Origin of the sequence: Corynebacterium sp. KPL1986 (assembly GCF_000477975.1) — a bacterium.
GTDB classification, from domain to species: domain Bacteria; phylum Actinomycetota; class Actinomycetes; order Mycobacteriales; family Mycobacteriaceae; genus Corynebacterium; species Corynebacterium accolens.
Window position 1 is genome coordinate 843,581 of the sequence record NZ_KI515719.1, and the last position, 57,671, is coordinate 901,251.

General features: G+C 59.6%; 52 protein-coding genes (1 of these 52 cut by a window edge). 7 read left to right on the forward strand and 45 right to left on the reverse strand.

The window, feature by feature from the left end; translation table 11 throughout:
• Positions 1–16 precede the first annotated feature (16 nt).
• From map to dxr, 5 genes are all read right to left on the reverse strand, one after another.
• Entirely contained in the window at positions 17–886 is an 870-nt protein-coding gene (gene map, locus HMPREF1287_RS03930; RefSeq protein ID WP_005283598.1) for a type I methionyl aminopeptidase, read from the reverse strand.
• A 65-nt stretch (positions 887–951) separates the two neighbouring features.
• Positions 952–2,802, reverse strand: a complete 1,851-nt coding sequence (locus HMPREF1287_RS03935) for a penicillin-binding transpeptidase domain-containing protein (RefSeq protein WP_034654258.1) — start codon at positions 2,800–2,802, stop codon at positions 952–954.
• Between the two features lie 93 nt (positions 2,803–2,895).
• Positions 2,896–4,059 carry a flavodoxin-dependent (E)-4-hydroxy-3-methylbut-2-enyl-diphosphate synthase gene (gene ispG / locus HMPREF1287_RS03940; RefSeq protein ID WP_023017313.1) on the reverse strand — a complete coding sequence of 388 codons (1,164 nt, stop codon included), beginning with the start codon at positions 4,057–4,059 and terminating at the stop codon, positions 2,896–2,898.
• Positions 4,060–4,236: 177 nt separating this feature from the next.
• On the reverse strand, positions 4,237–5,445 hold the full coding sequence (locus HMPREF1287_RS03945; protein WP_005278712.1) for an RIP metalloprotease: 1,209 nt from the start codon (positions 5,443–5,445) through the stop codon (positions 4,237–4,239).
• Positions 5,446–5,458: 13 nt separating this feature from the next.
• Positions 5,459–6,619: a 1-deoxy-D-xylulose-5-phosphate reductoisomerase gene (gene dxr / locus HMPREF1287_RS03950; RefSeq protein ID WP_005278709.1), complete on the reverse strand. Its 1,161-nt coding sequence runs from the start codon at positions 6,617–6,619 to the stop codon at positions 5,459–5,461.
• A gap of 140 nt (positions 6,620–6,759) precedes the next feature.
• On the opposite strand from dxr, the gene HMPREF1287_RS03955 reads away from it, so the two are divergent.
• On the forward strand, positions 6,760–7,248 hold the full coding sequence (locus HMPREF1287_RS03955; RefSeq protein WP_005278706.1) for a DUF2631 domain-containing protein: 489 nt from the start codon (positions 6,760–6,762) through the stop codon (positions 7,246–7,248).
• A gap of 149 nt (positions 7,249–7,397) precedes the next feature.
• On the opposite strand, the gene rlmN is transcribed toward HMPREF1287_RS03955, so the two are convergent.
• The gene (gene rlmN / locus HMPREF1287_RS03960) at positions 7,398–8,510 is read right to left on the reverse strand and encodes a 23S rRNA (adenine(2503)-C(2))-methyltransferase RlmN (protein ID WP_023017311.1); all 1,113 of its coding nucleotides are present in this window, start codon (positions 8,508–8,510) and stop codon (positions 7,398–7,400) included.
• 104 nt (positions 8,511–8,614) lie between these two features.
• Here rlmN and HMPREF1287_RS03965 point away from each other — a divergent pair, with 104 nt between their 5' ends.
• On the forward strand, positions 8,615–9,022 hold the full coding sequence (locus HMPREF1287_RS03965) for a lipopolysaccharide assembly LapA domain-containing protein (RefSeq protein ID WP_005278698.1): 408 nt from the start codon (positions 8,615–8,617) through the stop codon (positions 9,020–9,022).
• 107 nt (positions 9,023–9,129) lie between these two features.
• Here the strand turns inward: HMPREF1287_RS03965 and HMPREF1287_RS03970 are convergent, their stop codons facing one another.
• From HMPREF1287_RS03970 to rpsB, 5 genes are all read right to left on the reverse strand, one after another.
• Complete coding sequence (locus tag HMPREF1287_RS03970) at positions 9,130–10,008, reverse strand: phosphatidate cytidylyltransferase (RefSeq protein ID WP_005283618.1); 879 nt, start codon at positions 10,006–10,008, stop codon at positions 9,130–9,132.
• Between the two features lie 124 nt (positions 10,009–10,132).
• The gene (gene frr / locus HMPREF1287_RS03975; protein ID WP_005278690.1) at positions 10,133–10,690 is read right to left on the reverse strand and encodes a ribosome recycling factor; all 558 of its coding nucleotides are present in this window, start codon (positions 10,688–10,690) and stop codon (positions 10,133–10,135) included.
• Positions 10,691–10,760: 70 nt separating this feature from the next.
• Positions 10,761–11,447, reverse strand: a complete 687-nt coding sequence (gene pyrH, locus HMPREF1287_RS03980) for a UMP kinase (protein WP_005278688.1) — start codon at positions 11,445–11,447, stop codon at positions 10,761–10,763.
• 227 nt (positions 11,448–11,674) lie between these two features.
• Positions 11,675–12,487, reverse strand: coding sequence for a translation elongation factor Ts (gene tsf, locus HMPREF1287_RS03985; RefSeq protein WP_005283623.1), 813 nt, complete (start codon positions 12,485–12,487; stop codon positions 11,675–11,677).
• A 304-nt stretch (positions 12,488–12,791) separates the two neighbouring features.
• Positions 12,792–13,625 (reverse strand): 30S ribosomal protein S2, encoded by an 834-nt coding sequence (gene rpsB / locus HMPREF1287_RS03990; protein WP_005278684.1) that lies wholly within the window; start codon positions 13,623–13,625, stop codon positions 12,792–12,794.
• 391 nt (positions 13,626–14,016) lie between these two features.
• Here rpsB and HMPREF1287_RS03995 point away from each other — a divergent pair, with 391 nt between their 5' ends.
• The gene (locus HMPREF1287_RS03995) at positions 14,017–14,538 is read left to right on the forward strand and encodes a M23 family metallopeptidase (RefSeq protein ID WP_023018213.1); all 522 of its coding nucleotides are present in this window, start codon (positions 14,017–14,019) and stop codon (positions 14,536–14,538) included.
• Between the two features lie 7 nt (positions 14,539–14,545).
• Here the strand turns inward: HMPREF1287_RS03995 and HMPREF1287_RS04000 are convergent, their stop codons facing one another.
• The 15 genes from HMPREF1287_RS04000 to rimM form a co-directional block, all read right to left on the reverse strand.
• Positions 14,546–15,463, reverse strand: coding sequence for a tyrosine recombinase XerC (locus HMPREF1287_RS04000; protein WP_023017309.1), 918 nt, complete (start codon positions 15,461–15,463; stop codon positions 14,546–14,548).
• A gap of 22 nt (positions 15,464–15,485) precedes the next feature.
• Positions 15,486–16,667, reverse strand: coding sequence for a DNA-processing protein DprA (gene dprA, locus HMPREF1287_RS04005; RefSeq protein ID WP_023017308.1), 1,182 nt, complete (start codon positions 16,665–16,667; stop codon positions 15,486–15,488).
• Complete coding sequence (locus HMPREF1287_RS04010) at positions 16,664–18,229, reverse strand: YifB family Mg chelatase-like AAA ATPase (RefSeq protein ID WP_023017307.1); 1,566 nt, start codon at positions 18,227–18,229, stop codon at positions 16,664–16,666. The genes dprA and HMPREF1287_RS04010 overlap by 4 nt, the downstream gene beginning before the upstream one ends.
• A complete protein-coding gene (locus HMPREF1287_RS04015; protein ID WP_023017306.1) occupies positions 18,216–18,614 on the reverse strand; it encodes a YraN family protein in 399 nt (132 codons plus the stop codon). Before HMPREF1287_RS04015 ends, HMPREF1287_RS04010 begins: the two co-directional genes overlap by 14 nt.
• A gap of 182 nt (positions 18,615–18,796) precedes the next feature.
• Positions 18,797–19,102, reverse strand: coding sequence for a DUF2469 domain-containing protein (locus HMPREF1287_RS04020; protein ID WP_005278666.1), 306 nt, complete (start codon positions 19,100–19,102; stop codon positions 18,797–18,799).
• Positions 19,103–19,164: 62 nt separating this feature from the next.
• Positions 19,165–19,815 carry a ribonuclease HII gene (locus HMPREF1287_RS04025; RefSeq protein ID WP_198010383.1) on the reverse strand — a complete coding sequence of 217 codons (651 nt, stop codon included), beginning with the start codon at positions 19,813–19,815 and terminating at the stop codon, positions 19,165–19,167.
• Complete coding sequence (lepB, locus tag HMPREF1287_RS04030; RefSeq protein WP_023017304.1) at positions 19,793–20,530, reverse strand: signal peptidase I; 738 nt, start codon at positions 20,528–20,530, stop codon at positions 19,793–19,795. Before lepB (HMPREF1287_RS04030) ends, HMPREF1287_RS04025 begins: the two co-directional genes overlap by 23 nt.
• Entirely contained in the window at positions 20,508–21,203 is a 696-nt protein-coding gene (lepB, locus tag HMPREF1287_RS04035) for a signal peptidase I (protein WP_167530823.1), read from the reverse strand. Before lepB (HMPREF1287_RS04035) ends, lepB (HMPREF1287_RS04030) begins: the two co-directional genes overlap by 23 nt.
• A gap of 245 nt (positions 21,204–21,448) precedes the next feature.
• Entirely contained in the window at positions 21,449–21,793 is a 345-nt protein-coding gene (rplS, locus tag HMPREF1287_RS04040; RefSeq protein WP_005278655.1) for a 50S ribosomal protein L19, read from the reverse strand.
• Between the two features lie 174 nt (positions 21,794–21,967).
• Complete coding sequence (locus tag HMPREF1287_RS04045; protein ID WP_023017303.1) at positions 21,968–24,175, reverse strand: YhgE/Pip family protein; 2,208 nt, start codon at positions 24,173–24,175, stop codon at positions 21,968–21,970.
• A 256-nt stretch (positions 24,176–24,431) separates the two neighbouring features.
• Complete coding sequence (locus tag HMPREF1287_RS04050; protein WP_023017302.1) at positions 24,432–26,756, reverse strand: Tex family protein; 2,325 nt, start codon at positions 26,754–26,756, stop codon at positions 24,432–24,434.
• A gap of 159 nt (positions 26,757–26,915) precedes the next feature.
• On the reverse strand, positions 26,916–27,506 hold the full coding sequence (locus tag HMPREF1287_RS04055; protein WP_023017301.1) for a hypothetical protein: 591 nt from the start codon (positions 27,504–27,506) through the stop codon (positions 26,916–26,918).
• Positions 27,507–27,605: 99 nt separating this feature from the next.
• Complete coding sequence (locus tag HMPREF1287_RS04060) at positions 27,606–27,986, reverse strand: hypothetical protein (protein WP_023017300.1); 381 nt, start codon at positions 27,984–27,986, stop codon at positions 27,606–27,608.
• Positions 27,986–28,876 carry a tRNA (guanosine(37)-N1)-methyltransferase TrmD gene (gene trmD / locus HMPREF1287_RS04065; protein WP_023017299.1) on the reverse strand — a complete coding sequence of 297 codons (891 nt, stop codon included), beginning with the start codon at positions 28,874–28,876 and terminating at the stop codon, positions 27,986–27,988. Before trmD ends, HMPREF1287_RS04060 begins: the two co-directional genes overlap by 1 nt.
• Positions 28,873–29,370 carry a ribosome maturation factor RimM gene (gene rimM / locus HMPREF1287_RS04070; protein WP_034654099.1) on the reverse strand — a complete coding sequence of 166 codons (498 nt, stop codon included), beginning with the start codon at positions 29,368–29,370 and terminating at the stop codon, positions 28,873–28,875. The genes trmD and rimM overlap by 4 nt, the downstream gene beginning before the upstream one ends.
• Before the next feature lie 86 nt (positions 29,371–29,456).
• Between rimM and HMPREF1287_RS04075 the strand changes: the two genes are divergently transcribed.
• Positions 29,457–29,882: a cupin domain-containing protein gene (locus HMPREF1287_RS04075; RefSeq protein WP_023017297.1), complete on the forward strand. Its 426-nt coding sequence runs from the start codon at positions 29,457–29,459 to the stop codon at positions 29,880–29,882.
• 29 nt (positions 29,883–29,911) lie between these two features.
• Entirely contained in the window at positions 29,912–30,616 is a 705-nt protein-coding gene (locus tag HMPREF1287_RS04080) for a TetR/AcrR family transcriptional regulator (protein ID WP_023017296.1), read from the forward strand.
• A 144-nt stretch (positions 30,617–30,760) separates the two neighbouring features.
• On the opposite strand, the gene rpsP is transcribed toward HMPREF1287_RS04080, so the two are convergent.
• A complete protein-coding gene (gene rpsP / locus HMPREF1287_RS04085) occupies positions 30,761–31,261 on the reverse strand; it encodes a 30S ribosomal protein S16 (RefSeq protein WP_005283672.1) in 501 nt (166 codons plus the stop codon).
• Between the two features lie 357 nt (positions 31,262–31,618).
• Between rpsP and HMPREF1287_RS04090 the strand changes: the two genes are divergently transcribed.
• Positions 31,619–33,886, forward strand: coding sequence for an acyltransferase family protein (locus HMPREF1287_RS04090; RefSeq protein ID WP_023017295.1), 2,268 nt, complete (start codon positions 31,619–31,621; stop codon positions 33,884–33,886).
• Between the two features lie 82 nt (positions 33,887–33,968).
• On the opposite strand, the gene ffh is transcribed toward HMPREF1287_RS04090, so the two are convergent.
• The 16 genes from ffh to HMPREF1287_RS04170 form a co-directional block, all read right to left on the reverse strand.
• Positions 33,969–35,609: a signal recognition particle protein gene (gene ffh, locus HMPREF1287_RS04095; protein WP_005278622.1), complete on the reverse strand. Its 1,641-nt coding sequence runs from the start codon at positions 35,607–35,609 to the stop codon at positions 33,969–33,971.
• Between the two features lie 51 nt (positions 35,610–35,660).
• Positions 35,661–37,793, reverse strand: coding sequence for a [protein-PII] uridylyltransferase (locus HMPREF1287_RS04100; protein ID WP_023017294.1), 2,133 nt, complete (start codon positions 37,791–37,793; stop codon positions 35,661–35,663).
• Between the two features lie 6 nt (positions 37,794–37,799).
• Entirely contained in the window at positions 37,800–38,138 is a 339-nt protein-coding gene (locus HMPREF1287_RS04105; RefSeq protein ID WP_005278617.1) for a P-II family nitrogen regulator, read from the reverse strand.
• Between the two features lie 229 nt (positions 38,139–38,367).
• Positions 38,368–38,736: a Na+/H+ antiporter subunit G gene (locus HMPREF1287_RS04110; protein ID WP_005278614.1), complete on the reverse strand. Its 369-nt coding sequence runs from the start codon at positions 38,734–38,736 to the stop codon at positions 38,368–38,370.
• A 3-nt stretch (positions 38,737–38,739) separates the two neighbouring features.
• Positions 38,740–39,030 (reverse strand): cation:proton antiporter, encoded by a 291-nt coding sequence (locus HMPREF1287_RS04115; protein ID WP_005278611.1) that lies wholly within the window; start codon positions 39,028–39,030, stop codon positions 38,740–38,742.
• A complete protein-coding gene (locus tag HMPREF1287_RS04120; protein WP_005278609.1) occupies positions 39,027–39,560 on the reverse strand; it encodes a monovalent cation/H+ antiporter subunit E in 534 nt (177 codons plus the stop codon). The genes HMPREF1287_RS04115 and HMPREF1287_RS04120 overlap by 4 nt, the downstream gene beginning before the upstream one ends.
• Complete coding sequence (locus tag HMPREF1287_RS04125) at positions 39,561–41,102, reverse strand: monovalent cation/H+ antiporter subunit D family protein (RefSeq protein ID WP_023017293.1); 1,542 nt, start codon at positions 41,100–41,102, stop codon at positions 39,561–39,563.
• Positions 41,102–41,578, reverse strand: coding sequence for a sodium:proton antiporter (locus HMPREF1287_RS04130; RefSeq protein ID WP_005278605.1), 477 nt, complete (start codon positions 41,576–41,578; stop codon positions 41,102–41,104). The genes HMPREF1287_RS04125 and HMPREF1287_RS04130 overlap by 1 nt, the downstream gene beginning before the upstream one ends.
• The gene (locus HMPREF1287_RS04135; protein ID WP_023017292.1) at positions 41,578–44,559 is read right to left on the reverse strand and encodes a DUF4040 family protein; all 2,982 of its coding nucleotides are present in this window, start codon (positions 44,557–44,559) and stop codon (positions 41,578–41,580) included. The genes HMPREF1287_RS04130 and HMPREF1287_RS04135 overlap by 1 nt, the downstream gene beginning before the upstream one ends.
• A 250-nt stretch (positions 44,560–44,809) precedes the next feature.
• On the reverse strand, positions 44,810–46,948 hold the full coding sequence (gene ftsY, locus HMPREF1287_RS04140; protein WP_023017291.1) for a signal recognition particle-docking protein FtsY: 2,139 nt from the start codon (positions 46,946–46,948) through the stop codon (positions 44,810–44,812).
• 54 nt (positions 46,949–47,002) lie between these two features.
• Positions 47,003–50,533 (reverse strand): chromosome segregation protein SMC, encoded by a 3,531-nt coding sequence (smc, locus tag HMPREF1287_RS04145; RefSeq protein ID WP_023017290.1) that lies wholly within the window; start codon positions 50,531–50,533, stop codon positions 47,003–47,005.
• 57 nt (positions 50,534–50,590) lie between these two features.
• On the reverse strand, positions 50,591–50,869 hold the full coding sequence (locus HMPREF1287_RS04150) for an acylphosphatase (protein WP_023017289.1): 279 nt from the start codon (positions 50,867–50,869) through the stop codon (positions 50,591–50,593).
• A gap of 18 nt (positions 50,870–50,887) precedes the next feature.
• Positions 50,888–52,390, reverse strand: coding sequence for a sodium:alanine symporter family protein (locus HMPREF1287_RS04155; protein WP_023017288.1), 1,503 nt, complete (start codon positions 52,388–52,390; stop codon positions 50,888–50,890).
• 53 nt (positions 52,391–52,443) lie between these two features.
• On the reverse strand, positions 52,444–53,259 hold the full coding sequence (gene mutM, locus HMPREF1287_RS04160; protein WP_023017287.1) for a bifunctional DNA-formamidopyrimidine glycosylase/DNA-(apurinic or apyrimidinic site) lyase: 816 nt from the start codon (positions 53,257–53,259) through the stop codon (positions 52,444–52,446).
• Between the two features lie 3 nt (positions 53,260–53,262).
• Positions 53,263–54,033 (reverse strand): ribonuclease III, encoded by a 771-nt coding sequence (gene rnc, locus HMPREF1287_RS04165; protein WP_005283703.1) that lies wholly within the window; start codon positions 54,031–54,033, stop codon positions 53,263–53,265.
• Entirely contained in the window at positions 54,030–54,578 is a 549-nt protein-coding gene (locus tag HMPREF1287_RS04170) for a DUF177 domain-containing protein (RefSeq protein ID WP_005278584.1), read from the reverse strand. Before HMPREF1287_RS04170 ends, rnc begins: the two co-directional genes overlap by 4 nt.
• A gap of 150 nt (positions 54,579–54,728) precedes the next feature.
• Here HMPREF1287_RS04170 and HMPREF1287_RS04175 point away from each other — a divergent pair, with 150 nt between their 5' ends.
• Positions 54,729–55,343: a hypothetical protein gene (locus HMPREF1287_RS04175; RefSeq protein ID WP_005278582.1), complete on the forward strand. Its 615-nt coding sequence runs from the start codon at positions 54,729–54,731 to the stop codon at positions 55,341–55,343.
• 102 nt (positions 55,344–55,445) lie between these two features.
• Here the strand turns inward: HMPREF1287_RS04175 and HMPREF1287_RS04180 are convergent, their stop codons facing one another.
• Together HMPREF1287_RS04180 and gdhA are read right to left on the reverse strand one after the other, a co-directional pair.
• The gene (locus HMPREF1287_RS04180) at positions 55,446–56,213 is read right to left on the reverse strand and encodes a DivIVA domain-containing protein (protein WP_023028938.1); all 768 of its coding nucleotides are present in this window, start codon (positions 56,211–56,213) and stop codon (positions 55,446–55,448) included.
• Between the two features lie 259 nt (positions 56,214–56,472).
• A protein-coding gene (gdhA, locus tag HMPREF1287_RS04185; protein WP_005278576.1) for an NADP-specific glutamate dehydrogenase crosses the window boundary here: on the reverse strand, positions 56,473–57,671 show its 3' portion. It continues 148 nt past the right edge of the window; only the last 1,199 of its 1,347 coding nucleotides appear in the window; its start codon lies beyond the right edge, outside the window; it ends in the stop codon at positions 56,473–56,475.

Below are 57,671 nucleotides of genomic sequence, written 5' to 3' on the forward strand. Positions count from 1 at the left end.
AGAAGGGCCCTAGCGATTAATCCTCATCTGGGATGGTCAGGATTTCATTGCCATCATCGGTGATGACCAAGGTGTGCTCGAACTGGGCGGTGAACTTGCCATCACGGTTCTGCACGGTCCAGTCATCGTCCCAAATATCGTAATCCAGCGAACCCAGGTTAATCATCGGCTCTACCGTCAAGGTCATGCCCGGTTCCAAGATATCGCGGTACGTGGTGGAATCGTGGTGCAAGACCACCAACCCATTGTGGAAGGTGGGTCCTACGCCGTGGCCGGTGAAATCGCGCACGACGTTATAACCAAAGCGCTTGGCATATGACTCGATAACGCGGCCGATAACGTTGATCTCGCGGCCAGGCTTTGCGGCCTTAATGCCGCGCATCGTGGCTTCTTTGGTGCGCTCTACTAAAAGGCGGTGCTCCTCTGATACGTCACCTGCCAAGAAGGTGGCGTTATTATCGCCGTGCACGCCGTTTTTATAAGCGGTGACATCGATATTGACGATGTCACCTTCTTCAATCACGGTGGTATCCGGAATGCCGTGGCAGACAATTTCATTCAGCGAAACGCAGCTGCCTTTGGGAAATCCCCGGTATCCCAAGGTAGATGGGTACGCACCGTGGTCACACATATACTCGTGCGCCACGCGGTCGACCTCATCCGTCGTCACGCCAGGCTTTACGGCCTTGCCGGCTTCCTTCAGCGCGTTGGCCGCGATCTTGCAGGCCTCCCGCATCTTCTCAATCACTTCGGGGGACTGCACAAAAGGCTCACCGATGGCCTCTTGTACCTCGTCTTTCCACACATATTCCGGGCGCTCGATATCTTCTGGCACCGGCCGGATGGGGGTTGGTTTACCTGGCTTCAATTTTCCACGAGTACTCATAATTGCCCATGGTAGTCCTCATTCCGGCTCACGCAGTATCGGGGTGGCCAGTCAGTGTCCGCTGCTTAATCGACCTTGGGGGCCGGGCCATCATTGGGGCGCGAGCGGTAATCATCCAGCTTCCGCAGGAAGTTATCGGTAATAGCTACCGAGGATTCGGAGCCGCCGCCCAATACGATGAGCGTGGCAAAGGCGATATCGTCTTCTTCCCGGTAGCCGGTAAACCACGCGTGCGAGCCTTCATTGATCTCGGCCTCACCGGTCTTGCCGTAAATCGTTCCGCCAGCCTGCATCCCGCGGGCGGTACCGCTGGTGACCACCTGGCGCATCATGCCGCGCACGTTATTCAGCACGTGGTCTGGAATCGGCCTCGACTTATCCGAGGCCTTGGTCTCGCGGCCCTCAATAAGGGTGGGCGTTGGGGTCTTTCCCGCTGCCACAGAGGCCGAAACCATAGCCATGCCGAACGGGCTGGCAAGGTCGTAGCCCTGGCCGTAGCCGGCCTCGGTGCGCTCCAAAACTTCCTTGCCCTCCGGAATCGAGCCGGTCGTGGTGGTCAGCCCGGGGATTTCATAATCCACCCCGAAGCCAAACTTCTTGCCGGTTTCCTTCAACTCACCGGGTGCCAGCTTGGTGGAAATATCCGCGAAGGTGGTGTTGCACGATTGGGCGAAGGCCTGGCTTAGCGGCACATTGCCGAGCGAAAACGCGTTGTAGTTGGTCACCACGCGGCCATAAATATCCATCGTGCCAGGGCACGGAACGATGGTATCCGTGGTCAGGTTTTGTTTTTCTACACCCGCAGCGGCGGTAAGGATCTTAAAAACCGAGCCGGGTGGGTATTGGCCTTGCAAGGCGACGTCGCCGTCCTCGTCCGCCTTTTCGGTCTGCGCTACGGCCAGGATATCACCGTTGGAAGGCCGGATGGCAACCAGCATGGCCTGGGCGTCCGAGCGCTGATTCACCGCTTCTTGGGCCGCGCGTTGGACGTCATAATCCAAGCCAACCTTGATGGAGGGGGCGGCCTCGGGCGCATGCTTTTCGACATCGGAAAGCGCCGCACCATTCTCATTGACGACGGCGATGGACCAGCCGGTCTCGCCGTCGAGCTCGTCATTGACGGCCGAGCGCACGCGCGATAAGAGATCGGGCGCAAGACCACGGTCCCGGGTCACCAGCGCGGGCTCTTCATTAATACGGACGCCGTCCATCCCCTCCAGCTTGGCGCGGATGACGGACTCCTGCTCTTCTGTATAAAGCCCCACCGAATAGGCAGACTCTGCCTTCTCCAACTTTTCGGCGAGCCCCTTGGCGTCTACCTCCGCGATCGAGTCGTCCTCGCGGTGCGCCGCAGCCAGGGCGCTGCTGACCTTGGAGGCCGTGGGGCGGACATCGGAAAGCGAGCTCGTATCCACGATGACGCGGTAATTCAGCCCGGGGCTCATCAGCTCCACCCCGTTGGAGGAAACGACGCTGGCGCGCGTGGCTTCCAAGGCGCGCAGCTCCAAATGCTGGTGCGCGCCCAGGTCCGGGTGAATAATGCTGGGCTTCCACCGCACCGTCCACTCGTCTTCGGCCTTGGTCAAGGTCATCTGCGTGGTATAGCTCAAGCTGCGATCCTTGGGCAAATCCCAGGTGACTTTATAATCCGCCGTGGCCACGGTTTCGTCCTGTTTTACCCCCTCGAGCTCAATATCGAGGCCCTCTGCCTGCAAGCCCGAGTACGTAGCATCGAGGGCTTGCGTGGCGTCATCGGGGGAATCCGTAAGCTCCGCCAAGCCCTCGTTATTTCGGCTCTCCATGCCTTCAATGAACTCTTCTGCCACCGGCTCGGCGGAGACGGGCTTTGGGGTGCAAGCAACCACACTAGTTGCGCTAAGCGAGACCGTAGCAACCAGTGCGAATAACTTCTTCATGCCTTGGCACATTAGCAGCGCACGCAGCAAAAAGGACTGCCCCACACCGAGGTGCAGGGCAGTCTATTAATAATTTGCGTAGAGGCGCGCAGCTTACTGCGTCACGCGGACATCGGCCTTAGCGCCGTCCACAGCTTCGAGGCCTTCCTCATCCGCAATGCGCATTGCCTCTTCAATGAGGGTTTCCACGATCTTGTCCTCCGGCACGGTGCGCACCACTTCGCCCTTGACGAAGATCTGACCCTTGCCGTTACCGGATGCCACGCCCAAGTCTGCGTCGCGGGCCTCGCCCGGTCCGTTAACGACGCAGCCCATGACGGCAACGCGGATGGGAAATTCCATGCCCTCGAGGCCTGCGGTAACTTCTTCCGCCAGCTTGTACACGTCCACCTGCGCGCGGCCACACGACGGGCAGGAGACGATTTCCAGCTTGCGCGGGCGCAAGTTGAAGGACTGCAGAATCTGGTCTCCCACCTTGACCTCTTCTTCCGGCGGGGCGGAGAGCGAAACGCGAATCGTATCGCCGATGCCTTCTGCCAAAAGGGCGCCAAAGGCGACGGAGGACTTAATGGTGCCCATGAACTTCGGGCCGGCTTCCGTCACGCCCAAGTGCAGCGGGTAATCAGTCTGCGCGGCCAGCTGGCGGTAGGCCTCCACCATCAGCACGGGGTCAGAGTGCTTGACGGAAATGGCGATATCGCCAAAGCCGTGCTCCTCAAACAGGCTAGCTTCCCACATAGCGGACTCAACGAGTGCCTCTGGGGTGGCCTTGCCGTACTTTTCCAGCAAGCGCTTATCCAGCGAACCGCCGTTAACGCCGATGCGGATGGGGATCCCCGCATCACCCGCGGCCTTGGCTACTTCCTTAACGCGCCCATCGAACTCACGGATATTGCCTGGGTTGACGCGAATCGCCGCGCATCCAGCATCGATGGCTTGAAAGATGTACTTGGGCTGGAAGTGGATATCCGCGATGACCGGGATCGGGGACTTCTTGGCGATGGTCGGCAGAGCCTCCGCATCCACCGGCTTAGGGCAGGCCACGCGCACGATATCGCAGCCAGAGGCAGTAAGCTGTGCGATTTGCTGCAGGGTGCCGTTGATGTCATGGGTCTTGGTATTGGTCATCGACTGCACCGAAATTGGGTAGTCAGAACCAACGCCCACCGGGCCTACGTGCAATTGCCGCGTCTTCCGGCGCGGGTGCAATACTGGCGGAGGCCCGTCAGGAATTCCTAGACCGATAGGACTAGACATGAATGCTCCTTATTTCTAGCTCGTGGCTCGTTGCTAAACGTTATTGCACAATAAGTGTTGAACGTCCCCACTCTAGCACTAGATGGTTAAGCGCTAAAGTTCCCGCTCGCGCTGCAAATGTGCACTATACGTTGAGCTCTCCACCCACTCCCCGCGGCGGGCACGGGAAGGGCAAACCTAGCCAAATAGCCTGATCGGGTTAACCACATCCGCGATGATGATAACGACGCCAAGCCCCATGAGCAGGGCCGCCATCACATAGGTGATGGGCATTAGCCTGGTGTAATCTGCAGGACCCAGCGGCTGCTTGCCCATCAGCTTGCGGATGCCATCGCGGATCTTCTCGTACAAGATGACCGCGATATGGCCGCCGTCAAAGGGCGGCAGCGGAATGAGGTTAAACAGGGCGAGGAAGAAGTTCAGCGTCGCCAGCATCATGAAGAACGATGCCCACAGGGAGCGCTCCACGAGTTCGCCACCAACCCGCGATGCACCGACGACAGACATCGGCCCATTGACATCCCGCTCGTGGCCAAAGATGGAGGCCACCACTCCCGGTACCTTAGCGGGGAATTGTTTGATTCCTTCCACCGTGGCCTCGAGCGAATACGTGGTGAAATGCCACGTTGCAGGCAACGCTTCCGTTGCTGAATGCTTCTCGACGATGTCGAGGACCTCATTGCTCAGCCCGATCGAACCGGCATCGACCAATTCGCCCTGTTGATTCAGGCGCTTGACCGTTTCTAGTTCGATGGAGAAGTCTTTTTCCTCACCGCCGCGCTCTACGGTAAGCGTCACGGTCTCGCCAGGGCGCTGCATGACCTCATCGCGCAATTGCGTAAAGGAATCTAGGTGCTCGCCATCGAGCGCGAGAATGATATCGCCCTCCTGGACACCGGCCTTACCAGCGGGCCCGTTCCCGGTGCACGATTCCAGCTCCTGGTTTTCTTTTTGGTCAGCGGTGCAGGTTACCTCCCCCACCCGCGGGCGCACATCGGCATCTGGGTTGGGAAGTCCCGCAGTCATCGCCACAAAATACAAGATGACAAAGCCGAGGATCAGGTTGACGCCAATACCGCCTACAAGGACGATGATGCGCTGCCACCATGGCTTTTTATACATCGCATAGGGCTTTTCTTCCTCCGTGAGGAATTCATCCTGCGCGGTCATCCCGGCGATATCGCAAAATCCACCCACCGGGAACGCGGCAAGGCCGTATTCGGTATGCCCCTTGCGGAAGGAGAAAACGCGCGGGCCAAAGCCAATGAAATACCGGCGCACCCGCATGCCAAAGGCGCGGGCAGTAAACATATGCCCCGCCTCATGGAGTGCCACGGTCAGCCCGATGCCAAGGGCGAAAAACACTATGCCCAGCAAATTTGCCATTAAAGAAAGCTTTCTAGTCAGCTAAACGGTCAATGCGCGCATTCGCGCGCCTGCGAGCCTCGCCTTCTACGGCGAGGATTTCATCGAGGGTAGAGACTACACCAGCAAACTGGGAAGACTCCCCGAGGATCTCGCCTACAACATCAACAATCTCTGGGAAGTGGATGCGACCAGACAAGAAGGCCGCCGCGGCCTCTTCATTGGCAGCGTTATAAATCACGCCAGTGCCCTGCGCCGCGGCCTCGCGGGCGAGGGATACGGCGGGAAAAGAGACATCATCAAGCGGCTCAAAATTCCACGTATGCGCTTGGGAAAAATCAAGTGCCGGCTGCGCGCCTGGCACACGCTGGGGCCAATTCAGCGCCAGGGAGATGGGCAGCTTCATCGACGGCGGCGAGGCCTGGGCGATGGTGCAGCCATCTTTAAAGGTGGCCATCGAGTGAATGACCGACTGCGGGTGAACCGTGACATCGATGCGCTCTGGCTCAATATCAAAAAGCAGCGTCGCCTCAATGAGCTCGAGCCCCTTATTGATCAAGGTGGCGGAATTCAGCGTATTCATCTGCCCCATGGACCACGTGGGGTGCTGCGCGGCTTGCTGCGGGGTAACGTCCCACATCTGCTCACGCGTTTGGCCGCGGAAGGGACCGCCCGAGGCCGTGAGAACGAGCTTGGCCAGCTCGCCCTCTTCGCCCGCGCGCAGGCATTGCGCCATCGCAGAGTGCTCCGAATCCACGGGGATGATCTGGCCTGTCCGCGCGGATTTCGTGACCAGCGTGCCGCCAGCAACCAAGGACTCCTTATTCGCTAGCGCAAGGTACTCGCCCATGTCCAGCGTGGCTAAAGTGGCCTTAAGCCCGAGGGATCCCACTAGGGCATTGAGCACGGTATCGGCGGGAACCGAGCGCACCAGCTCTTCTGCAGCACCATCACCAGAAAGTACCGTGCCGCCTAAAGCCGCAGAAACCTCCGCAGCCGCGGCAGGCTGGGCAACGGCAATGTGGTCAAACGAAAGGTGGAAGCTTCGGGCCTGCTCAATGATCTGCTGCGGGTTAGAGCCGCCCGCGGCAATGCCCACGACCTCGAATTTATCGGGGTTATCCGCAATTACTTCTAATGCTTGCGTGCCAATAGAGCCGGTGGAGCCAAGGATAAGGATTCGCTGAGTAGTCACCCCTCTACCCTAGCGGTCATTTACCGCGCCCTGCTATGGGGTGGAACCGGTCAAGCAGGCGGGGGTGTTTAATCGCCTTTACAGCCACGATGTTTTAAAATAGGTGTCAGTCAAATGGCATTGGTGTGCCCCCTCGATTAATGGACACACGCGATAGCGAAGGAGAGCAAGTGTCTTCCCACAAGCCGGTACCGCAGGTTTATGACGGTGTTTCTACCGAAGATGTTCCATCCGCAGGCTTCGGTTGGTCCCGCATCAGCCGCTCTGGTGTGCAAATCGCGGGTTGGATCTCCGTGATCTTCATGATTGGTTTCAACTTTGGTAACCACAAGGGCCACGTGGAGACCGTCTGGCTCGTCGCCCTGACCGTCCTGTTGGTTGTGGGCCTGCTCATCTTCACCTTCGAGCCGAAGCTCAACCAGGTCCGCACCATCACCTCTAATAACAAGCCGGCCGACCACCTGGAGCGCGACTGGATTTATGACCAGAAGACCGTTTCTGGCGCCTACACCGAGTTGACCGACTCCCAGCTGCGCGCGTTGAATATCGAGCCTTCCCGCGTAGCCCACCTGCGCGTTGACTCCGCGTCCGACGCTGCCGAGGTAAGCTCCGGCAAGCACGCGCTGTAATCCTAGCTACGGAAAACCGCCGAGCCTCCTTATTGCGAGGGGCTCGGCGGTTTCGTGGTTTTAGCGGGTGCGTAAACGCGGCGTGCACCAACGAGAAAACCACCTAAGCAGTTGTCCAAAAATGCTTAGGTGGCTGTGACAACGGGCTCTTAGGCCGACATGTCTTCTCGTTCATCGGCGGCAAGCTGGCCACAGGCTGCCGCGATTTCATCGCCCTTGGTATCGCGCACGGTGCACGGCACTCCCTGTGCCTGGACGCGGCGCACGAATTCATTAAGCCGCGCCTTGGGGGCTGCATCCCATTCCGAGCCCGGCGTCGGGTTGAGCGGGATCACGTTGACGTGCACCTTGGAGCCGAGCTTCTGGTGCAGCTTGCGGCCCAGCATATCGGCGCGGAAATCTTGGTCATTCTTATCCCGAATAAGTGCGTACTCGATAGACACGCGGCGGGCGGATTTATCGGCGTAGTATCGTGCTGCGTCGAGGACCTCATCGACGGACCAGCGGTTATTTACCGGAACCAGGCTATCGCGCAGCTCATCATCCGGGGTGTGCAGCGAAACCGCAAGTGTGCAGGCAAGGTCTTCGTCCGCGAGCTTGCGGATGGCAGGTGCCAAGCCCACGGTGGATACGGTCACATTGCGCTGTGAGAGCCCAAAGCCCGTTCCATCTTGGCCGGTAATCTGGCGCACCGCCTGGACCACGCGCTTGTAGTTTGCCAGCGGCTCGCCCATGCCCATGAAGACCACATTGGACAAGCGTCCGCCTTCGGCCGCCATCGCCGCGGCTGCATGGCGGAACTGCTCGACGATTTCGCCGGTAGAAAGGTTGCGGTCTAGTCCGCCCTGGCCGGTAGCACAGAACGGGCAGGCCATTCCGCAGCCGGCCTGGGAAGAAATGCACAAGGTAGCGCGGCCGGGATAGCGCATCAGTACGGACTCCAATAAGGTGCCGTCGTGCAAGCGCCACAAGGACTTGGTGGTTTCCCCATCGTCGGTAGAAGTCGTACGAATAGGCTTCATGAGCTCAGGGAAGAAGGCCTCCTTGACCTCCTCGCGCTTGCCGGCGGGGATATCTGTCATCTCTTCGACGTCGTCGGTGAGATGCTCGTAGTAGTGCTTGGCAATTTGCTTAGCACGGAATTTAGGTAGGCCAATTTCTGCGAGCTTATCGATGCGCTCGCTTTCAGAGAGATCCGCAAAGTGCTTGGGCGGCAGACCGCGCCGCGGCGCGGAGAAGTTAAGTTTTACTGGTTGAGCCATAATAACGCCCATCTTTCCACGGTTTACCGGTACTTTTCCAATTGGGAAGGCCTCAATTTATAGCCAAGTGGAATTTTGGAAGGGTTTACAGAAATAATGGACATATGACCACTCCGAAATACCCCGAAGATGACTTTTCCGCTTCCGATGATGAGGCCACCGCGGCAAGCGATAATGCCGCTTTGGCCGAAACCGGAAGCAAGGAAGTCTCCACCGATGCCGGTGCCGGCACCACCGAGCCCGCTGCCGCACCACAAAAAGCCCAAGGTTCGTTCGCCGCTAGCACCTGGGCAGCGCTCATTGTCGGTTTCCTCTTGCTAATCGTGTTGATCATCTTCATCATGCAAAACCAGCAAGAAGTGCCGATGAACTTCCTGGGCTGGTCGGGGCAGTTCCCAGCGGGCATTGCCTACCTGATGTTTACCATCGGCGGCGCGCTCATCATGGCGCTAGTAGGTGTGTGGCGCATGCTTGAATTGCGCCGCCAATTGCGCAAGCAGGCCGAAGGCTAAAAGAGCTCTACTGCCGCCCTCCTCCCTGCTCCGAGATTTTTCGGTGGCGAAGCGGGAAGCGGGCGGTTTATGCGCAGCACCCTTATACGCGGTGGCTGCAACCCGGTTTAGACCGCGAAGTTTGCCATGAGGCTCATGGCCACCCAGGTAACCATGGCAGAGGGAAGCATGCCATCAAGGCGGTCCATCAAACCACCATGCCCGGGGAGGATGTGGGACATATCTTTAATGCCCAGCTCTCGCTTAAATTGCGATTCCACCAAGTCACCCAATGAGGCGCAAATAACAAGGCCGAGCCCCATCAAGGCGCCGATCCACGCCGAATGGTGCAAGAGGAAATGGACGGACACCGCACCAACGATGACGCCGAAGCCAATGGAGCCGCAAAAGCCCTCCCAGGATTTCTTCGGGCTCACGGCCGGTGCCATGGGGTGGGAGCCAAACATCACGCCGACGATATAGCCGCCCGTATCGGAGGCGACAACGCACAGCATAAAGACCACGATGGAAGCGGCACCGCTGGCCACCGGGGTAGAAATCAACGACAGCATCGCTGCAAAAGTCGCGAAAAGCGGAATCCACGTCAGCACGAAAATGCCGACGGACATGTCCCGCAGGTAATTGATGGGAGGGCGATGCCGCCCGTTATGGAAAAGCCTGCCGAACATCAAAATGAGTACGGCGGTGACGTAGACGGCCACGAGGCCGGGCGCGCCAAGCGGCCAGGAAATCCACACCATGGCCTGGCCCAAGATGATTAACAGCGTGCGCGGGATATAGTATGAATTCTCCCGCAAGCGGGTAAGAACTTCCCACATGGCCCCGCCGACGGCGACGGCAACCACCGCATACCAGGCCAAGGGGCCAGCCCACACGGCGAGGACAACGAGGGCGCCGAGCCCCACGCCTACTCCAATAGCCGCCGGCAAGTCACGGCCTGGGCCATTTTTCGGCTGCGGCAATCGGCGGTTCAAGGCGTCACTCACCGTGACCGGCTCCTTTCACTTGACGTTGTATGCGCGTCGCGGGGCTTATCTATTTCCTATACAAAAATACTACGTACAGAAAAGCGCCGCCGGCCGAGGTGGGCGCGGCGGCAGTGGAAAAGACCTAGACCTCCATCAATTCGGATTCCTTGTTTTCCACCAGCTTGTCAACCTGCTCGACATAGCCAGCGGTAATCTTTTCCATTTCCTTTTCTGCGGCAAGGACCTCATCCTCGCCTTCTTCGCCATCCTTTTGAAGCTTCTTCAGCTGTTCCATGGCCTTGCGGCGGATATTACGGATGGCAATCTTGCCGTCTTCGCCCTTGCTCTTGGCCAGCTTGACCATTTCCTTACGGCGTTCCTCGGTCAACTGCGGAACGGTCACGCGCAAAACGTGGCCATCGTTGGTGGGGTTAACACCCAAATCCGAGTTGCGGATGGAGTTTTCAATCTCTTGGATCATGGACTGCTCGTAGGGCTTGATGAGCAACATGCGCGGCTCTGGCACGGAGATGGTAGCCATCTGAGTAATCGGGGTCGGCGCACCGTAGTATTCCGCGATGAGTCCGTTGAACATCGCCGGGTTCGCGCGGCCGGTGCGAATGGTCACCAGCTGCTCGCGGGTGTGCTCGACGGAAGCGGTCATGTGTTCTTCGGCTTCGAGCTGAATGTCATCGATCATGAGGCTGAATCATCCTTCAACGTTGAGGGGTAGCTGTATAAAAGGTAGCAGGTTCTGTGCCGTTTTAGAATTAGGACTGCACCAGCGTGCCGATAACCTGGCCGCTTGCGGCGCGGGCAATATTCCCCTCTTCCAAGAGGTTGAAGACCAAGATCGGCATGTCATTGTCCATGCACAGGCTAAAGGCGGTTGCATCGGCTACCTTGAGTCCCTTTTCAATAACCTCGCGCGGAGTGATTCGGGTGTAGAGCTCCGCATCGGGGTTCGTGCGTGGGTCGTCGGAGTACACGCCATCAACACCCTTGGCCAGGAAGAGGACATCGGCGCCGATTTCCAGGGCGCGCTGCGCGGCGGTGGTATCCGTGGAAAAGTACGGCATGCCCATGCCGGCACCGAAGATAACGACGCGGCCCTTCTCAAGGTGGCGGTCAGCGCGCAGTGGCAGGTACGGCTCGGCGATTTGCGCCATGTTGATAGAGGTTTGCACGCGGCAATCAACGCCCTTTTGCTTCAAGAAGTCCTGCAGGGCCAACGAGTTCATGACCGTACCCAGCATTCCCATGTAGTCAGAGCGGGCGCGGTCCATGCCGCGCTGTGAAAGCTCTGCACCGCGGAAGAAGTTGCCGCCGCCGATCACCACGGCAATTTCGATGCCCTGCTCGGCCACTTCAGCGATTTGGCGAGCAACGTTATCGACAACGTCTGGGTCGATGCCAACCTTGCCGCCGCCAAACATTTCGCCGCCGAGTTTCAGCATTACTCGTTTGTATCCGGTTCGCTTCTCGTCTGCAGAAGTCACGCCTTCATCGTCTCCTTTTGCGCGGGCTGATTTATTTCTTTTCCATCTTACCTACACTGCCCCCGCTTCCCCACACCGCACCGCAGCCCGGCAGCCGCCCCTTCCCCATCGCCTCTAGACAGCAGAAAAGCCCACCGAGAGGGTGTACCTCCCGTGGGCTTTAAAGGCTAAAAAGCGGCTGAGGCTTAAGCGCCAACCTCGTAGCGGACGAAGCCGGTGATGGTGGTGCCGGCCTCTTCTGCAACCTGCTTAACGGTCTTCTTGTTATCGGACAAGGAAGCCTGCTCCAGCAGAACAACGGACTTGTAGAAGCCGTTCAGGCGGCCTTCCACGATCTTTGGAAGCGCAGCCTCAGGCTTGCCCTCCTCGCGAGTGGTGGCCTCAGCGATTGAGCGCTCCTTCTCGACGATCTCTGCAGGAACGTCTTCGCGCTTCAGGTACTCAGCGTTCATAGCTGCAATCTGCAGAGCGGCAGCGTGTGCGCCTTCCTTGTTGCCTTCGTAGGAAACCAAGACACCGACTGCAGGAGGCAGGTCAGCGGAGCGCTGGTGCAGGTAAACAGCAACATTGTCGCCATCAACGGTGACTGCACGACGTGCCTGCAGCTTCTCACCGGTCTTTGCGGACTCCTGGTCAACGAACTCGGAGACCTTCTGGCCCTCGATCTCTACGTTGTTGAGTTCTTCCGGGGAGTTAGCCTTGGCTGCGGCTGCAGCTTCAACAATCTTCTTGGCGAAGGACTGGAAGCCCTCGTTCTTTGCCACGAAGTCGGTCTCGCAATTGATCTCAACCATGGTGTTGCCGGATACGGCAACGAGGCCCTCGGTAGCCTCGCGGTCAGCGCGCTTGGACACGTTCTTCGCACCCTTGATGCGCAGGAATTCAACGGCCTTGTCGTAGTCGCCGCCGTTTTCTTCCAGGGCCTTCTTGCAATCGAGCATGCCGGAGCCAGTTGCTTCGCGCAGTGCCTTCACGTCTGCAGCAGTGTAGTTCGCCATAGTTAGGGCGATCCTCCTTGAAAATCAGTCAGTGTTCGTTGAAACAGCGTAGCCGAAGAAACGGTCTCGCGCCGTCTTTGGGTGGGGGTATCTACCCCAGTTTCCTTCATCAATGCGATTGTACGGAGGCTAGTTTTAGCCGCCTCCAGCATAGATAAAAGTAACCCCCACCGCCGTAGCACACGGTGGTAGGGGTTAGGTAAACAGCCTTGTACAGGAATTATTCCCTAGCTGCCCCACACCAAGATGTGCGTGGGGTATTCAATTAAGTGCAGTTAAGAAAGAATCCTCACAAGAGGCAGGCCTACTGTGCAGGCTTGTCTGCGGGGGCTTCCTCAGCCTTTTCTGCAGAAGCAGGATCGGATGCGGCTGCAGCAGCCTCAGCATCGCGCTGTTCCTTCTCTGCGGAATCGCCGGCAGCTTCCTTAGCGGCTGCAAGCTGGCGCTCCTCGCGAGCCTTCTTGCCCTCTTCGACGGCGGAAGCCACGATGCCGGACAGCAGCTTGGTGGAACGGATTGCGTCATCGTTGCCTGGGATCGGGAAGTCAACGTCATCCGGGTCGCAGTTGGTGTCCAGGATGGCAACAACCGGGATGTTCAGCTTGTGGGCTTCCTTAACCGCGATGTGCTCCTTGTTGGTGTCAACAATCCACAGTGCGGACGGGGTCTTGGCCATCTCAGAGATGCCGCCCAGAACGCGCTCAAGCTTGGCGCGCTCGCGGTTGAGCATCAGAACTTCCTTCTTGGTGCGGCCCTTGTAGCCGTCCTCGCGCTCATCCATTGCCTGAAGCTCCTTCATGCGCTTCAGACGCTTGGACACGGTCTGGAAGTTGGTGAGCATGCCGCCCAACCAGCGGTGGTTGACATAAGGCATACCGACGCGGGTTGCTTCTTCAGCAACTGCTTCCTGCGCCTGCTTCTTGGTGCCAACGAAAAGGATGGTGCCACCGTGAGCGACGGTTTCCTTAACGAACTCGTATGCCTCATCGATGTAGGTCAGCGTCTGCTGCAGGTCGATGATGTAGATGCCGTTACGGTCGGTGAAGATGAAACGACGCATCTTCGGGTTCCAGCGACGGGTCTGGTGGCCAAAGTGCACACCAGCGTCGAGGAGCTCGCGCATGGTTACAACTGCCATGATTCGCTCGCTTTCTTTTAATTGTCTTTCGGTTTTCCAAATGTGCGGTGTTTTATTCCGCACCCTAGCAACGAAGGCCCTGCCAACACCTTGTTTCCAAGGACCACGTCAGCTGCCGGGCCGCCACACCCTTAACGCAGGATGCAACAACTTCGTCGCGCGTAGTCAATGCCTCCGTGAGGGTTAACTCCCAGCGGACACACTGCTATGAAAGACAATAATCCCAGCCAGCTAGATTTTCCAAACCGAACAAGCACTTTTCCACAAGTTTCTTTGGACGTTTCGCCTCGATTGTCACTCGGGTTTCTTCCGCCCCACCGCTGCCAGTTTATCCACAGCCAGCCCACGCTTCGCAGGACATCATTTGCCCTGGCGCTACACACTGTGCCCCATGAACCTTTTTCCACGACCACGCAACAATGCCGCTTGCAGATGCCCCCTTATCCCCACCCTCGCCACCACCCTCACTGGTGCGCTCGTGCTACTGTGCGCGGCACCCGCTGCCGCATACGTCGATCCCGCCTCGGGTAAACCGCGCCCGGTTCGGGTGCTGCGCGGCTTTGATAAGCCCGAGCATAAGTGGAGCGCTGGCCACCGCGGCGTCGATATGGACCTAAGAATTGGCGGCCGCGTCGTCGCCGCCGAATCCGGCACCGTCGCTTTTGTCGGCACCGTCGCTGGAACCCCGGTCATTTCGATAGACCATGCAGATGGCATTCGTACCACGTATCAACCCGTGCACGCGAGCGTCACCCAAGGCCAAGAAGTGCGCGAGGGCCAAACCGTAGGAAAACTCGGCCACCCAGTAGACGGCACACCAGGACTGCATTGGGGCGCGCGGATTGCCAAGGACAGCTACATTGACCCATTAAGCCTGCTGGATATGCCGGTTATCCGCCTCAAGCCTTTATAAGAATCACTCAGGCCCGCGGGTGGGCCTGGGAATAGACCTGCTTTAGCCGCTTTGCGGAAACATGCGTATAGATTTGCGTGGTACTCAAAGACGAGTGTCCCAATAACTCTTGGACCACGCGCAGGTCCGCGCCGCCTTCTAAAAGATGTGTAGCCGCAAGGTGTCGCACCCCGTGCGGCGTTAGGCCGCTTGTGCCGGTAACCGTGGCGGCTTTGTCTACGATGCGCCGCACCTGGCGCTGGTCAATGCGCGCTCCCCTGCTGCCTACAAAGATGGCCTGGGTTTCTCCCCGCGCCATTTCTTTGCGCCCGCCGTCTATCCACTGCTGCAGGGCATCGGTTGCGGCGGCACCAAAGGGCACGACCCGTTGCTTATTTCCCTTACCGGTTACCCGTGCGGTGGACCGCGTAAAGTCCACGTCTTCTATATCGAGGCGGACCAATTCCGCCACGCGCATTCCGGTGGCATAAAGCAGCTCCAAAATGGCACTATCGCGCTGAAAATGTGCTTCATCGACAGAAACGGCGTTGCCCACAAGTTCGCCCGCCTGCTGCGGTGCCATGACTGTTGGGAGATGCTGGCCCACCTTCGGTGTTACCAATCGTGCCGCAACATCGCGGGTGAGGTAGCCTTCCCTTTCCGCCCAGGTAGAAAAGGCTTTAACTGAGGCAGTCCTGCGTGCCAGCGTTGCGCGCGCCTTTCCTTCTGCGACCGCGTTGCCCAGCCACTGCCGCAGGTTATTGAGGTTAAAGTCCGCAAAGGTATCGATGTCTTGGGCCAGGTTTTTTAGGTCCGCGCGGTAGCCACGCACCGTGGCCTCCGCACGGCCCTTGACGCAGAGTTGGAAGTCCGCAAAGTCCTCGATGGCCTCGTCCATTTGCCCGACCGGGCCACGACTTTCTGCGGCCTTCCGTTTATCACTCATACCCCACGAGTTTACTTGCTTTTCAGCCCATCTCTAAGCGAACCCAGTTATTTCCCTCCCGCACGATCACACACATTTTCTCTAGGGCAAGCAATAAGTGGATAGTAAGGGGCAGGCGGAATCCCGCGTCCCGCGCAATATCTTCTGCAGTAGCCGGAGGGCTTCCTGGTGGAGGGGTCGCGTCAAAGACCCGCAGCTCATTCCGCGATAGTCGCTGCGTTAAAGACGCCGCAAAATTCATTTCATATTGCGCCTCCGGATCAACCGTCCCGGCGCGGCCCACCAGGGCGCGGACTTCGTCAGCACTGGCGACCAACTGGGCTCGTCCATCCTGGATGCGCTGGTGGCACCCGAGCGAACCGCTCGTCGTAATTGGTCCCGGCACGGCCATGGCAACGCGCCCCAAGGCTTCTGCCCAGTTGAGGGTATTAAGAGCACCCGAGCGATATGCCGCTTCCATGACCACGATTCCTTGGCTTAGCGCCGCAACAAGGCGGTTGCGAATGAGGAAGCGATGCCGCTTGGGTGCTGTCTCGGGAGCGAATTCGGAGACGATGCAGCCATTATCGGCAATCTGATCGAAGAGTCCACCATTGCGGGCCGGGTAATTCTTGTCGATTCCGCACGCGGCGACAGCAATGGTGCGCCCCGCATTGTGCAAGGCGGTCTCATGCGCCACGGTATCTACTCCCAAAGCCCCGCCGGAGACGATAGTCCACTGATGGTTCACTAGGCCTGAGACCACACTTTGGGTTGCCTGCCACCCGTAGCGCGAAATGGCGCGCGTGCCCACGATTCCCACGGCCTGCCCTACCTCGGGTTTAAGCGCTGAGCCGCGTACCCACAAGCTATGCGGCGGTACTGCTTGCTCATCGAATGTGGCCGGCGCGTCCGCGCCATTCTGGTAGAAACCGAAGGCAGAAGAAAATGCCTCGGCTGGCCACTCGGGGCTATCGGCAGTGATCAATCGCGCCCCCACGCGCTCTGCGGCGGCGAGGTCTTCTTTTTGCCGCACCCAATCAAACCGTGAGGCGGTGCGCGCTAAGAGAGGCCCGATCCAATCGGCTCGGTGATAAATCCCGTGGGCAATCTCTTCGGCCGAATGATGTTCCAGCAAGGCCTGCAAGGAGGCGGACGGGCCTTCCACCACGCGATTGAGGTATACCCATGTGGCAAGTGGAGTCGATAAATCAAGATCGCTCATGCCGAAATCCTCCCTACCGTTTGGCTCGAACGAAGGTCGAGGGCTTGACCCACTTCCGCAAGATCGGGTGTGGAACTGCCGTGCAAGTCGGCCAAGGTCCACGACACGCGCAGGACGCGGTCGATGCCGCGCTGCGAAATCTCGCCCTCGGCAAGGTAGGCAGACAACATGATCATCGCGGACTCAGATGCGGGGCGGTGCCGGCGCAAATAGGACGAGGGCACGGCGCCGTTGACGCGGGCGGGAATGCCGTCGGCCGCCCAGCGCGCCCGGGCACGGTCGCGGGCTGCGGCGACCCGCTCGGCAATGGCGGCAGAGGATTCTTCGCCCTCAGCATTGATGGTGGCTGACTGTCCGGAGAGGGTGACCACCATGTCCAAGCGGTCGCGCAACGGCCCGGAGAGATTCGATAGATAATGAAGCCGGTCATGCGGAATGCACGTGCATTGAGAGGGATCCTCGGCGGCGCACCGACAGGGGTTGGCGGCCATAATCAGTTGGAATCGCGCCGGGTAGTCAATCTCTTGCTGCGCGCGTGCCAGGCGGACATGGCCTTCTTCTAAAGGCGCGCGCATGCCGTCAAGGACTGGGGCGCTTACCTCGCTGACCTCATCGAGGAAGAGCACCCCATTATGGGCCAGGCTTACCGCCCCTGGGCGAGGATGACCGCTTCCTCCACCAAGGAGCGCTGCGCGGGTAACCGAAGAGTGCGGTGCGATGAAGGGTGCGTGGGACACCACTTCACCAGGGGTTCCCGTAAGCGAGTGAACCGCAGTGGTTTCTACCATCTGGTCCGGGCTTAGCGCCGGAAGAATGCTGGGCAGGCGCGAGGCGATCATGGATTTTCCTGAGCCCGGTGGGCCGATCATCAACAGGTGGTGCCCACCGGCGGCAGCGACTTCCGCCGCCCACTTGGCATGGTGTTGCCCGGCTATATCGCAAAAATCTAGCCGCTCCTGTGCGGGCGCCGCTGCAGGCTGGTCAGAGCAGCACTCGGCCGCGCGGGGCAGGTCGCGCTCTCCTAGCGCCCACGCAAAAGCATCAAAGAGCGTGGCTGCAACCAGCACATTCAAATCGGGAACGAGGGTGGCCTCGGCCGCATTTCCTGGCGGAATAACCAGCGTAGAAATGCCCTCCTCGCGGGCGGCGAGAAGCGCAGGGATAATGCCAGGGACTGCCCTAACCGTGCCGTCCAGGCCCAGTTCCCCGAGCACCAGAGTTTCTTCAAGGACCCGGTTGGGTGACTGCACGGAGCGCGCGTAGTCAGCGCCGTGCTGTTCTACGTGGGCGGCGAGAATCGCAAGGGCCATGGGCAGGTCAAAGTGGGAGCCTGATTTTGGTAGAGAGGCCGGCGACATGGAGACGATGACCTTGGTTTTCGGCCATGGCAGGCGGGAATTCGCGGCGGCGGTCTTGATGCGGTCGCGGGATTCAGATATCGCGGTATCCGCATGCCCCACCACATGGATTCCGGGCAGGCCATGCCCTACGTTGGCTTCGACGTTGATGACGCGGGCGAGCACGCCGTGTAGGGAGACTGCTAGGCATTTACCGAGAGCCATCGTCGACCCCCGTAAAGTGCTCTAATTCAAAACCCTCGCCATTGACCACGAGAGCAATGACATCGAAGCGTACGGTAGCCAGCGGCTTGCCGTCTAGCCACTGGACGGCGGCCCTGCGCATGCGGGCAAGCTTGTGTGGGGTCACCGCCTCGGCTGTGCCAAAGCTCGCGGTAGAGCGGGTTTTTACCTCTACGAAGACGATCGTGCCATCGGGCTCGCGGGCAATAAGGTCGATTTCTCCCACTCGGTAGGAGACGTTGGCGGCAATGATGTCGGAACCGCGCTCGCGGAGGTAGCGCGCGGCGAATGATTCTCCCCGCTTTCCCAGTTCTTGCCTGTGCCGGGGGTGCTTCGTAGCGAGGTGTTTATCGGATGCAAATTGCATGTGCGGCGTCCTTTTCTTTCGTGCTGTTTGTGCTGCACGCACAGAACACCGCAGGATGCGGGCCGGATACAAGCCCGAAAACCAGAAAACCGCCGCGGATGTGAATAACTTCGGCATCACGAAGAGTTATCCACAGCTGCGGCGGGATGGAGCGGGCGCCGAGTTGACAGGCGCCCAGTGCCCTAGTCCGGCATGATGAAATCCGGCTTGTCCAGTTCCTCGATATTGACGTCCTTGTAGGTAATGACGCGGACATAGCGCACGAATCGGGCGGAACGGTACATATCCCACACCCAGGCATCGGACATGCGCACCTCGTAGTACACATCGGGCCCGGCGGTATGGGGAATCAGTTCTACGGCATTGGCCAGGTAGAAACGTCGTTCGGTTTCTACGACATAAGAAAACTGGCTGACGACATCGCGATATTCGCGGTAAAGGGACAGCTCTACCTCTGCCTCGTAGTTTTCGAGTTCCTCTGCACTCACTGTGGACCTCCAAAATATGGGATAGCTCGCCCTAGCTTAGCGCGCAGAAACGACAATTTTCGCTAGGCACGCGCAGTGAATTGGGCATGCGCGCGCTGCACATTGCTGTAGCTCATGCGGTGTTCTGGACTCGCCCCCAAAGCGGCAATCGCGGCCTCGTGCGCCTTGGTTCCATAGCCCTTATGCCCAGCCAATCCATAACCCGGAAAGCGCTCGTCTAGATCCCGCATGAGGCGATCTCGGCTTACCTTGGCCAGCACGCTCGCCGCCGCAATGCACCGCGCCGCCGCGTCCCCACCAACGATGGGCAGGTGGGGTTGGGTGAGGCCGGGGATAAAGAGGGCATCGGAAAGCACATAGCCTGGGCGCTGTTCCAGGCGCGCTACTGCCCGGCGCATGCCTGAGGTATTGGCGTGTTGGATGCCACGCTTGTCGATGTCCCCCGCACCAATATGCACCACTGACCAGTCCACAGCCTTGTCTTTGATGATGGGAAAGAGTTTTTCGCGCTGGCGGGGCGTGAGCTTTTTGGAATCGGTTAAGGTATCCAACTCGCCCACGATGCGCTCGGGCAGGATGCAGGCGGCGATGGTGATGGGGCCGCAGCACGCACCGCGGCCGGCCTCATCCACCCCGGCGACGGGGCCGAGCCCTGCCTTGGCCAACGCCACTTCAAAGGTGCGTTGCTGTTTAAGCCGCCGCATCCTGGATATCCGGATCGTCAATGCCGCCAAAGCGCGATACGGGCAGGACCACGGCCTCTACCTTGCCGCGCACGTTGTCCACCGGCACGGTGCCTTGCAGGTGATCGCCGATGTGCGCACGAGAATCCAGGGAATTGGTGCGGTTATCCCCCATGACCCACATATTGCCTTCTGGAACGGTCACGGGACCGAAGTATTGGCCGCCGCAGGCCTGCGAGCCGGAGCCGGGATCAACCGGGATCTCGGGCGGATCCAACGTGAAGCTCTGGTCTATCGGTGCACCATCCACCATCACCGCGGAATCGCCCTCCTCACACTTGACCGTCTGGCCCTCGGTGGCGATAACGCGCTTGACCAGGATATTTTCCCCATTGGGCAAAAGCCCCACCGACGCCAAGGCGTTTTGGGCACCGCGCACCAGCACGTTATCGGAGCGCTGCACCTCAAATTCCGTATTCCAGGACTCAGGTCCTTCAAATACCACGACATCGCCTGGGGCTGGGTCGTGGAAGTAATAGCTCATCTTTTGCACCGCGATGCGGTCATTATCGCAGCCGGTACAGCCATGCAGCGTAGGTTCCATCGACGCGGAGGGAATGACATACATCCGGCCGACGAATGCCTGCAGTAGGACTAAGAACACGAAGCCGCCGATGACCGGTGCGAGGAAATCGCGGGTGCGCAGGCGCTGTTGCTGTGGTTTAGCTTTGGATGTCTGGGTCATCGACCCCACCAATGCGGTTGAACGGCCAGAATACGAACTGCACCTTTCCGCGCACGTTATCTACGGGGATCGTGCCGTGGAAGTTATCGCCCATGTGGTAGCGCGAATCGGCAGACGCGGTGCGGTTATCCCCCATGACCCAGATATTATCCTCAGGCACCTTCACTGGGCCGAAATACGGGCCACCGCAGGCTTCCGATCCAGTCGATTCATCCACCGGATAGGTCGGCGGATCCTGCACGTAATCCTGCTTGATGGGCTTGCCATCCACCATGACGGCGGGATCGCCTTCCTGGCAAGACACCGTCTGCCCGCCGGTGGCGATAACGCGCTTGACCAGGGTATTTTCATCTGGTGGCGCCAAGGAGATAAAGCTCAGCGCATCCTGAATGCCGTGAATGACGGCATTGGATGAGCGCGGGGAGACGTAACTCCCGTTCCAATCGTCGGTGCCCTTAAAGACCACGACATCGCCTGGCTCTGGGCTCTTATCGCCGTAGTAAGAGACCTTTTCTGTAAAGATGCGGTCATTCGTGCATCCCTCACAGCCATGCAGCGTCGGCTCCATGGATCCTGAGGGAATCACGTATTGGCGGCCGATGAAGTTTTGGAATAGCCCCACGACCACCAGCACGGAGACGACGACTACGAGAGTCTCCAGCCACCACGGCATTTGTTTTTTCTCCGTGGTCGCTTCCTCCGCGGCCGCTTCTTTGCCCTGCGAGATGCTTTCGTTATTCACCCGTCAGATCCTAGCAACTGCGTGCCCGCAATCTGGATTGGCTCCCGTGACTGCGGGGCGATTCACAGGAAATCGAAATGATTCGAGGAGTGCACAATAAAAATCTCCCTCCCTTTCCGGCACTGTGCATGCGGGAAAGGAAGGGAGATAGGCGCTGCCCAGGGCGGGCGTTAGAACTAGCGACGCTCCTTGATGCGAGCCTTCTTGCCGCGCAGATCGCGCAGGTAGTACAGCTTCGCACGGCGAACGCGGCCGCGGCGGGAGACCTTGATGGACTCGAGGTTCGGGGAGTGAACCGGGAAGGTACGCTCTACGCCGATACCGAAGGAAACCTTACGCACGGTGAAGGTCTCGCGGATACCGGAGCCCTGGCGGCGGATGCAGATGCCCTTGAAGAGCTGTGCACGCTCGTTGTTACCCTCAATAACCTTGACGTTGACGTCGAGGGTATCGCCGGGGCGGAAGGACGGGATGTCGTCGCGCAGCTGCGCTGCATCGACCTTGTCGATAATGTTGGTCATGCCAATATTCCTTTTCAGTTTGGGACAGAGGACCCTGGCGGCCGGAGGCCTGACCGGTTCGTGCCCGTTACATAGAACGATGGATTATCTTTCCATAGGAACCGGCCAATTCCAAATTCCTCTATTTCGCGGATTTACTACCCTACCTGGGGCGAGCCGGGCGCGCAGCACGCCTTAGGCAGGCATGGGCGAGCGGAGGATGGAGTGGTGCTCATCGAGGATCTTTGCCGTGCCCAGGTATCGCGCCCGGAAGACCAAGTACGACGCCACCACGGCACCCACCGTGATGCTAAAGAGGATAATGATGCTGCTCCAGAATGTGCCATCATGAATGCCGTCGGTAGCGCGGGTGAACGCGTCCTTGGCGTAGGACATCGGGTGGAAAGGGTGCAGCAGGCTGAGCGCGCGCGGAATCGCCAGGACCGGCCAGACACCGCCAAAGACCATCACGCCCAGGGCGAACGCGCCGGCGGCAAAGATCGAACCGATCTTGCGCCCGAAGGTAATCAGGAAGAACTGGTAGGTCGCCGCACCCACGGCGGAAATCGCGGCGAGCACGAGCGCGATCATGGACCAGCTTGCCGGCTGCCACCCCAGGGTGGAAGACATCAGGGCCATAAACGCCAGTATGAGGAAGTTCAGGCCGGTCAGCGCGGCAAAGGCACCGAATACGCTGCGGGCCGGGCTGGTGACGCGGGCTCCCCGGCGCGCCATGTAGTACGGCAGCGTCATCGCCAAGAGCAGCATGACGAGGAAGCCGAATACGAGCACGAAGAGCATGGAGGCGCCGCCGGTAATATTCTTTTCGGTCGGGTCCGCTGGGTTGACCACCGTCTGCACGGGGTGGACATTGGATGCGGTGAAGTTAATGGGAACCGCTATATTTTGCGCGGAATCCTCTGGGCGGGAAATGGTAGGTGCCTTGGCGGCGCCTTCGGCAAGCTTTGTGGATAGCTCGCCAGAGCCTTCCTTGAGGCGGTCCAAGCCGCCCTTGAGCTCGGCTCCGCCTTCAGCCAGGCGGCCGGTGCCCTCCTTGAGCGCGCCCGTGCCATCGTGGAGGCGGGAGGCACCATCCTGCAAGCGGGTCGCACCGTCCTGCAGCTGCGAGGTACCGTCGCTAAGCCTGCCAACTCCGCCGCGCAGCTCCTTGATGCCATCGGACAGGCGGTGTGCACCGCCGTTCAGTGTGGTCAGCCCGCCGAGGTATTCCGATTGCGGGTCGGACAGGTTGTAGTGCAGCTGCCCGGTGCCTGCGGAAAGCTTCTCCAGCTGTCCCACCATATTTCCACTAGAGGCGGGATCGAGCCTGGATACCAACGAGTAGAGCTGATCCGCTTGCTGGGTCATACCGAGCCCGCGCAAGATATCTACCAGCTGGGTAAGGCCAGGTACCACGGCTTGGGCTTGCTTCAGCACGGGGATGAGCATGCCGGTGAGTTGATTGACCCCGGCATCGATCTGGCCCGCACCATCGGCAAGGCGGCCGGTACCGGCAAGGAGCTTATCGGAGCCATCGGCAAGCCGGGAGGCACCGTCATCGAGGCGCGCCGCGCCATCACTCAGCTTGCCTGCACCATCATTCAACCGCCCGACGCCGTCATTGAGCCGCGTCGTTCCGTTGAGGAGCTCGGCCGTGCCGTTATTGAGCTTGCCCGCACCGTTGTCGAGCTTGTTGATACCCTCAACCGCGCGCCCGCCGCCCTCTTGCAGCTTTCCAGCGCCCTCATCGAGGCGCCCCGCGCCATCCGCGGCATTGCCCAGGCCGTCGCTCAGCTTAGTAAGCCCCTCAATAACCTGGTCGGCGTACTTTTTGGAAATGGCGTTTTCCACGCTCGTTTGTACCTGCGGAATAAGGCTGGAGGAAATCACCGAGCCATTCGTGCCGTAATAGTCATTCGTAGCGAAGTTGATCTCCGGTTTTTCGGGCTTATCGCTGATGATGGTCACGGCCTGCTCAGAAAAGTTCTTCGGGATAGTCACCACCATCAAGTACTTGCCCTTGACCAGACCCTCATCACCTTCTTCCTTATTGACCTCAGAGAATTTGAGGTAATCGGTCTCTAGCAGGCCCTCGACCACTTGGTCGCCATAGTTGGTGTGCTTGCCCTGCTTGTCCACGCCGGCGTCTTCATTGACCACTGCGAGGTCAATATTGCGCATGTACTTGGATGGATCCCACATGGCCCACATCATGGTTCCGGCCACGATGATGGGCGCAACGAGGAAGAATACGATAAGCACCCGCGACAAAGCGCTGCGTGGGCGCCAGTCCAGGAGGCGGTGCCAGCCCAGCACTCCCCGGCTCTTGTGTTCCTCGCCGCTTATCGAGGCCATCGCTGCGGTGTCCTCGGCACCGTGACCGCTATCGGCCGCACGACTCATAGTTGTCTCCTTATGGCAGTAGTTCAGCGTCCCCCTTGCCCCCATCTGCCCAGGAGCACCTCGCTGAAGCAGGAGAAGAAGGACGCCATTTACTTAGTTTTGCCAAACTTACCATTATTGGACGCGGGAGTCCGCATCGATTGTAATGTGGCGGTCATATTTTTCGGGTCGTCCGCGGTTGGCGGGGATATTTTCCCCACCGCGGCCTCAAGCAGCGGCCCACCCTGCGGTGCTGGTAGGCCGCTGCACAGAGAAGCTAGAAGCCGGCCTTCTTCAGGGCATCGGCCATGGTCCCCTTGGCTGCCGGGCGCCCGCGGGAGCCTCCACGATCGGAGTTGCGTCCGCCCTTCTTCCCCGCTGCGCGCGAAGGCTTTTGACCGCCGCGCTTGCCGGATCCGCGCTGCGAGTCGCCGCCGCGGCGCTTCGGCGCGGGCTGGCCCGGCTCATCATCCAGCCGCAGCGATAGGCCGATGCGCTGGCGATCGACATCGACCTCCATCACCTTGACCTTGACCACCTGGCCGGAGCGCACGACCTCATGGGGATCAGAAACAAACTGATGGCTCATGGCAGAGACATGGACGAGGCCGTCTTGGTGCACGCCGACATCCACAAACGCGCCGAAGGCCGCGACGTTGGTGACCGTGCCCTCCAGCACCATGCCTGGGGTAAGGTCAGAGACCTTATGCACGCCTTCTTTAAAGGTGGCGGTCTTAAACTCAGGGCGCGGATCGCGGCCGGGCTTATCCAGCTCGGCGATGATATCGCTCACAGTTGGGATACCGAAGGTTTCATCGGCGAAATTGGCGGGATCCAGCTTGTCTAGCACGCGGGTATTGCCAATGAGCTCGCCGATGCCCAGCCCCGTCTGCTCCGCTATCCGCGTCACGATGGGATAGGCCTCCGGGTGAACCGCGGACGCATCGAGCGGGTCCGCTCCCCCATTAATGCGCAGGAAGCCGGCGGACTGTTCAAAGGCCTTCGGCCCCAGGCGCGGCACCTTCTTCAGTTCCTTGCGGGTGGCAAAAGAACCGTTGTCATTGCGGTAGGCCACGATATTGGCGGCAATGGTGGGGTTAATACCCGCCACGCGCTCCAATAGCGGCGCCGAGGCCGTATTGAGGTCAACGCCAACGCCATTGACGGTGCTTTCCACCACGCCATCCAGCGTGCGCGCCAGCGACGTCTGGTTTACATCGTGCTGATACTGGCCCACGCCGATGGCCTTAGGATCGATCTTCACCAGCTCTGCCAGCGGATCCTGCAGGCGCCGGGCGATGGAGACCGCCCCCCGCAGCGAGACGTCCATATCGGGAAATTCCTCCGCCGCCAACTGCGATGCGGAGTAGACCGATGCCCCGGATTCGGAGACCACGACGGGCGTCGGACGCTGGCCGCCAGCCTGCTTGAGCAGGTCAGCAATCTCGTGTGCAAGTTTTTCCGTTTCCCTAGACGCAGTGCCATTGCCGATGGCCATAAGGTCAACCGAGTGCCGCGCGCACAGCGTGGACAGGGTCTGCACCGCCTGCGACCACTGGTTTTGCGGCTGGTGAGGATAGACAATGGTGGTATCGAGCACCTTGCCCGTTTTATCCACCACGGCACACTTGGTGCCGTTGCGGTAGCCCGGATCGAGGCCGATCGTCGCGCGCTGGCCCGCAGGGGCAGCAAGCAGCACGTCGCGCAGGTTCGTGGCAAAGACCTTGAGGGCGCCTTCTTCTGCTACTTCTTTCAAGCGCATGCGCACATCCAGGCTGGAGGAAACATACAATTTGGTGCGCCATCCCCAGTGCACAGCGTTATCCAGCCACGCGGAGCTGCGATCCAGACCGAAGCGATCCGCAATGAGGTCCTCGTAGTCGGCATCGTCACCGGCATCCAGGTGCAGCTGCAGCACTCCCTCGTTCTCCCCGCGCAGGAGCGCCAGAATGCGGTGGGAAGGAAGCGAAGAAAAAGGCTCGTTGAAGTCGAAGTAATCCTTGAACTTCGCGCCCTCGGCTTCCTTCCCCTCTACCACCTGCGCCTGCATGGCACCCTGGTTAAACATGCGCTCGCGCACGCCACCGACCAAGTCTGCATCGAGTGCGAAGCGATCAATGAGGATGGAGCGCGCACCCTCGAGCGCCTTCTTGGTATCGGGAAAACCTTCCGTGAGATAGTCCTGCGCCAGTTCCTCCGGCTGGGCCTGCGGCTGCGCGATCAATGTATCGGTCAGCTCTTCCAAGCCGGCTTCGCGCGCGATATCCGCCTTTGTCTTTCGCCGCTTTTTATACGGCAGGTACAAATCCTCAAGCCGCGCCTTGGTATCGCAGGCAAGGATCTGGCCGCGCAGGTCATCGCTAAGCTTGCCCTGCTCATCAATGGCGGCAAGGACCGTCTCTTTGCGCTCTTCTAGCTCGCGCAGGTAGGTGGCCCGCTCTTCGATGGTGCGCAGTTGCGCGTCATCCAAACCACCCGTGACCTCCTTGCGATAGCGCGCAATGAAAGGCACGGTATTTCCCTCCGCAAGGAGTTTCAGCGCCGTCGAAACCTGGGTTTCTTGAGCGCCGATCTCCGCCGCGATGGTGGCCGCAATATTCACGTAGATTCCTCACACTTCTATTTCAAAGCTTGGTACGGGACCCACCCAATCTACCGCATGCCTTGTCCACCGCCCCGGCCTGCCACCGCCGGACACACAAAAATCCTCTCCCTCCCGCACGCTACAAGCAGGAAGAAGAGGAGTAAAAGACGCCCCGATTTAGTGGATGACTACCTCGGCCCGATCGCCGCCGGTGCAGCTTACCCGCGAGGAGCTGCCGGAGCAGTACATCGTATAGGTACCACCGGTAGTAGGAGAATAAACGCTCAAGGTGGCATCCGTTCCGCCACCGGCCACCCAGTTATTCATGAAGGTGTTGTAGACGTTTTTGGCAAAGGCCTCTGAGGTTTTGCTCGTGGCCGCGTAATAGCTCGTGTAATCGCCCCACGAGTGCCCATTGCCGCTGCTTGCAGCCGCCTGTGCTGGGGCGGGCGCGGGGGCCTGTTCGGTCTTGGTCACGGTAGCTTCACTGCCAGACTTCCCGTCGTCCTTGGCATCGACCTTGGTGGAGTCAACCTTTTGCTGGAATTGGCTTTCCTGCGCGGTGGCGCTGGACTTATTGCCATTTCCCTGCACGAAAAAGAATGCGGCAGCAGCAACGGCCAATAGCGCCACAACTCCCAAAATGATCGCCGCAATCATGGCCCCATTCCCGCCGCGACTCTGTTGCGGCTGAGAATACGCAGGGTACTGGTTGTACTGCGGCTGTTGGTTGTATCCACCAAAGTCATTTCCATTGGGAGAAGTCATGCGAGAGAATCCTTGGAGAGCAAGTAAAAAATGCGAGTAAATGCTGCACTTACAGTAGCACTACCCAGCATCGATACACGTTTTTCTAGAGAGCTTTTCTTAAATTTCTTCGGAGGATTCTGCGCTCCATACGGGCTCGGCCGACCACGCGAATTCGGTATGGCCGATTTCCGTGCTCCCCAACCACGCCGCGGTGGGCGGTAGGCACTCAGCAACCACCGGCGCGACGGAAGGCAGGGCTGCTGCGGTATCGCCATTGACGATGACCCGCCACAGCGGCGTTCCTTCCGCCGCGGTTCCATTGCTGAAGGCATATTCTTGAGCCAATGGGCTATCTTTCGGCGCCGATGGGGCAACCACAGTGGCAAAAATATTTACCGGCGTAAGACCTGCATCGCGTAATTTCTGCGGCATATCTTCCTGGCATCCTTCCCATTCTTCCTGGGTCATCAGCACAGAAAGATCCACGCTCACCTGCATTATTTCCCCTTGCCTTCAGATTCGCGTGCGCGCAAGTTCGCTACATACGCTTTATCCGCCTTGCTCAACTCCACCTGGTCCAATAACTCCGGGCGACGCTGCCACGTGCGCTCTAATGCTTGTTCCCTGCGCCACCTATCTACCAGCCCATGGTTTCCAGACGTCAAAACCTCCGGCACCGCAAGCCCGCGCCACTCCCGCGGCTTGGTATAGCTCGGTCCCTCTAACAGGCCATCAGAAAAGGAATCCTCCTCATGCGAGCGCTTATTGCCCAATACCCCGGGGATAAGGCGGACGACGGCTTCTGCAATCACCAATACGGCGACCTCCCCGCCGATGAGCACATAGTCCCCGATGGATACCTCCCGAACGCGGTAGCGCTTCTTTGCATCTTCAACCACGCGCTGGTCGATGCCCTCGTAACGCCCACAGGCAAAAACAATATGCTCCTCGGTAGACCATGCCCGCGCATCCGCTTGGGTAAACGGCGCCCCAGCCGGGGTGGGCACCAGCAGCAGCGGGAGATCGCCATCCTCACTGGCGTCCTCGTGCTCCTCGTGCGCCGCATCGGCGCCATAGGCCCGAGCTTCGACGCCTTCTACTTCATCGTGGCGCGGGCGGTTGAGGTGCGGTAGCGAGGACTCGAGGGTGGGCGCGGTGGTCCCGAGTGCGACATCGTCAAGCGCAGGGCCCCATACCTCAGGCTTCATAACCATTCCTGGGCCGCCGCCAAAGGGCGAGTCATCGACCGATTTATGCGCATCCGTGGCCCACTGCCGCAGATCGTGCACGCCCACCTCAAGGCGGCCCTGCTCGATGGCCTTGCCCAAAAGGGCGTGGCGCAGCGGCTGCAGGTATTCCGGAAAGATGGTCACGACATCGAGCCTCATAGGTCCAACAGCCCTTCCGGGGGTTCGATGGTGCACGTGCCGGCTTCCACATCGACCTCTGGGACGATGGCATGGACAAAGGGAACCAAGGCGGAGCTGCCCGAAGCCAGCTCAACCTCCAAGAGGTCTTGGCTAGGCCCGTGCACGACGGAAACCACAGCTCCGATATCTTCCCCGTCGCGGATAACGCGCAGGCCTTCGAGCTCGTGATCATAAAAGCCCTCGTCATCATCTTCTAATGGGGCGGCGAAAAATTGGGTGCCGCGCAGGCTATCCGCTTGGGTGCGATCGGCAATTTCCTTGCACGTCACCAAAAGCCTGCCCTTGTGGCTGCGCACCGCAGAGATGGTCAATTCGTGCTCCTTGCGGCCCTGTCTGCCCTGCAGTTTTTCTCCCACCGCAAAGCGCACCTCGGGCTCATCGGTGGTGGGCTCTACCACCACTTCTCCCTTGATACCGTGCGACTTAATGACGCGCCCAATCATCAATTCCATGGCGCAGAGTTTACCGCATGCACCCCGTTGCCTTTATCTCCTGCCACGTTCCCCACAATCCCGCCGCCAAGCATTAGGCTTGAGTCATGAACGACTCACCTAACCCTTCTTCCGAACAAAGCAGTGCGCACCAGGAGGCGTCACACTCGCCCTTGATTGACCTTGATCTGGTGGCCTTGGCACCGCCCACCGATCCTGAACGCAAGCGCCCAGGGGTCAAGCGGGTCTTAAACGGTGAGCGCGCCAACCTCATCCTTTTTAGTTTTGCCCCTGGTCAAACCTTGCCGGATCACAAGGCCGCCCACCCGATTATCGTGCAGGCAATACGCGGTGAAGTGAATTTCACCTGTGGGGAGAAAACGGTCACCCTATCCCCGGGTAATATGGTGCACTTGCCGGCTTATACAGTACATAGCGTTGCCGCGCCCCTGCCGGAGATGGATTCGGATTCGCCCGCACAACAGGCGGACGCGCAGCCTGCACTGATGCTTTTAACGATGCTTACGGGCTAATTGAAATACACACACGGTTAGGACAGATTTTGGATACAACGCAGTCTCATAACAAGCCTTATCACCACGGAAACCTCCACGACGAGCTGCTCCGCATCGCCGTGCAATTAGGCAAAGAAAAAGGCCCCGAGGCTATCACCATCCGCGCCGTCACCCGCGCGGCAGGAGTGCCCCCTACGTCCGCTTACCGGCATTTTAAGGACCAGGAAGAGCTACACGATAAGGTAGCCGAACTCGCCACCGATGAGCTCGTGCGCCGCCTGCACCGCACCACCAATGAAGCTGGTGACCTTGCCTTCCCCGATCACCTCGTGCAGATAGGTTTTGCCTACCTCGACTTCGCCCTGGATGAAACGAATTTCTTCCGCTGCATGCTGGAGTGGAAGGCGCTGCGCTTTATGCTCGGCGTGGACCCGTCAACCCCCGATGATCCAAAAAGCGAACACCTGAACCTGATTCAGCGCTACTTCGATCTCTTGGCGCGCCATGCGCAGGCCCTAGGCCAAACGCCCAAGAAAGAATACTTCCTGCACAATAGCTTGCTGTCCTGGTCCGCCGTCCACGGGTTTACCGTGCTTGCCATTGACGGCCCCCTGTCCAAGCTGCCGCGGGAAGAAATCTATAAGCTTTTCAAGCCCGTCGTCGCAGGCAGCCTGCGCGGAATGGACTTTGAAGATCCGGACGATGTATATGGCAATTACCCCCAGTTGCGCCCACACGATGGGGAGCATTAGGCACTAGCCTGCGGCGGCCGCGCGCTGGCCAAGCGCGCAAAGTCCCCCACTCGCCACCGTATGTCAATGCAACGATGGCAGGTGGGGGATGAAGTTTATGCAAGCGCCCTCTTATTGGTAGAGGGCGCTAGAAACCCGAGCAGATTACTCTGCGGACTCCTCAGAAGCTTCTGCTTCAGCGTCTGCTTCGCCGGCAGCAGCAGCGGCAGCCTCAGCTGCAGCAGCCTCTTCAGCTTCCTTCTTCTTCTTTGCTTCTTCCTTGGCCTTCTTCTTTTCGGTGATGGCCTCGATGGTTGGGCCGTTATTAGCCTCAGCCAATGCCTCGTTGAAGAGGTCCAGCTTGGACTTCTTCTCCTCAGCAACCTTCAGGGTGCCCTCTGCGCCCGGCAGGCCCTTGTGCTTCTGCCAGTCACCGGTGACCTTCAGCAGTGCCAAGACCGGCTCGGTGGGCTGTGCACCAACGGACAACCAGTGCTGTGCGCGCTCGGAGTCGATCTTGATGAGGGAAGGCTCTTCCTTCGGGTGGTAGATGCCGATGTTCTCGATGACCTTGCCGCTGCGGCGGGTACGAGCATCAGCGATAACTACGCGGTATTCAGCGGCGCGGATCTTACCTACGCGCTGCAGTTTAATTTTGACAGCCATGATGGCTCCTTTTCTAGTCACTGGGCAGTTCAGACACGCGCCTTTTAGCGCGCCGGTTCAACCCTTGGATTTTATCTGCGCGTGACGTACCGGCCGACCGTAGACGGGAACGGTGTTACGCAGAATGAAACGTCTCATTATCAGCAGCAATTCGCACCGCTGCGATAACCTGAACCATTTTAGCGTGTGCAGGCAGTATTTTAAAATCTCCGCTTCCCTACGCTTAGCCTGGGCTCGTTATGCTTCCGAGACCTTTAAAGAGTACCCTTATGAGCCGAATGCAATCCTTTGACCCTGAAGGCTTAAAAGTACGCCGCGTTTGTGCCTCCCACGGACAAGCGCACGAAATGACGTTTTATGACAACAGATTCCCCACGCAACTTTCGATATCGCTATGACCTCGACGGTCTGCGCGGTATCGCAATTGGCCTCGTAGTTATCTACCACGTCTTTGTCGGTCGTGTCTCTGGCGGCGTGGATGTCTTCTTACTGCTTTCCGGTTACTTCTTCTTAGGCTCCCAGCTGCGCTATGCCGGCAAGCCCAACGCATCTTTGAACCCCTGGTGGCCAATCTGGCGCACGTTGCGCCGCTTGGTGCCAAGCCTCGTTTTGGTCATCGGTGTGACGTATATCTTGGTGCGCCTTTTCACCCCGCAGCTCATGCGCACTGAATTTACCCAGCAAATCACGGCAACCATGCTGTACTACCAGAACTGGGAGCTGGCCCGCCAAAACGCCGACTACACCGCGGCCGCCGCCGATACTTCCCCGCTGCAGCATATGTGGTCGATGTCCGTGCAGGGCCAGTTTTACCTGATGGGCATTGCTTTCGCCCTCATTCTGGCCGCGATAATGAAACTGCGCCCGCAGGAGTCCTCGTTGCGCACCAGCCGCTTCCCCACGGTCAACCAGATTGCCGGTCCCATTCTCATCGTGGTGACCATCGCTTCCTTTGCCTATGCCTCGCGCCATGGGCTGCACGGAACGCCGGAGAACTACTACTCCACGTGGTCGCGCGCCTGGGAGCTGACCCTCGGCGCGGTACTTGCTATTTACGGCTCCGCCTGGAAGATTCCGGCCCGTTTTTATGACCTATTTACCGGCCTCGGCCTTTTCATGTTGGTCTTTACCGGCGCCATCATCGCAGAGACCACCGCCTATCCAGGTCCGCTATCGCTGTTGCCTCTGGGCGGCGCCGTGCTCATCATCTTGGGCGGTGGCGGCAAGATCTCCAAGGCCATGGCTTCTGGAAAGGCGCGTTGGCTAGGCGATGTCGCCTATCCGCTATACCTCTGGCACTGGCCGCTGCTCATTTTGTCCACCTCGTACTTGGGTCAGCAAACCCCGCCGTGGTGGCTGGGCATCATTATCATTGCCATCTCCCTGCTGCTTGCCGATGCCACGCACCGCTTCATCGAGCGCCCCTTGCGCCAGCACCGCAAGCGCCCCTTGGCAGAGGACCTTCCAGCCCACAAGGCTCTCTCCGGCCTATCCACCCGTGCTGGGGCCGGTCGGGCCATCGGCGGTGTCGTGGTCGCCAGCTGTGTCACCGCACTGCTTCTCATTCAGCCGCTGTGGCTGCGCACGCTGAATATCGCCGATGCGGAGATTCTCAACCCCAAGCAATATCCGGGTGCCACCACGTTCATTAATGACATCACCCCACCAGATGGCGTAGAGATCAAACCTGATCCCATCGTGGCCGGGGGCATCCAGCCGCCGGTCGCCGCAAACTGGTGCTTTGTTCCCGATAGCCAGCCCGCCGATTTCTTCTTTGAAACGCGCAGGGACGGCAAGACGCCGTGCATTTTCGGCGATACCAATTCCGAAAAAGAAGTCTATTTGGTGGGAGGATCCCACGCGGAGCAATACTCCTCTGCCCTCGACCACTTGGGCCGCGAGATGGGCTTCAAGCTGGTCCCCCTCCTGCGCCAAGGCTGCCCCATCGAGCTTGGCGATGACGTCACGGTCAGCCCCGAGTGCGCCGAGTGGGGCGAGCTGGTCATGGACCGCATTGCCGAGGCCCACCCAGCGCTGGTTATCTCCAATACCACCCGCCCGCAAAACGAATATGGGCATGGCCCCGATGCGGTCCCCGCCGGCTACCAAGCCTTCTGGGATGAGCTGTCCAAGCGCGATATCCCCTTCCTGGGCTTCCGCGATAACCCGTGGGGATTCGATGAAGACGGGGAGCCGCGCGAATTCGATGAGTGCTATGTAGCCAACGAGGATGCTGTGGGCTGTGGCATGCGATTCGAGCAGGTCTATCAACCTTATGATCCAGGCGCTGTAGTCCTATCGCAGTACGAGAACATGCTGTCCCTCGATACCGCGCCGTGGTTCTGCGATGCTAACGGCGATTGCCCGGTGGTCATTGGCAACACCATGGTCTACCGCGATATGCACCACATCACCAATGCCTTCGCGGATTCCGCGATACCGATGATCCGAGAAGCCCTTACGCCCTTCTTGAACGGCGAAAAGGTCCAGCAAGAGGCACCGGAAATCTCCCCCGAAGAGGCGGAGGCAGCACTAGAGGAATCGCCGGCTGCCCCCACCACCGGTGGCACGCGGCGCGCCAACCCAGTGCCGTATCCCAATACCCCGGAAAACGATCCGGTGTAAACGCTCCCGCGCGATGGCACGCACAAAGGTGGCCCATTACCTGCGAAGTAATGGGCCACCTTTTATTTATGACTCTGCGCGGCTACTTTTTGCCCTTGCCAAAGTTGAGGTTATCGAGGTCGATATTCTCCATGCCTTTCGGCATCTTGGGCATGCCGGGGATCTTTCCACCGCCGAGGCCACCGGCACCGCCGGCGCCGCCCATTTGCTGCTGCAGCTGCTGTAGCTCTTCCATCGACGGCATCCCGCCGCCCATGCCCGGCATACCGCCCGGCATCTTGGGGCCGCGGTTGCCACCGCCGCCCTTGCCCTTCTTGCGCTTGCCGTTTTTGCCCTTGCGGCCCTTGGGCTTCTTCTTGGTGGCAGAGCGACCGCCACCGCCCATGCCAAATTGCCCGGCCATCTTGGACATCATCTTCTTGGCCTGGTTGAAGCGCTCGATGAGCTGGTTGACCTCGGACACGCTCACACCAGAACCATTGGCGATGCGCTTGCGGCGCGACGCGTTCAGAATCTTTGGGTTCTCGCGTTCTTCTGGGGTCATACCGCGGATGATCGCCTGGATGCGGTCCAGCTGCTTTTCATCCACCATGGCGGCCATCTCATTCATCTGCTTGCCGCCAGGCATCATCTTCAGCAGGTTGCCAATCGGACCCATCTTGCGGATCATCAGCATCTGATCAAGGAAGTCATTCAGCGTGAGCTCGCCGGAGCCCAGCTTGGAGGCTGCTTCCTCGGCCTTCTGGTGGTCCAAGGTGGCTTCCGCCTGCTCAATCAGGGAGAGCAGGTCACCCATGCCCAGGATGCGGCTGGACATGCGCTCTGGGTGGAAGACATCGAAATCATCGAGCTTCTCACCGGTAGAGGCATACAAAATTGGTTTGCCGGTCACCTCACGAATGGACAGCGCTGCACCACCGCGGGCGTCACCATCCAGCTTCGTGAGAACCACGCCGGTAAAGTCCACGCCATCGCGGAAGGCCTCCGCCGTTTGCACGGCGTCTTGACCAATCATGGAATCGATGACGAAGAGGACTTCATCCGGGTTGACGGCATCGCGGATATTGCGCGCCTGCGTCATCAGGGTTTCATCGATGCCCAGCCGGCCGGCGGTATCGATGATGACCACATCGTGCTGCTTCTGCTTTGCCTCAGCAATACCGCGCTTGGCGACGTCCACCGGGTCCCCGTGCGAGGTACCCATCTCGTGGTCATTGGAATCCAGGGAGGTACCTGGGTCCGGGGCGAAGGTCGGGACCTCCGCGCGCTCGCCGACGATCTGCAGCTGCTGCACAGCGCCTGGGCGCTGCAAGTCACAGGCCACGAGCATGGGGGTGTGCCCCTGCTTCGTGAGGTGCTTGGCCAATTTACCGGCCAGGGTGGTTTTACCAGCACCCTGCAGACCGGCCAGCATGATGACGGTCGGAGGATTCTTGGCCAGGTTCAACCGGCGGGTTTCGCCGCCAAGGATCTCAATGAGTTCCTCATTGACGATCTTGACCACCTGTTGGGCGGGGTTGAGCGCCTCAGAGACTTCCGCGCCGCGGGCGCGTTCCTTGATGCGCTTGATAAACCCGCGCACCACCGTCAGAGAAACGTCAGCTTCCAGCAATGCCAAACGAATCTCACGAGTCGTGGCGTTGATATCCGCCTCAGTTAATTTGCCCTTGCCGCGCAGGCCCGCCAGGGCTGACTGTAGGCGGTCTGATAGTGAGTCAAACACTACGGATGCGCTCCCTTAAATTAGATCGATCTAAAGTTCAATTATTCAATCTTAGTCCCTAGCCAGGGCCCTGGTCACATTCCCCACCAACTGGGCGCGAGAAACCGAAGCGCCAAAGAAAACGTGCACAATCATCGTGGCACCCAGGATCTCATGGCGCAGCCACATAAACTCCGGCAATGACTCCACCAAATAACCCAATGCACCTATTCTCTCCACGGTGCGAATCTCTAAGATTCCGCCCACGTTAAACGCCGCCGTCGTGGGCTCACCTACGATATCGGGAAGCTCTGTGTACGTACGCGAATTATAGGACTGGATAAACCTATCCGGTTCCGCGGCCTCTGTGAGCGTCTTTTGCACGGTACGGATGACAAACTCCGCCTGATAGCTACCAGCATCACCTTGTACGAAATTGGCCCGCACAATCGTCCACCCCAAGGCGGAAATCAGCGCAAAAATGCGCTTAAACTCTGCCTTATTGGCGCCGGACCAAGTTACGGTGACCACTTCCTCTTGCCAATCGACCGCCAGGCCTACCCCGTAATCGTCCTGGGGAACGCGAACTAAAGGGCGGGTGACTATGCGAGGCTTATTCGCTTCCAAAGCGCGGGCCACGATAAGGCCCTGCGCCTGCGCGGTGCGGGCGGACCAGACCCCAGGGCCCGTCGATAAGGCATCCGCCTTGGACAAGGTCGCAAGCAGCGAAATGGTCAATTGGTCATAATGGCAGGCGTTTAATAGGGCATCGCGCGCGGCATCCGAGCGCGGATCCATCGTGGCCGCCAATCGCGCCAGGCTCGTATGCTCTGCCACCACGGTTTGCACGCGGGAAATATCTGCAAGATTAAACCGCATGCGCGCGGCCTGCCGCGCCACCAGCTCTGCCCCTACCTGCTCGTGCGGGCGGTCATGACCCTTGCCCAAATCGTGATACAACGCAGCCAAGAGGAGGAGATCTGGGCGGGCCACCGATGTGCGCACCTCGGCGCAGCGCGTCACGGTGGCAACCAAGTGATAATCAACGGAATGCATGTGGCTGCGTTCTCTGGGCAGTAATCCGCGCACATGGCCCCATTCGGGGACTAAACGCTCCCACAGCCCATAGCGATCCAATTCTGCAATCACCCGTGGGGTATGGGCCGGCGAGGACAAGATGGCGAAAAAGTCATCGACGGCCGCCCGCGGCCATCGCTCCGGCAGGGGCGGCAGCTCTTGCAGTGCTCGCCACGTCGCCGCCGAGACGGAATAGCCCGTCCGCGCCGCGGCCGCCGCAACGCGGGTCAATAACCATGGATCTTCACAATTGGGTGTGCGGGCCAGGGAGATAACGGCGCCATCGGCCACGACGTCCACGTCGAGGGGACGTCGCACGCGGTCTCGCCCCTGCGCCGGACCAGCGCTGCGGCTACCCAAAACGCCGCGGGCTGTGGCCAAGCTACGCTCTACCGCCTCGTCGACCGCAGAGGCCGCAGTAACCAACGCCGCGGTGAGCTCATAGCGGCTGCTAAAGCCCAATTCATCAGCAACATCTGCGGCAAAGTCCGGATCCAAAATATCGCGGTGGCGGCGAGCCTTGACGTGCAGCAGGGTCCGGGCATCGAGTAGCAGCCGCCGCTCTTCCTCCAGCGCGGGCAGATCACATAGGTTGCCCAGGGCTAAAGCGCGCAGGAGCTGAATATCGCGCAATCCCCCACGCCCGTTTTTTAAGTCTGGGTTGGTCATGGTGGCGACGGCGCCGGAGCGGTTCCACCGGGCAATGGCGATATCGACGAAGCTATCAAAGCCCCGCTGCAGCTGCCGCCGCCACGCGTGCAGGAGGCGCTGACGGGCGTCATCGACAAGCGGCTTATCGCCTGCGATATACGTCAGATCCAATTGAGCGAAGCCAGCCGAGGCATCCTGCAGGGCAATCTCCGCGCACTCCTGCGGGGTACGCAGGGCAAAGTCCAACCGATACTTGGCATCCCACACCGGGTACCACAATTTTTCTACCTGGCTGGGGTCTGGCTCGTGGTCCTCCGGGAAAATCAGGATGACATCAATATCGGAATAGGGAGTCATCTCCTGCCGGGCCACAGAGCCGGTTGCTGCTAGCGCCGTGTGCGGCGGCAGGTCCAAACCCTGGAGTATGCGCACCGCCGCTGCATAAGCCTCGCTGCGAAGAGCGGATGCTGCCACCATCTGTAATTACAGAGCGGTCTCGCCGCGCTCCCCGGTGCGGATGCGGATGACGTCTTCTACCGGGGTAATCCAAATCTTGCCATCGCCAATCTTGCCGGTATAAGCGGCATCCACGATGGCGTCAATGAGGTCTTCCACCTGGTCATCAGCGGTCAAAACCTCCAGCTTCACCTTGGGCACAAAGTCCGTGGCGTACTCCGCACCGCGGTAGACCTCGCTGTGCCCGCTCTGCTGCCCAAAGCCCTGGCTTTCGGTCACGGTAAGGCCGTGGACATCCTGCTGTTTTAATGCCTCCCGGATATCCGGCAGAGTAAACGGCTTCACAATGGCGGTAATAAGTTTCATTTAATCCTCCTGAAGAAAAGTAAAATTCAGCGGCCAAACCTGGCGCGGATATGCTGCATTCCAGTCTAGCCCCGCCCAACTTCCGAATGTGCCCGAATTACGGTGGCAATCGGCAAATTACGGCTGGCTCCCCGCTGCGCTAAGCACCGCGGCAGCGCAAAAGAAGCGCGGGCCGCACCCCTCCTTGGAGAAGGTACGCACCCGCGTTACTCATGAGGAAAGAATAACCCTAGATTTCGTCTTCATCTGCATAGACGGTCTGGATTTTCTCATTATTGTGTTTGGCGTGCTTGACGTCAGTAACCGCAACGCCATAGATGGAACGGCCCAGGTAGAACGAGCCCACCGAGCCGATAATCCACACGCCGAAGCAGGCGATGAGGCCTTTGATAAGAAGGCCCAAAGAAAAGCCATCTTGGCCAAAATCCACCACGAGCTTGGCGACGATAATAAGCGGCACCGCCAAACCCACGGTCGGGCCCATCAGGTTGGCACGGGTCAAGGCATCCGGCGCGCGCCACAAGGAGACCACGGTTGCCACCACGAGGATGGTGGCGACAATGAGCAAGATCGAAGCAATAATCTCGTAAACAGCCATGACTTATCGCCGACCTTTCGAAATAATGCGTGCCATAGACAAGGTCGGCAAAATACCGGCCGCGATGGCGCCAATCAGGGCAATGTCATAGGCCAAGGGGGCATTGTTGATCATTGACCAGCCGAGGTACATGCAGATCATGCCGTAAAAGACGATGTCTGACATCACCGCGCGGGTGAGTTCATCGCGGGTGCGCAGCGCTAATAGCACCCCGCACCAAGCGGCCCCGCCCATGATGAACACGCACACTAGTACAACCCAACCGAATGGGGACAATGTTGCAAAATCAATCATCGGTCGGTCTCCTTCCTGCGTTGAATTTTCCGGGCGAGGTGCTTGGGCTTTTCGACGTCCGCCTGGCTCTCCGAAAGCGGAGTGTCCTCCGCCCGCGCGAGGTCCGGCGAGCGCATATAGCGACCCAGGGTATCCAAGGGGAATTCGTAGAAAGCCTCATCAAGCTCCGTAGTATCCCCTTGCCCAGGAACGCCATAGTCGATGCTCTTCACGCGCGGTGCCAAGTGCTCTTCCATATCGGCCAAGTCAGCCACGATTGCCGCAGGATCGGAACCCTGTACCGCTTGTACTAGCACGATGCGGGGCAGGCCCTTGCGCGGTGGTTCGCGCAGTCCCAACGACAGCGTGCCAGGGGTTGCGGTAATGGAAGAGGTGAACCAGAAAATCTCCCAGGCGCTGGTTACGCGCAGTGGATACCGGATGATGACCGGGTGGTATTCGTTATCGGGCTTAAATGCTGACATCGCCAGGGTGAACCCAGCAACGAAAATTTCCTTGATGAGCCAGAGTGCATAAGCTACGGCATGCATTTATCGGCCCTCCTGAATGTCATCGATATTAGGTAGTGCGGCTGAATCATCGCCCAAGATGGTGTCAGTATAAGCCGTCGTGTCCAGCAGTTGCTCGGCTGCGGTTTCCACCGCATCAATAACCACGCCGGAGAAAATGAACATGCCCAGCGAGACCAAGATGAGCGCTGCGGAAGGCGCCATCAGCTTCTTGCGGATGATGAGCTCATCTGGAACCTTGTCCGAGGGCAAATCGTGTCCCCAGAAGGCTTCGCGCCAGACGCGCAACATCGCCAAGAATGCGGCGAAGGAAGCGATGATGATGGCGGCAATAGCAATCCAGGCCCAAGCGCCGCCGTTGCGGGCGACCTCGAAGACGATCATGAGCTTGCCCCACATGCCGGAGAATGGTGGGAAGCCCACCACGGAGAAGGCACCGGCGGCAAAAATCCAGGCGATGATGGTATCGCGGCGCGCGAGGCCGGATAGCTTGGTCAAGTCACCCGTACCGTAGGTCTCTTCGATGGCACCGGACGCCAGGATCAACGAGCCAACGGTCACCATGTGGTGAATCGTGTACATGATACCGGCGGCCAGAGCGCGGCTTGGGTCTTCCGAGGTAAAGGCCAGCATGACCAAGATGAACGGCATACCGTTGAGCATCTGGTAACCCAGCACGCGGCGAATGGTCTTTTCGGTCAGACCACCAAAGGCACCGATCATCATCGAGATCAGCATGAGGACGATGATAAGGACGTTCCACCGCTGCTCAAGATCGAAAAGCTGCACGTACAGCCGGTAGAGCATGTAGACGGCGACCTTCGTGTGCAGGCCGGAGAAAAGGCCCATCACCGCGGCCGACGTGCCGGGGTAGGTACGCGGCAGCCAAGACTGCACCGGGAAGACACCGGCCTTGGCGGTAATCGCAATAAGGATAATGCCCGCAGCGACGGTCACCGGACCGTTGCCAGCGGCGGCCCCCTGCAGGGCAGCCAGGTTAACCGAGCCGGTGACGGAATAGATATAACCGACACCAACCACCAGCAGCGTGGAGGCAAAAAGGTTAACGAGGACGAACGCGCGTCCTGCCGCCAAGCGCGACCACGTGCCCGACATGGTGATAAGGCCGTACGACGGCAGCAGCATGACCTCAATGAACACGAAGAAGTTAAAGAGGTCAGCGGTTAGCAACGCACCGCATACACCGGTGATAAGAATCAGCGTGAGCGAAGGGTAATAACGGGATTTCGTCTCCCCGCCCACGATGGCGAACCAGTTAGCACCAAAGGCCACGATCATCGTGGTGATGATCATCAGCGCGGAGAAGGCGTCCGCAACGAGCGGAATACCCACATTGCCTACGTAGAGGCCCACGGTATGCGCCACTACCCCATTGTTCATGGTGTAGATCAACAGTCCCAGGCCGGCGAAGACACCGACCCCAGGGACGATGAGCATGATCGCATCGCGGACGGCGCGCCACGGCGCCAGCAAGGCAAGAGCCGCGGCAATGAGCGGAATGCCCGGGAAAAGTGGAAGAAGTTGGGCTACAACATCAGCCATTATTTTTCATCCTCCTTCTTCCTATTTACCCCGCGCTCAGCCACGGGAGTGTCGTGGTCTACCCGGCCAATGCGATCGAGCTCATTCGCGGATTCTTCCAAAATCGCACGGTTCTGGGCATCACGGCCCAAGGTAGAAAATGCGTGGTCAATGGTGTTGTCGTCGACGGGTTCCACCACATCGGTGTCATCGTTTTTACCCATCGCGGCCATGGTCAACAGGATGGTCGAGGTTGCCATGGAGATAACAACGGCCGTCAGAACGAATGCCTGCGGTAGCGGATCAGCCATTTGATCGTGGGGTACCTCTGAGGGAAAGGCTTCGCCTCGGTAGGAGTACACGCCAGTGGCCAACAAGGTCAGGTTGGCACCGTGGCCGAATGCCATCATGCCCAAGACAATGCGGACCAAGCCGCGTTGCTGAATGAGATAGACGGCGCCACCGATGAGGATGGCGATAGTTAACGCGAGAATCATTACTTCTCCCCTCCTCGGTTGGCGTTAGAACGGCGACGTTGCTTTGTCTTTGTCTTTGCCTCTTTGGGGCTCAGCAAAGCGAGCGGATCCGTCGACGGGTTGATTGGGTCTGGATACGGATCGTCCGCATCCTCAACGGCAATGCGCGGCGTGGCCGGCAGGGCCGAGTCATCGTCATGAATCCACGGCAGGAAGTCCCGCTCGGTACCTGGCCTGAGGTAGCCGCCCAAGGCGTTGATGGCCATCGTGAGCATGCCCAACACGGCCAGGTAAATACCGAGGTCGAAGATGAGGGACGTCGTCCAGTGCTGGCCAAAGGCTTCGCCGTGCAGGGCGGTGAGGAAACCACCATTGCCAAAGCCGTCGTGCCAGTAGCCAATAAAGCCTGCCAATAGCGCCGTTATGATGCCAATTCCGGTGAGGTGAACTGGGGTCATCCGGCCGAAGACAATTTCATCGGAGCCGCGGGACAGGTAGGTCAAGCCAATAGCCGCACCCATGATGAGCGCCGCTGGGAATCCACCGCCGGAGGAATTGTGCCCGCGGAAGAACACGATGACGGACATGATGATGAGCAAAGGAATGACAATATTGATTCCCTTGCGCAGCGGCACGGAGTTCAGCTGCGACTGACCGAATGGCGCTGGGCGCGTACCCGAGCTGAACGGGAAGCGCGGCAGCGTCGTGGTAATGGCTGCGATAACGACGGCGGCCATGCCCAACACGGACAGCTCGCCCAAAGTATCGAGTGCACGGAATTCCACGATGATGGTGGCCACGACGTTATCGCCACCCGTGATATCCGGTGCCTCATCGAGGTACCACAGCGCCAAGTCCGAACGTTCGTGGCGGCCCATCAGGCCCCACACGCCGAGGAAGGCAGCGATACCGGCCAACACGGCGATAACGATGGAGCCTACCCTGCGGGATTTATCAGTAACCGGCTGGAAGGTCTCCGGCAGGTAACGCAGCACCATCATCATGACGACCACGGACAGGGCTTCCACCATGAACTGGGTAAGTGCCACGTCCGGTGCACCCAAGAGGAACATCTGCAAGGTAACGCCGGTACCTGCGATGCCGATCATGACGGCGCCGGTGAGGCGGTTCTTGGTACGAACCAGCCCGAATACGGACAAGGCAATGATGCCCAACGGCAGCAGGTCCCACGGGTTATCGAGACCATCGACGCGCGGTTGCAGCGGTACGCCGTCGACGCCCTCACCAAACAAGGTAGTACCGGCGAGGACGATAATCACGATGACAATCGGCAGGATGTGCCGGGACGGGTTGTGGGAATCGGACATCTTGCCCAATACCTGGCCGAGCTTGGCGCAGCCATCCTGCAGGCTTTGCAGGAGCTCGTTGCCGCTGCGCGGCATGAAGTTCCGGCCCTCGAAAGCCGGCCACATCTTCTTGCGGGCAAAGAGACCAGCGATACCGGCCACCAGCACGAGAATCGAGATGATGAATGGCACGTTGATTCCATGCCATACCGCAAGGTGAGAATGCGTTTCCATGCCCACAGCGGCAACGGCATGCTCCAAAGGCTCATCGAAAATACCCAGGACGAAGACGAGCGGCAGGGACATAAAGCCCGGTAGCGCAGCAGGAAGCCACAGGGCAACTGGGGCTTCGTGGACATCGTCCATAGAGCGCGGCCCATCGAAGAATGCACCGAAGACGATCTTTGCCGAGTAGGTGAAGGTAAAGAACGCACCGATACCTGCCACGGCAAGCAAGATTGCTTGGCCTGCGCCGCCAATGGGGGCATCCTCAAAGGCGGTAAGCATGCCTTCCTTGGACACGAAGCCCAGCAGCGGAGGAACCGCAGCCATGGAGGCGGCGCCGATGACGACAGAGCCAAACGTCCACGGCATCTTATTCCACAGCGGGCCAAGGCGACGGATATCGCGCGAACCCGCTTCATGGTCAATGACGCCGATGAGCATGAAGAGCGAGGACTTAAAGAGCGCGTGTGCCAGGGTGTGCACCAGTGCTGCCCCAATAGCGAACGGGGTACCGACACCGATGGTGGCCACAATCCAACCCAGGTGAGACACGGTGGAATAAGCGGTCAGCTTCTTCAGGTCCGTCTTTTGCACCGCGAATACCGCGGACATAACAGCCGTGCCCATACCGACGACGATGAGCACCCAGTTCCACACGGCGACATCGTAGAAGATCGTGGAGAAGCGAATAAGCAAGTAGATGCCCGCCTTGACCACGGCTGCGGCGTGCAGGAACGCCGAGACAGGCGTAGCGGCGGCCATGGCTTCTGGCAGCCAGAAGTGGAATGGGAATTGAGCGGACTTGGTAAAGGCAGAAGCCGCGATGAGCACGGCAACGCTCGCGGTCACGCCGGGGCGTTCATCCCATACCGAGGATGCGAGGATCTCAGAAATGGTGGTCGAACCGGTGGTCACTGCGGCGATGCCCAATGCCGTCAATAGCGTAAGGCCACCGATAAAAGTCAGGATTAAGGTGCGCTGTGAACCCGCCTCTCCCCCGGAGCCAGAACGCGCAATGAGCATGAAAGAAGCCAAGGAGACAAGCTCCCAGGCGAGGAATAGGACAACAACGTCATTGGCCAGAACCAGCAACAAGATGGACAGCGTAAACGCCGTCATCAATGTATAAAAGCTCGTATTTCCCTCATTTTTCGGGAGATACGCTGCCGAGTAGGTCAACACGACAGCGCCAATGACAAGAGCCAACATGGCGAAGAAGATGCTCAAAGCATCTCCGCGCAGAGCGAAACTTACATCAACCCCCGGTGCAATAAAATCGCGTACCCAGGTGGTTTGGAAACTGAGTTCCTCCCCCGCTGCAATGGCAGAAAAATCCTTAGCAATGAGCACCGCTGCGATGAGAAAGAGGACGGCTAGTGGATAGCCCGCCTGTCGGTCCATGACCTTTACGGTCACCGGTGCCAAGATCACTGCCAATGCTGCGAGGAGGACAGCAAAAAGTAGCGTCACGAAATACTTGCCTCACGAACCTTGGTCTTGGATTGGTGCGAATTTCGCACCGAATCACTAAATACAGCCCTACCAGATTACCATTGCTCACCAACTCAATGCAGATCACAGCAATCCACGGCTCCCCATGCTCGCAGGACATACCTGCAAGGCACATAGGCCCGAAAAACTCCCCAGCACCCGCGGCTCTCTCGCTTTTGTAAGCAGCCGGGTACTGGGGAGTTATCTAAAACGATTAAGGGAGAAGACCCTATTTCTCGCCTAGCAAGGCATCGACGAATCCTTCAACTTCGAATGGCGCAAGGTCATCGGCGCCCTCGCCCAAGCCCACAAGCTTGACTGGAACGCCCAATTCCTCTTGCACTTGGAAGACGATGCCGCCCTTCGCCGTGCCATCCAACTTGGTGAGCACCACGCCGGAAATATCCACGACCTCGCGGAAAATGCGGGCCTGTGCCAGGCCGTTTTGGCCCACCGTGGCATCGAGGACCAAGAGGACCTCATCAACCTCGGTCTTCTTTTCTACGACGCGCTTGACCTTGCCCAGCTGATCCATCAGGTCGGTCGAGGTGTGCAGGCGGCCGGCCGTATCGACCAAGACGACGTCGACCTGCTGTTCCACGCCGGTGGCCACGGCATCAAAGGCCACGGAGGCTGGGTCTGCGCCTTCCTTGCCACGCACGGTTTCGGCGCCCACGCGGCGTCCCCACGTTTCTAGCTGGTCTGCAGCCGCAGCACGGAAGGTATCTGCCGCACCCAACAGGACGCTGTGGTCCATCGATACGAGGACGCGGGCGAGCTTACCGGTGGTGGTGGTCTTACCGGTGCCGTTGACACCCACGACCATGACAATGGCGGGCTTTCCGTCATTGGGCATCGCGCGAATCGAGCGATCCATTTCTGGGTGGCAGGCCTCGATGAGGCATTCACGCAGCATGGCGCGGGCCTCTTCCTCGCTCGACACGCCACGCTCAGCGATCTTGTCACGCAAAGAATCGGTGACCTTCATCGTGGACTTGGTGCCCAGATCCGCCATGATGAGGGTATCTTCGATTTCTTCCCAAGCGTCTTCGTCCAGATCGCCGGCGGAGAGGATTCCCATCAGGCCTTGGCCGATGGCGTTCTGGGAACGAGAGAGGCGACCGCGCAGCCGGCCGAGACGGCCTCCTGCCGGAGCGATGTCTTCGGTGGGCTGGCCCGCCGCAGCAGGTTCGCCATCAGGCACAGGGGTTTGTTCCTTGGCGGCTTCTGCAGCATCCGTTTGTGCATCGGCGGCAGCCGCAGCTTCTTCGGCTTCCTCGCGGTTATCAACGCGTTCTTCAATGTGGTCAGCGTCTTTATCATCTACCACCGCATCGAAGACCGGCGATTCGTCTTCTACCTCGGCGGCCTCGACGGATACAACGTCTTCTGGGTCTTTTTCTTCATGGTCCGGCTCGCCGCGGTGCCGATCGTCTGTGCCTTCTGCTGCGGGTTTCTCGGCTGCAGCTGGGGCGGATTGCTCGCTGCCCTTTGCTTCTTTATCCTCTGCTTCCGCCTCACCGGAAGCAGGTGTGGAAGCCTGCGCGGAATCCGGCTTATCAGATTGGTCAGTTACCTGATCTGCAGGTTCCTTATCCGCATCATCTGCGGCGGATTCCTGGCGGTCACCAGAGGCTGCAGAAGCGGCGGAGCCGACTCCCCCAGCTGCGGCCGCAGCGGCAGCGGCCGTACCGGCAGTGCCCTTACCTTCAGTCTTATCCGCCGCAGGCTTATCCGCGGCAGGCTTGGACTCCGCTTCCGAAGTGGAAGCAGACTCGGATTTGGACTCGGACTTAGCCTCATCGCCAGCGACGTCGGCTTTTCCTGTGTCCTTATCCTGCTTGGGTACGTCGCCGTCTTCTGCAGGTTTCTTGGATTCCGCGGGCTCTGCGGACTTCTTCGGCTGCTCGTCAGCTGCAGGTTCTTGACGCTGCGGCTCTTCCTGCTTGGCTGCCTTTTCGGGTGCAGCGTTCTTGTCCTTAGCCGGTTCAGGCCGCTTGGCCGCCGGTGGCTCTTCGCCGTTGAGCTGCGCATTGGCGATATCGGTAGCGCTCGGCTCCGATTGCTCCGATTTCTCCGAGGACTCCGGCTGCTGTTCCTGCTTAGCTTGCTGCGGTTGGGCCTGCTGTGGCTTTTCTTGGGCTACCTTCTCGGGTTCCTTGGATCCCGCTGGGGCAAAGTTGAAGCCAGACTTGGCCTGGTAATTGCCGGACTTTTGCTCCTGCGTTAGCTGCTTGGGCTCTTCTTCCGTGGGTTTCTCAAAAGAAACCTTCTTGGATTCACCGCGCTTTTTGCCAATTGCAATAAAGACGACAATCAGCACAATGACAACGATTGCTATGCCGATCCATAACCATAAAGAATTCATGCCTCTATAGTGCCAGCCTTTCGGGCTTGCGGCACATAAAGGCGGCGAAAACTTCTATTCCGTTGACTGCGGCGTACCACCTGAGTGCGGCGCATCAACCCCAAGCCGCGTCGCATCCCGGCTTGCTTGCTCGGCTCCCGGCGCGAGCCCGGCTGGATTCATGCGCTGGGAGATGACCCGGGTGATGCCATCGCCGCGCATGGTTACGCCATAGAGGACATTGGCCACATCCATGGTGGGCTTTTGGTGCGTGATGACGATGAGCTGGGAATCCTTCCGCAATTCCTCAAATAGGGCGATGAGCCGGCGCAGGTTGACATCATCAAGCGCTGCCTCGACCTCATCCATGACGTAGAACGGGCTGGGGCGCGCGCGGAAGATCGCCACGAGCATGGCCAGTGCGGTAAGGGATTTTTCGCCGCCGGAAAGCAGCGATAGGCGCTTGACCTTCTTGCCTGGCGGGCGGGCTTCGACCTCAATGCCGGTGGTGAGCATGTCTTCGGGCTCGGTAAGGATCAACCGGCCCTCCCCACCCGGGAAAAGGGTGTTGAATACCTTGGGAAATTCCGCTTCCACATCCCGCCAGGCATCGGTAAACAGCTGCAGGATCTGCTTATCCACGTCCGAAATTACCCCGGCGAGGTCCTTGCGGGCTTGGATGACGTCATCGAGCTGCGTGGACAGGTAGCTGTATCGCTCTTCCAGCGCCTTATATTCCTCCAAGGCCAAGGGGTTGACCTTGCCCAGCGAGTTCAGATCCTTTTCTGCCTGCTGCAGCCGCGACTTTTCGGCACTGCGATCGAAGTCTTCGCCCGGGGTGAAATCGCGCAAGAGGTCTGCGATGGCGATGCCCAGCTGTTCGCCAATCTTTTTCTCGGCTTCATCCAGGCGCACCTGCGCCTGCGAGCGGGCCAGTTCTGCTTCATGCGCCCGCGCGGTTAGCCGGTCGCTATTTTGGCGTGCGGCCGATACCGCCTGCTTGGCTTGCTGCAATTGGGAATTTAAGGAGTTGCGCTCGTGTACAAACTCATCGCGCTCGGAGGTGGCGCGGCTTAAAAGCTGGTTCGCCCGCGCGGCCAAATCCTGTGCGTGTCGCGCCACTGCCGATGCCAATTGCCCCTGCGCCTTGCGGCGAGCCATGGCCTGTTCATGGCGGGCCTTCGCCTGGCGTTCGTGTTGGGCCTGGCGCCGCAAGCTATCGGCCTTGCCGGCAACTTGGCCCACACGCTCTTGCGCCGAGCGGGCCGCGACTTGGGCCTCCATTTCCATGGACTTTACCTCTTCCAGCGCGGCCGAGGCGGCGTCCCTGTCGGCGGACGAGGGCTCGTCTGGTTGATCGTCGGCATCGACGCGGGCGAGCCTATCGCGGGCATCGGCAAGCTCCTGGTTGGCTTTCTGCAGACGCACCTCGATCTCAGTGGCGCGCTGCGCGGATTTTTCCAGCTCCGCCTTATTCGCCTCGTACTGCTTCTCCAGGCGGTGATGATCGCGCTTCCAGGCATCGACTTCGGTATCGTGCTCCCGCAACGCGGCCTTGGCGGACGCGGCCGTCACACGGGCATCTTCGGCGGCAATCTTTGCCCCCTCCAAAGTCCCGGAAAGCTCGTGCAGGGCTTGATTTGCCTGCTCTAGTTCTTCTTCAGCCTCCGCGATGCGGGCGGTGACCTCCACGGTAGACGAGGAACCGGTGCCGACCTCGACCCAGCCTTCGCCGATGACAACGCCGGAGGCGGTCACGGCGCGCAGGCGCGGATCCTCGGAGACGAGGCGCCGGCCGTGGGCAATATCGGGGACGAGGACGACATCGGCAAGCAGCCTGTGTAACGCCGCCGACACCGCAGGTTGGACCGTTATGTGATCCAGCAACCAGGAGGTCTGCGGCGGCAGATCAGCATCGACGCGCCACGAGCTCGCAGGCGCTGCCGCCGCCGCATCCAGCAGCGCTGAGCGCGGGCCCTTCTCCAAATCCGCAATCAAGCCCTCGGTCAACTGCCCTGCCTGCGCCTCCGCAAAGGTGCCCAACGCGGCCGCAACCGCCGATTCATAGGTGGTGGAAATATACGCGGCCAATGGCTGGAATTCTTCGCCCACCTCGACCGACTCGGGAATGGTCTGGGACAGCGTATCGATGCGGGACCGCAGCGTATAGACAGTGCGCTCGCGCTCGCGCTGGGCATCGCGGAGCTGATCCAAGCGCTTATCGGCAGCACCGGACTCGCTGGCAGCCCGCGTATGCGCCTCCTCCAAAGGCTGGCGCTCCGCGGCATAATTATCCAGCTTCTGCGCTACCTCAGCAGCTTCTGCCTGCGCATTCTGGGTGCGGCGCTGCAGCGAAGCCACGGCCTCTTCCTGCCGCGCCAACTCCTCTTCCGCGCTGGCTACCTGCCCCGCCGCCTTTTCCTCGGCGGCAAAAAGGCGCACCACGCCCTCGCGGCGATCCGCAATAGCGCGCACCTGTGCCATATGTTCGTGCTCGGCGGCCTCGAATGCTTGCCGACGCTCCGACACTTCCTCCCGGATGCTTTCTAACCGCTCCGCGGCTTCTTCCGCCGCTACCACGAGCTCCTCGTGCTCCTCGTCCGCGCGCGCCGCCTTGGCCTCTAAATCATCCGGATCCTGGCCGGCATAGGCGACCTGGGACCCGGCGTTATCCGCCCGCTCCTCTGCGATGCGCTGGGTCGCCGCAATGCGCTCGGACAAGGTGGAGAGATCAAACCACAGTTTTTGGGCGGCTTCCGCTTGCGGATTGACCTCCTCTAGCTGGGTTTCCAGCTCCATTTGGTGCTCGGTCGCCGCTTCGAGCTGCGCCGTGGTCTCTTCCACCTGGGTGGATAGGGCCGTCGCGGTCTGCTCGGCAGCGGAAAGCTTCTGCCGCAGGCCGACGATGCGATCTCCGGCCAGGCGCAGGCGCGCATCGCGCACATCCGCCTGCACTGTTGCCGCGCGCTGGGCGGCTTCTGCCTGCCGCGCCAAGGGCTTGAGCTGTTTTCCCAGCTCATCGGTCAAATCCTGCAGGCGGTCCAAATTGGCCTGCATGCCCGTCAGCTTGCGCTGGGCCTTTTCTTTGCGGCGGCGGTGTTTGAGGACGCCTGCAGCCTCCTCGATATAGGAGCGGCGATCCTCGGGGCGCGATTCCAGGATTTCAGAAAGCTTGCCCTGCCCCACGATGATGTGCATTTCCCGGCCAATGCCGGAATCAGAAAGCAGCTCCTGGATATCCATCAACCGGGCCTTTGCCCCGTTGATTTCGTATTCGCTCGCGCCATCGCGGAACATGCGGCGGGTAACGGATACCTCGGAGTACTCGATGGGCAGCGCACCATCGGCATTATCGATGGTGAGCGTGACCTCAGCCCGGCCTAATTGCTTGCGGTCGCCTGCCCCGGCGAAGATGACGTCTTGCATCTTGCCACCGCGCAGGGTTTTCGCGCTGGCCTCTCCCATGACCCAGGCAAGGGCATCGACCACGTTGGATTTGCCGGAACCATTCGGGCCGACAACAGCACAGGTGCCCGGCTCAAATTTGAGAGACGTCGCCGACGCGAATGACTTAAAGCCTTTGAGCGTCAGCGATTTCAGGTGCATTTGGGATAGTGTAGCAAGCCTTTAAGACACGAGTTGCAGCCAGCATTGGGTTGGCTATTAGCGCTCGACAAAGCCGCTTTCGCCCCTTGCAGCGGCCCACTGCTCGACCACGAGATCGACGCTGCCGGGGCGACGGGTGGTGCTCGGTTGCTCCTGCAATAGTTCCAAGAGCTTCTCGCAGTCTTTGCGCGGGCCCTCAGCAACAACCTGCACGCGACCATCTGCCAGGTTGGTCGCATGCCCAGAAAGGCCTAATTCCAGTGCGCGCGACCGCATCCACCAGCGAAAGCCCACGCCCTGCACGTTGCCGTGCACAAAGGCAGTCATTCTTTCCATGTCACTGCACCTTCCTTATTAGTAGCGATCGGCCTCGCCGCGATCGCGCAAGATTTTGCGGTCCGCATCGCTGCGGCGGGTCACGGGGTCAGAACCGTCCCAGCACTCCACACCGGGGACATCGGGAAGCATATCGCGGTGGAAGACCGGATCGATGCCCTTACTGCGCTGCTCGTTGAAGTTCTTTAACAATTGAATGGCCACGCCGGATAGCGGAACAATGGCGATGATATTCAGAATCACCATCGTCGCCGCACCGGTATCTGCCAGGGCGAAGACCAATGGCAGGGATCCGACTGCGCCGAACCAGACGAAGAACAGCACCACGAGGCGGAAGATATTGAGCACCGTTTTATTGGTGGTGAGGTATTCCAGGTTGGCTTCTGCCAAGTAGTAATTGCCCAAGATGGAAGAAAAGGCCAGGAAGAACAAGATGAAGCTGACGAAGTGAATGCCCCAGTGGCCAACCTCGGCGGACAAGGCCGCCTGGGTAAGGGAAACGCCCTCGGCCTCTTCGCCGTAGGCAACTTCCGGGCCGAGCAGGATCAGGAAGGCGGTAATGGTACAGACCACGATGGTGTCGAAGTACACGCCCAAGGTCTGCACCAAGCCCTGCTTTACCGGGTGGGAGACGGTGGCGGTAGCCGCGGCGTTAGGGGCAGACCCCTCGCCGGCCTCATTGGAAAACAGGCCGCGCTGGATGCCCTTCATCATCGCGGCGCCGATGCCCGCGCCGGCGATTTCCTTAAAGCCGAGCGCGTGGCCGATGATATCGCCCAGCATGCCCGGGACCTTGTCAAAGTTCGTAATGACCACGAAGCCGCCGATGAGCAGGTACGCCAGGGCCATAAACGGAACGACCACCTGGGTGATATTGGCAATGCGCTTTACGCCGCCAAAAATGATGAGGCCCGCGGCAATCGCGATGATGATGCCAATGATGGAGCCAAAGGTGGCATCGTCTTCGCGGCCGAAGGAAAAGGCCACGGCCTCTGCGATGGCGTTGGTCTGGAAGGAGTTATAGACCAAGCCGAAGGTAAAGACGATGGCGATAGAGAAAAGAACGCCGAGCGGGCCCCAGCCCAGGCCGCGCTTCATATAATAAGCCGGCCCGCCGCGGTACGTATCGCCATTGCGGACCTTCCACAGCTGCGCCAGTGTGGATTCCACGAAGGCGGTCGCGCCGCCGAGAAGGGCGATGATCCACATCCAGAAGACGGCGCCAGGTCCACCTACGGAAATGGCCACTGCCACACCGGCCACATTGCCGGTACCCACGCGCGATGCCGCAGAAATGGTAAACGCCTTAAATGCGGAGATACCTCCGCTTCCTGCGCCCTCATCCTCATCATCGCTTTGGGGCCGCTCGACGACGGCGCGCAGCATATCCGGCACCTTGCGGATCTGCACCACTGCGGTGCGCGCACCGAATAACAGGCCTGCACCAATGAGTAGCCAAGGCAGGATGTATGTCCACACGCCATCGTTAAATGTCGTGACGACATTTTCGAGAAATTCCATGCGAATTAATTTACTGCCTAAAGGTGCACAACGTGAACCTCACGGGTGCAGGCTTATTGGCAGTGGGGGCAATAATGGCTCGAGCGGCCCCCTAAAACGCACCGCTTTATGGGCGTGCCGCAACGGGAACATGGCTGGCCAACACGGCCATAGGCCGCAAGCGAGCGCGCAAAATAGCCGGATTCACCGTTGACGTTGACGTACAAAGAATCAAAGCTCGTTCCCCCCGCTTTGAGGGCGGCAGACATCACGGTCTGTGCCGCGCTCAATAGCGCCACGGCATCTTTCTGCCGCAGCGCCGAAGCCTTCTTGCGCGGTGAAATGCGCGCTGCCCACAGCGCTTCATCGGCGTAGATATTGCCAATTCCAGATACCAGCGTTTGATCCAATAGCGCCGTCTTTACCGCGGTTTTCTTCTTCCGCAGGCGGCGCGCGGCGCTGGCGATATCAAAATCGGGTTCCAGGGGATCTAAACCAATATGCGAGATCGCGGACCAGGGCGCATACAGCCAGTACCCAAAGGTGCGCTGATCCACGAAGTGCAGCTCGGTGGCATCGCTAAGTACTACCGTGATGCGGCGGTGCGGCGAATCAGTGTGGCCGATGCGCAGCTGCCCCGACATGCCCAAGTGAATAAAAAGCACGTCGCGGTGGCTATCCATCGGGTCCTCCCCCACGAATTCCAGCCACATGAATTTGCCGCGGCGGGCCACCGCGGCGATTTCCTTGCCCACGACAAGACCCGCCAGGGGTTCATCTTGGCCGCGGTTCGCCCGCGGGTGCGCAATGTCTACCGATGTAATTTCTTTACCCACGACGTAGGTTTCCACCCCGCGGCGCACCGATTCCACTTCGGGCAGCTCTGGCATTATTTAGCCTTCTTTATGAGCGGTCCCTTGCACCAGCAACGGGGTTTCGCGCAGGGTTTGGCATGCTTCTTGCGCGGCCTGCTGCTCCGCTAATTTCTTATTGTGCCCCTGCCCATTTCCCACGCTCAGCCCAGCGACGGTGGCAACCGCGCTGAAGGTTTGATCGTGTTCTGGGCCGGTGGCGGTAGCCGAATAGACCGGCATCGGTGCCTTTAGCTCAGCGCACAGCTCTTGCAAGGTGGTCTTCCAGTCCAAGTGGCGCCCGCTGACAGAGGCATTATCGATCTTTTCCGCGAAGAGGCGCAGGATGACATCGCGGGCGGTTTCAAAGCCGTGCTCGCGGTAAATGGCGCCGAAAATCGCCTCGGTGGTATCCGCAAGGATGGAATCCTTATCGCGCCCACCGGTGGACTGCTCGCCCTTGCCCAATAAGATATGCGGGCCCAGGTTAATCTCACGCGCGATATCGGAAAGCCCATAGCGCGAGACAATGGACGCGCGCATCTTAGAGATATCGGATTCCGGGCGCGATGGATACGTCACGTATAGCTTCGCGGCCACCGAGAGCCCCAAGACGGCATCGCCCAAGAACTCGAGGCGCTCATTATTGGGCAGGTGCCCGTTTTCATTGGCAAAGGAACGGTGCGTAAGCGCCAAGCGCAGGTTTTCCGGCTCCAAGGCAACGCCGAGCGATTCCAAGAGCGGGCTGTGGTCCACCGCCGCAAAGGCGGCCTCCCATGCCTCGTGCCCGGTTAGCTTCTTCTTGCGGCTCATAGGAACTTCTCCAGACCTGCCCAGCGCGGGTCTACCTTCTCCTCTTCCTCTTCTTCCCCAGAAATTCCGGTGGTCACACCCTCTGGGGTCTGAATATCGCAACCGTCTTCGCAGACGGGGGCGAACGGGAGGTTCAGGCCTGCTTCATCGATGACCGCCTGGAGCAGATCCAGCTCATCGTCTTCGATTTCTGGGATTTCATCGCCCGAGCCGGCATCATCAGAATCGGCGTCATCGCCGCTGACAAAAGATTCATCGGCGGCAAAGACCTGGGTCACGTGCAAATCCAGCTGTGGGTGGAGCTCTTTTAAGCAGCGCGCACACTCGCCCGTGAGAACGCCCGAGATATCCGCATCAACCAGAACGCCTGACCCCAGGGGGGTCAGGATCGCGGCAACGGTGAGATCTTCACCCTTAGGGATGGCGATCATTTCCACGCCAATCCTTTCCGGTGCAGGTCCCGTCTGGGTGCGTTGTTCCGGCATTGCGTCAGCGCCTTGGGCGTTTAATAATTCGCCCACATCGAACTTCAATGGAGATGTCATAACAGTTGGTAGTCTACCCTGCCTCGCAAACTCCGCGTAGTTGCTGGCACGGCCGCTTTTTCTGGCAAGAAACTGAAGGTTTGGGCATAAAGCGCTATGGCTTGCCGGTTTTCCCTTTCCTGCAGGCCGCAGCCGCCTTAGCCTAAAGGCATGACTTACCACTTGGCCGCGACCTCAGGAGATTTGAGCGCTATCGCTCCTAGATTCGGAGTGTTGTGCTGCCTTCCCGCCACCTTCTTGGTCATCTCTGGGACAGTCCTCCATCGCCTGCCCAAGGCCGACCACTCCGGCATCTACGGCGACAGAGGCCTGCGCCTTTCCTCCGCCCTCATCCTCAGCTTGTGCGCGGGGCTTATCGCCGGCGCGATTTTGGTCATCCCTTCCGGACTCGACCTCACAGTACTTACCGGTGCCCTAGTATTTTCCGCCAGCGCCGCCGCCATCACGTGGCTTTCGCGCGAAGCCCTTGCCTGCGCGCTGCTTAGCGTCGGCACCATGTTCCTTACCGCAGGCGCGGTCATTAGCCTCAGCGCGATGTTCTTCCCCCAAGACTTTATGAGCGGCTCGATGACCTCGCTCTCGTCCTACTTCACCACGGCCTTGGTCACCTTCCTCTTCCCTGGCCTGGTCAGCGCGGGAATCGTGGCCTTCGTGGCGGTCCAGAGCCAGCGCCCACACCCCACTGCACATGCTGTTGACGCCTCGCTTGCCGATGCCCCCTCATCCCCCACGCCGCACCACTCCAACTCGCGCAGCTCGGTCTAGACTCCCACAGGCACAATAAGTCCTGCTACACGGTGCCGCGATTTTCGCGATGTACCCCGTGCAGCAGGACTTTTTAAGCGTCGTGCCTTGTAGTTTAAGCGTTTAGCGCTCGGTATAACGGCGCTCGTAACCGTCATCGTCGCCATAGCGCGGGGCGCTAGCACCACCGCGAGAGGAACCAGCGTTGGTGGACGGCAGGTAGTCGCCGCCGCGAGAGCGCACGCCGGCCCCACCGCGCAAGGCGGAGCGATCGGAATTAACGGTGCGCAAGAGGCCGCTGAGGGAGCTTTCAAATTCGCTGAGCTTGCTATCTACAAAGTCGTCGCACTCCGTGCGCAGCCGGTTGGATTCGGTGTATGCGGTCTCCACGATCCGGTTGGCTTCTTCGTTGGCGCGGCGGACAACTTCAGATTCGGAAACCAAACGTTCTTGTTCCTGGCGGCCTTCGGCCACCGAGCGCTCGTATTCCTCGTTGGCCTGAGCAATGGTGCGGTCTGCATCTGCGCGGGCTTGCTCAACAGTGGACTGGGCGCGCGCCTCGGCATCAGCCATCAGCCGCTGGGCATGTTCTTCTGCCTGCGCGATCGTGGTATCGGCCTCTTGGCGCGCCTGGTTGACCATATCGGTGGCCTGCGCATTCGCCTCATTAATGGTGTTATCCGCACGCTCTTCGGCGCCGCGGATAATCTCGTCTTGCTTGTCTAAAACGTCCTGCGCATCGTCGATTTCTACGGGCAGCGCGTTACGCAGGTCATCGAGAAGCGCCAGCATCTCATGGCGGGGGACCAAGCAATTGGAGGTCATGGGAAAGCCAGAAGCCTGCTCCAAATGCTGAACTAATTCATCAAGGGATTCAAAGACACGGTACATGCTGGGAATTCTACAACGCAGCACCCCGCATTGTGTGGAGGGCGCGCCTTGAATCCTCAGGCCGGTGCAGCGAGGGCTCAAGCTCTCCGAATTCGATTCGCATCCCGTGTGCGAGTAACCCATTTTCCCTCCACATACCCGCGGCACTGGCGCAGTTGGCCACCGGCTACCAACGGGGATCGGCACATGCCATACCAATGCAGAAGCTCCCCACCTCCCGCGGGTGCGGAGAAATGGGGAGCCGTGGATTAAGGGGAGTTTAGATAACGCCCTGTGCCAGCATGGCGTCAGCCACCTTCTTGAAGCCGGCGATATTGGAGCCAGCCACGTAGTCGCCTTCACGGTCGTATTCCTTGGCCGTGTTGTCGATGTTCTTGAAGATGTTGCTCATGATGCCGCGCAGGCGGTCATCGGTGTACTCGAAGGACCAGGAGTCGCGGGATGCGTTCTGCTGCATCTCCAGTGCGGAGGTTGCCACGCCACCGGCGTTGGCAGCCTTGCCGGGCGCGAAGTTGATCTTGGAGTCCTGGAATACGTGTACCGCATCCGGGGTAGACGGCATGTTAGCGCCCTCTGCAACGTAGCGCACGCCACCCTCGACGAGCTTCTTGGCGGACTCGCCATCGAGTTCGTTCTGGGTTGCACACGGCAGTGCAACATCAGCCTGGACATCCCAGATATTGCCGCCCTCGTGAAACTCCACGCCGTTGCCAGCTTCCTTGGCGTAGGTGGAGATACGCTCACGGCGGACTTCCTTGACATCGCGAAGCAGGTCAACGTCCACGCCATTCGGGGTGGTGATGTAGCCGGAGGAGTCAGACATTGCGACGACGGTAGCGCCCAGTTCCTGTGCCTTTGCGGCGGCGTAGATGGCAACGTTACCGGAACCGGAGACGATGACCTTGGCACCATCGAAGGACTCGCCGTGGGTCTTCATCATTTCTTCGGTGATGTAGACGGCACCGAAACCGGTGGCCTCGGTACGTACCAAGGAACCGCCCCAGGTCAGGCCCTTACCGGTCAGGACGCCGGACTCGTGCTGGGTGGTCAGGCGGCGGAATTGGCCGAAGAGGAAGCCGATTTCGCGGCCGCCAACGCCGATATCGCCGGCAGGAACGTCGCGGTACTCGCCGATGTGGCGGTGCAGCTCGGTCATAAAGGACTGGCAGAAGCGCATAACTTCCTGCTCAGACTTGCCCTTCGGGTCAAAGTCGGAGCCACCCTTGCCGCCACCGATGGGCAGGCCGGTCAGGGAGTTTTTAAAGATCTGCTCGAAGCCCAAGAACTTAATAATGCCCAGGTTTACCGAGGGGTGGAAACGCAGGCCACCCTTGTACGGGCCGAGCGCGGAGTTGAACTGCACACGGAAGCCGCGGTTGACCTGCACCTCGCCGTTGTCATCAATCCATGGGACGCGGAAGATGAGCTGGCGCTCCGGCTCGCACAGGCGCTCAACCA

What these genes read in the sequence shown, in the direction of transcription:
- HMPREF1287_RS04015 (WP_023017306.1), bottom strand. Translation starts at nt 18,614, where the DNA reads ATGCAATTTGCATCCGATAAACACCTCGCTACGAAGCACCCCCGGCAC.
- ftsY (WP_023017291.1), bottom strand. Translation starts at nt 46,948, where the DNA reads ATGAATTCTTTATGGTTATGGATCGGCATAGCAATCGTTGTCATTGTG.
- HMPREF1287_RS04130 (WP_005278605.1), bottom strand. Translation starts at nt 41,578, where the DNA reads ATGATTCTCGCGTTAACTATCGCCATCCTCATCGGTGGCGCCGTCTAT.
- lepB (WP_167530823.1), bottom strand. Translation starts at nt 21,203, where the DNA reads ATGCCGTGGTGGCTGGAGACTCTCGTAGTCGTCGTCTCCGTGCTGGTG.
- HMPREF1287_RS04105 (WP_005278617.1), bottom strand. Translation starts at nt 38,138, where the DNA reads ATGAAACTTATTACCGCCATTGTGAAGCCGTTTACTCTGCCGGATATC.
- rlmN (WP_023017311.1), bottom strand. Translation starts at nt 8,510, where the DNA reads ATGGCTCAACCAGTAAAACTTAACTTCTCCGCGCCGCGGCGCGGTCTG.
- HMPREF1287_RS04000 (WP_023017309.1), bottom strand. Translation starts at nt 15,463, where the DNA reads ATGAGTGATAAACGGAAGGCCGCAGAAAGTCGTGGCCCGGTCGGGCAA.
- rimM (WP_034654099.1), bottom strand. Translation starts at nt 29,370, where the DNA reads ATGGAATTGATGATTGGGCGCGTCATTAAGTCGCACGGTATCAAGGGA.
- HMPREF1287_RS04125 (WP_023017293.1), bottom strand. Translation starts at nt 41,102, where the DNA reads ATGGCTGATGTTGTAGCCCAACTTCTTCCACTTTTCCCGGGCATTCCG.
- HMPREF1287_RS04090 (WP_023017295.1), top strand. Translation starts at nt 31,619, where the DNA reads ATGACAACAGATTCCCCACGCAACTTTCGATATCGCTATGACCTCGAC.
- tsf (WP_005283623.1), bottom strand. Translation starts at nt 12,487, where the DNA reads ATGGCGAACTACACTGCTGCAGACGTGAAGGCACTGCGCGAAGCAACT.
- HMPREF1287_RS04110 (WP_005278614.1), bottom strand. Translation starts at nt 38,736, where the DNA reads ATGGCTGTTTACGAGATTATTGCTTCGATCTTGCTCATTGTCGCCACC.
- pyrH (WP_005278688.1), bottom strand. Translation starts at nt 11,447, where the DNA reads ATGCTGAAACTCGGCGGCGAAATGTTTGGCGGCGGCAAGGTTGGCATC.
- HMPREF1287_RS04010 (WP_023017307.1), bottom strand. Translation starts at nt 18,229, where the DNA reads ATGGCTCTCGGTAAATGCCTAGCAGTCTCCCTACACGGCGTGCTCGCC.
- HMPREF1287_RS03995 (WP_023018213.1), top strand. Translation starts at nt 14,017, where the DNA reads ATGAACCTTTTTCCACGACCACGCAACAATGCCGCTTGCAGATGCCCC.
- HMPREF1287_RS04170 (WP_005278584.1), bottom strand. Translation starts at nt 54,578, where the DNA reads ATGACATCTCCATTGAAGTTCGATGTGGGCGAATTATTAAACGCCCAA.
- HMPREF1287_RS03965 (WP_005278698.1), top strand. Translation starts at nt 8,615, where the DNA reads ATGACCACTCCGAAATACCCCGAAGATGACTTTTCCGCTTCCGATGAT.
- HMPREF1287_RS04115 (WP_005278611.1), bottom strand. Translation starts at nt 39,030, where the DNA reads ATGATTGATTTTGCAACATTGTCCCCATTCGGTTGGGTTGTACTAGTG.
- map (WP_005283598.1), bottom strand. Translation starts at nt 886, where the DNA reads ATGAGTACTCGTGGAAAATTGAAGCCAGGTAAACCAACCCCCATCCGG.
- HMPREF1287_RS04045 (WP_023017303.1), bottom strand. Translation starts at nt 24,175, where the DNA reads ATGAGTCGTGCGGCCGATAGCGGTCACGGTGCCGAGGACACCGCAGCG.
- rplS (WP_005278655.1), bottom strand. Translation starts at nt 21,793, where the DNA reads ATGACCAACATTATCGACAAGGTCGATGCAGCGCAGCTGCGCGACGAC.
- rpsP (WP_005283672.1), bottom strand. Translation starts at nt 31,261, where the DNA reads ATGGCTGTCAAAATTAAACTGCAGCGCGTAGGTAAGATCCGCGCCGCT.
- HMPREF1287_RS04055 (WP_023017301.1), bottom strand. Translation starts at nt 27,506, where the DNA reads ATGACTTCTCCCAATGGAAATGACTTTGGTGGATACAACCAACAGCCG.
- HMPREF1287_RS03935 (WP_034654258.1), bottom strand. Translation starts at nt 2,802, where the DNA reads ATGAAGAAGTTATTCGCACTGGTTGCTACGGTCTCGCTTAGCGCAACT.
- rnc (WP_005283703.1), bottom strand. Translation starts at nt 54,033, where the DNA reads ATGAGCCGCAAGAAGAAGCTAACCGGGCACGAGGCATGGGAGGCCGCC.
- smc (WP_023017290.1), bottom strand. Translation starts at nt 50,533, where the DNA reads ATGCACCTGAAATCGCTGACGCTCAAAGGCTTTAAGTCATTCGCGTCG.
- HMPREF1287_RS04175 (WP_005278582.1), top strand. Translation starts at nt 54,729, where the DNA reads ATGACTTACCACTTGGCCGCGACCTCAGGAGATTTGAGCGCTATCGCT.
- HMPREF1287_RS04100 (WP_023017294.1), bottom strand. Translation starts at nt 37,793, where the DNA reads ATGGTGGCAGCATCCGCTCTTCGCAGCGAGGCTTATGCAGCGGCGGTG.
- HMPREF1287_RS04120 (WP_005278609.1), bottom strand. Translation starts at nt 39,560, where the DNA reads ATGCATGCCGTAGCTTATGCACTCTGGCTCATCAAGGAAATTTTCGTT.
- HMPREF1287_RS04180 (WP_023028938.1), bottom strand. Translation starts at nt 56,213, where the DNA reads ATGTACCGTGTCTTTGAATCCCTTGATGAATTAGTTCAGCATTTGGAG.
- HMPREF1287_RS04150 (WP_023017289.1), bottom strand. Translation starts at nt 50,869, where the DNA reads ATGGAAAGAATGACTGCCTTTGTGCACGGCAACGTGCAGGGCGTGGGC.
- dprA (WP_023017308.1), bottom strand. Translation starts at nt 16,667, where the DNA reads ATGAGCGATCTTGATTTATCGACTCCACTTGCCACATGGGTATACCTC.
- HMPREF1287_RS04060 (WP_023017300.1), bottom strand. Translation starts at nt 27,986, where the DNA reads ATGCAGGTGAGCGTGGATCTTTCTGTGCTGATGACCCAGGAAGAATGG.
- frr (WP_005278690.1), bottom strand. Translation starts at nt 10,690, where the DNA reads ATGATCGATGACATTCAGCTCGAAGCCGAAGAACACATGACCGCTTCC.
- rpsB (WP_005278684.1), bottom strand. Translation starts at nt 13,625, where the DNA reads ATGGCAGTTGTAACCATGCGCGAGCTCCTCGACGCTGGTGTGCACTTT.
- HMPREF1287_RS03955 (WP_005278706.1), top strand. Translation starts at nt 6,760, where the DNA reads ATGGACACACGCGATAGCGAAGGAGAGCAAGTGTCTTCCCACAAGCCG.
- lepB (WP_023017304.1), bottom strand. Translation starts at nt 20,530, where the DNA reads ATGACCCAGACATCCAAAGCTAAACCACAGCAACAGCGCCTGCGCACC.
- ispG (WP_023017313.1), bottom strand. Translation starts at nt 4,059, where the DNA reads ATGTCTAGTCCTATCGGTCTAGGAATTCCTGACGGGCCTCCGCCAGTA.
- trmD (WP_023017299.1), bottom strand. Translation starts at nt 28,876, where the DNA reads ATGAGGCTCGATGTCGTGACCATCTTTCCGGAATACCTGCAGCCGCTG.
- HMPREF1287_RS04155 (WP_023017288.1), bottom strand. Translation starts at nt 52,390, where the DNA reads ATGGAATTTCTCGAAAATGTCGTCACGACATTTAACGATGGCGTGTGG.
- HMPREF1287_RS03945 (WP_005278712.1), bottom strand. Translation starts at nt 5,445, where the DNA reads ATGGCAAATTTGCTGGGCATAGTGTTTTTCGCCCTTGGCATCGGGCTG.
- HMPREF1287_RS04075 (WP_023017297.1), top strand. Translation starts at nt 29,457, where the DNA reads ATGAACGACTCACCTAACCCTTCTTCCGAACAAAGCAGTGCGCACCAG.
- mutM (WP_023017287.1), bottom strand. Translation starts at nt 53,259, where the DNA reads ATGCCAGAGCTGCCCGAAGTGGAATCGGTGCGCCGCGGGGTGGAAACC.